Raw genomic sequence first — 48,673 nt, 5'->3', positions numbered from 1 at the left:
CAGCTGGAATTTAGTTTTTCATTTAAGTAAAACATAGATTATTAGAGAGAGGACTGATTTGCATGAAAAAAATAGATCATAATGCACATTCAGTGTATCTGATGTGTTCAGAGAGAAACTTTGGAAAAGAAGCCTTTTGGAGTCAGAGCTTTTGTCTGTTGACAGCTGGAGGCGCCCCAGTAGAAGTAATCCGTCAATACATTGAAACCCAGGGAGAGAAGAAGTATTGAACATAGCATATCGTTTCCGAATTTATCCGACAGAAGAACAGAAGATAGTTCTTGGCAAAACATTTGGCTGTTGTCGTTTTCTGTATAATCAGATGCTTAATGATAAGATCCAGGAGTATGAAAAGACGAAGAAAATGTTAAAACATACACCGGCCATGTATAAAAAAGAATATCCATTTCTGAAAGAAGTAGATTCGCTGGCACTGGCAAATGTCCAGCTTCATCTGGAAAAGGCATATAAGAATTTTTTTCGGGATCCCAAGATTGGATTTCCAAGGTTCAAGTCAAAACATCATTCCAGAAACAGCTATACAACGAATGTGGTCAATGGAAATATCCTGGTGGAAAGTAAGCGGATCCGGCTTCCCAAATTAAAATGGATTGCCATGAAAAAACACAGGAAGTCAGCAGAAGGCTTTTGCCTAAAATCAGTGACAGTCAGTATGGAACCATCCGGCAAATACTTTGCAAGCCTGCTGTATGAAGGGTACAGTTGTGAAAACCAAGCAGCTGAACCAGATTATAGTACCGCAAGGATACTTGGAATAGATTACGCAATGCAGGGTATGGCAGTATTTTCAGAAAAGATTGAGACAGAAGAAGCAGGATTTTTTAGAAAAAACGAAAAAAGACTGGCGAGGGAGCAACGAAAGTTGTCAAGATGCGTACGAGGAAGTCATAATTATGAGCTGCAGAAAAAGAAAGTTGCCAGATGTCATGAAAAGATACGAAATCAGAGAAGAGATTATCTGCACAAACTAAGCCGAAAGATTGCAGACGGTTATGATGCAGTTGCAGTGGAAGACATCGATATGAAAGCAATGGGGCAATGTCTGCATTTCGGAAAAAGCGTACATGATAATGGATACGGAATGTTCAGGGAAATGATAGACTATAAACTGGCGTGGAGAGGAAAGAAAATGGTAAAGGTAGACCGTTTCTTTCCTTCCAGTAAAAAATGCTGTCAATGTGGAAGGATAAAGAAAGAGCTGAAATTATCCGAAAGAGTTTATCACTGTGCGTGCGGAAATGAGATGGACAGAGACCGTAATGCAGCAATCAACATCCGTGAAGAGGCAAGAAGGATGTTGACAGCATAAACTGTCCGTATCCGGACAATTGGATCATAAGAAAACATGCCCGTGTCCGGGCAAAAGAATCGCGGGGCACGCGAGGATAGCTTGTAGATACTTGGCTCAGTAGAGCCATTGAGCAAGAAGCCCCCACTTCAAAATCAGTGATTTAAGTGGTGGGAGCATGTCACGGACCGGATATGCGTGCCGAAGCAGCGGTTATGAAAAAAGAATATCTGTAAAAAGAGAAAATGCTTTTTGGAGAAAGATCTGAGAAGGATTTTCTTTTTTTATTTCATAGGAAATTGGCGGACCGTTTTTTGAAGGTTAAAATAGCAGAAGAACGTGGCAAATGGCGGAGAAATGCAGAGTAACGAGGAAAAAGGTGAAAAAAATTACAAATAACATTAAAAATGATGCTGTTTTTTTGTAAAAGAACTGCTATAATTTACTATGTATAATTAGAGTTTGATGAATGAATATATAGCAGGTGTACGAATATGAGAAAAAACAGAAAAAAAGGATTTACAATGGTAGAGCTGATGGTAGTACTCATCATCCTTTCAATCATTGCAGCAGTCGCAGTTCCGTTTTTTATCAATTACTGGCGGAAAGCGGAATTTAGAAAGAATGAGGAGAATGCCAAGACAGTCTATCTGGCGGCAGAGTCGAAGCTTACTTATTACCGGTCATCCGGTCAATGGGACAGTTTTAAAAAGCAGATTGAGAAAAAAGGGATCCAATATACGGGATCAGATTTGAACCTGAATGGAAAAATTTACGCGATCACGCTGAATGCAGATTCTTATGACAGCAAGAACTCAAAGAAGAATCCGGTGCTTACGCTGATCGATGATTATACCTATGATAAAGATATATACAAAGGTGCGATCGCAATTGAAATTGATATCGAATCCGGTGAAGTGTATTCTGCATTTTATGCAACAAAATGCGACAGTCTGAATTATGCCGAGAAAGATGAAAAACATTCGCTTACCATGCTTGACAGAGAATACGAAAGCAGAAGCAAGCGTCTGCTTGGTTATTATTCCGCAGATGATACGGTAAATGCAGTCAATCTTGGTACAACGAAGCTTCGTATTGCAACGATCAGTCTTCAGAACAGTGAACGGTTGTCGTTGAACTGGTCAAGTAATGTGGGCAGCAGTCTGGATGTAAGCTATGAGATTACTTTCTATTTAAAAGGAAGTGACAAAAAGCTTTTCAGTATGGTTGTATCGCCATATGATCTTCGGAAAAACGGATGGTCCATTGATCAGAATAAGTCGGACAGTGGACAGATGGCATCGGTTACTTTGAAGGATGGAAAGAATAAAGAAAGTGAAGGATGGGAGTTCCCGCTGACTTACAGCGATAATAAGTACTCTCTGGTTCTTGATGCCATGATGTCTGCGAAGACACAGGCAACGTTGGCATCGGATTCATCTGCTTATGAGAAAACGTTGAGCACAAGTATCTGTCGCCTTGCGTCTATGACAAAAGATCTTGCAAAGGCACAGAATATTTATGCAACAGTAAAAGCGACTTCTTATGCCGGAAAAGATTCAGCCAACTTGATCCAGAAGGAATATAAAGACAGCGAGTCGGTATCATCTAATACAGCAAATACCATGTATGCGGACAGCACATCCCCAAATGATGTAAAGATTGCTGCGTACCGTCATCTTTCAAATATCAGGTATTACGAGGGAGAAAAGAATCCGGCTTTCATACTTACCAATAAAAATATGGACTGGACTTCAGCCGGTACCGGTGTGTATCAGCTGACACAGCAGACTTCGGGTAATGTTTCCGGACAGAAGAATGTCCTGAAGCTGGCCTGGAAAGAGAACAGCAAAACTTCGGTCATTGATTTTCCGGCAATTGCGGAGCTTCCTGCAGACTATACGTTAAAAGGAAAGGGTGGAAGTACGCTGCTCTCGAATCTGAAGCTGGGTGAGGACTCGATTATTGATGATACAACAGCAGACGAACTTCAGACTGCTGCAGCAGTACAGAAAACCGGAAGAACCGAAACGAAGACAGCAGGTCAGGTGAGTAGACCAGAGTATCTGGGACTGTTCTGTGAAGTAAAGGGAACGATCGAACAGGTGACGCTCCAGAATCCGAAACTGACCTTTGGAACGGAAAAGGCAGATACCAGAAAGTATTCGTCACTGAAAGGAATCGGAATCCTTGCCGGACGAAGCGAGGGAAACATATCAGATACGGCAGTGACCGGAAAAGATACAGCAGTCAATGTATCGCTTGAACAGACTGGTGCAGGGGAATCTGATGGATTTGCTATGGCAGCGGTCGGTGGAGTGATCGGAAGTATGGCAAATGCAGACGGCACCAGGGTAGCAGCAGGGCAGGCAACAAAGCTTTCTATGTCGGGGTCTATGAATGTCAAGATCCCGGATACTAATTCCCAAAGTACAGCAAGAGGAATCGGTGGTATCGTGGGATATGCAAGCCTGCCAACCGAAAAGAATGGTGCCAAAATTGCGGAATGCGAAAACCATGCGAACATCAACGGCAATTACTGTACAGGTGGAATTGCAGGAAAGGTAACTGGTACATTAGAGGATACGAACTATCGGGATGATGTGCTAAAAGAAATGTCGGACCTGACAGACTGTAGCAATGACGGACTTGTACTTTGCAACGTTTCTTCCGTTGCAGACGATTATGAAAAAGGAAAATATTTCGGCGGAGTTGTCGGATATGGTGAGAATACGCTTCTTTATGGAGCTTCAAGTGCAGCTGGACAGACCGGGTATGTGTATGATCAGACGAAAAAGGATGAATTACTCCGTGGAGAATATGTTGGTGGTATCATCGGATATGGAAATGTTTCCCTGCTTGCCAACTGTTCAACAAAGAGCGGTGGATATGTGCTTGGATCAAAATATGTCGGTGGTATTGCCGGTGGTCTAGGCGGTATTAGTCAGGCAATCCGGGCACATGGAGGAGTTTCTGTCACGACAAATGGAAACTATGTGATTGGTAACAGTTATGTTGGTGGAATCGTTGGTGAAAATGCAGGTTCAGTCGAACTTACAGATTGTATCAATAATGGTGTGACGGCTGGTTATGAAAAATACATTGGTGGAATTGTCGGATATAATGCCAACGGAGCTACGATCTCAAACTGCGCAAGCTACTTATCCGATTATGATAATTCTATTTACAATACGATTGTAAATAACTGGGAAGCAAAAGCGGATTATGCAGGTGGAATTGCAGGATATAATGATGGTAATATTCTGTTTTCCGAAGAAAGCCAGAATATTACGGTCAAATCTGTTTCCAGTATCGTGGTTGGAGAAGATTATGTCGGTGGCGTAGTTGGATTCAATGATGTGAATGCCAGGATCAGTGTCAACTACACCCTGATCGGTGGACGTATCTATGCATTTGGAAAATGTGCAGGTGGTGCGTTTGGATTAAATGCATCTGCGTCTGTGACGGAATCAGACTTAAAGATCCGTCCACGAAGCGTGGAAGGTCAGCTTTTTGTCGGAGGATGTATTGGAGCGAATCTGATAAATACAAATAACGATCTTGTGATGGATGGAATCCATACAGATAACATCCTTGGTACGATCAAAGGAAAGGCATTCTGTGGTGGTGTGGTTGGATATATCAGCACCTATTCTACAACAGAAGGAGAGCTGTGGGAAAATGCAGATAAACTGCTGCCGGAACTGAGTGCGGACAATATCCCGGTATATGCGAGTGGATATACCAATACCAATACGGCAAAGATTACAGTCACAACGACGAATAATCTTCCGATTACAGCCAGTCTGTATACAGGAGGGATTCTTGGATACAGTGAAAAGAACAGCAGGATTGTAGTGAAAGAATGTACCAATTCGGGAAATATTTCTCTGACATCTGCGGCGTTTGGTGAATCGGTTGGAACGGTGAAATTGGGGACATTTGCAAAAAATGAGATTGGAGCGGGCATCGATCTGCCAGATGAGGCGGAAAATCTGGAGCTGCACCTGGCAGGTGGAATTGTCGGAGTCAATCTTAAAAATCAGATCATCGACAACTGTACCAACAAGGGAAGTTTATCCGGTTTCACAGGAATCGGCGGAGTGGTCGGACTGAATGCGGGGCTCATTTACCAGTGTACTCTCAGTGAGCATTTTGGAAATGCAGCGCTTAGTTATGTCGGTGGAATTGCCGGACTGAATATCGGAAGCGATACGACATTTACAGATGGAACAAGAAACTACACAGCAGGAACCATTGAAAAATGCAGTACCATGTCAGGAAAGACCATTTCCGGTAATCAGAATCTGGGTGGAATCGTCGGCTGGAATCTGACCAAAGGTGTGATAAGAGAGAACACCAGCTATGCAAATATTTCTGCTGCCAGTGATAATGTTGGTGGAATCGCAGGTAGAAACAGCGGTACGATCCAGGTTGCTGAAGACGAGAATATCAGTCGCAGCATTATGAGCAGTCACGGAACGAATGTGGGCGGTATTATTGGTATTAATGAAAAAACAGGAACTCTGAGTGTTACCGGAGATGGCGGAACAAACGGAGAAATTGTAGCTGTCGGAAGCGGAGCGAGGATCACCGGTTATGAAAATGTCGGTGGAATTGTTGGAAACTATCTGGGACAGGATTCTCTTGGCCAGTCTGAAACACAGTATCTGGTATGCAAGGCGAGTCAGGTACGGGCAACCCACGGAATGGTTGGAGGAATTGTCGGTACAACCAGTGGAAATGTGACCAATACAATCAACCGGGCAGGAAAAGTAACTGCGGATTCCGGATATGCGGGAGGAATTACGGCAGTTAATGTGGCAAAGATTTCGAACAGTAAAGATTACGGAAGTGTGAGCAGCAGTTCCGGATATGCCGGAGGAATCGCGGCAAAAAATGAAGCGGATGGAATTATTGAGAACTGCAACGTTCAGGGAACAAAAACGACAAAGGCAGAGATTTACAGTCTGGGCGTCATGGACGCAGGAGCAATCTGTGCAGTGAATAACGGAACGATACTGGGAAGTGCATCGAAAGAAAACGTGGTCCTTAAGGGAAGTGCGGTCATTATCGGAGGAATTACCGGATTAAATAACGGAACCGTAGGAGATTCCCAGGCGACAGGAAGTGTGACAAAGATTACGACCATGCCGGAAATCAATGTACAGCAGACTGCGCTGGTTGTCGGAGGCGCTGTCGGCATGAACCAGGGGACGGTGGTAAAGGTTGTGGCAGAAGGTGTGAATTTTAATGATTTCAGTGGATATAAGTATCTTGGTGGAATTGTTGGAAGTAATGGTAATGCGTCTGTATCAGCAAATGATTCCGGACAGAAGAAAGTTCAGGTTGTAGGATGCAGTTATTCCGGAACCATGAAAGAGGATGAAAATGGCAGTGCAGAAGGCAACTGCTATGGAGGAATTACAGGCGTAAACTATTCGTCTCTGAAGAACAATACAGTTGGCCTGATCAACATGGATATTCAGGGGATTTATACTGCAAACAGTTCCAGCACGGTACAGCAAAAAGAAGCGCAGGCAACGCATGCCGGCGGAATTGCAGGAAAAAACGAGACCACAGGAATAGTTGAAGCATGCTATCTGGAGAATCATTCATCCAGCAATCTGAAGGCAAAATTCGGAATGCTTGGCGGAGTGGTTGGATTTAATAAGGGAAAAATTGCAATGTCTGGAAGCAGCATTACCGCAGATGTCATGCGTGATGTGACGGAAGAAACGACAGCAGAGCAGTTGAATAAATTTGCAACAGAAAAAGGAAAACTTTCCAAGGATGATAATTATGTTGGATGGAGTGGTGGAAGTGAAATAGAGAAGCTTTCTTATGATGGCGGTTCTAATGTAGCAGCCGGGAGGATGCAGATGCATATGAGTTCCAATGGAAATCTTGGAGGAATTACGGCGTTCAATGGAACAACCGGCTCTGTCAACAAGTGCGTATCCGGCAACTGGTTCCTGGTTAATAAGTCACAGGTAATCGGGGTCGGAACCGGTGGAATTATCGGAATGAATGAGTCAGAGCAGGATCTGAGTTATCTGGTCAATGGTGCATTTGTTGGAAGACAGCTGGCTACTTCGGGAACGAATCGGTTTGCCGGTGGAATTATCGGAAATCAGAACAACATCACTTCCGATGGATGGACGATTGAAAAATGTATTAACTATGGAACGGTATACTGCTATAACAGCCATTATTCTGGCGGAATTATGGGACAGTGGACGGGAACCGGTGGAACCATAGAAAATTGCAGGAATTATGGAAATCTGCAGACAACCTATGCAAATGACTGGGTTGGAGCTTCGGGCGGTATTGTCGCACAGCTTTATCATGCTTATGAGGAAAATGAATATAACATTGTGGGTTGTGGAAACTATGGAAGTATTTATCTGCAAAAGGGTAAAAATTTTACAGATGATAAGGTGCAGGGAGCAAATGACAGTGCAGGCATCTTGGGAAATGTGACAAGCTATTATGCCAGCAAAGCAAGTGAGTCTCAGAGCTATACGATTCAAATCCTTGATTGTATCAATGCCCCGAATGTAGAAATTTATTCAGCATCAATGGCATCCGGCATTTTTGGATTTGTTTCCTGTGATAATGCCCAGGGAGGCAGGATAGAAACTTCAAATGCGAATCTGAAGATCCGAATTGAACGCTGCAGAAATTATGCGAAAGTGCTAAAGGCATCGGGCTATGTCGGAGGAATTTTCGGAGCGAGATATGGGCAGGAAGGATGGAAAAATACTGCCATCGATAATTGCTTTTCGCTTGACCTGAATTCTGCTAATTATCAGGTGAAGTCGAGCTGGGCTCCATACCCGATCTATTCATCCGGATCACTTCCGTCAGGAATTACCTCGATTACCGGAACACCTGCAAATATAGGGAATGAGAATGACCGGAAAAACAATTTCTATATTAAGCGAAGAGACAGTGCCAACATTGACTATACGGGAATTGAACTGGGGGTAAAAACGGAAAACACCGTCAAAAACGGAAACGGATATATACATATTTATCCAACGGATAGTTATGTATACTGGAAAGATTATTGTACAATTATGTATGAAATGAAGGATATAGATGGAAGATTCTTTTTTGCGACACTTGATTTTGGAAACAATGTGACAACCATTTATGGGGATCGGCTATACGTAGATCAGGACGGTGTGATCCGGAACAGTGCAGATAATGATAAAAAAATGGGAGAGGTGCTGTTCTATATTGATGAATATTATGAGACGTCCAAGATTGAGAATAAAGTCATTGTGGATACAGAAGATTCAATTGTTGTGAATTCCAGAACCGCATATAAGAGGCTGGAGGGTGTGGTAACTGTCGATGAAAAAGAGAAGATTCTTGCACCGGATTCTGTTGAAGCATCAATAAGTGATGGAAAGATTACTTTGAATATTACACCAGCTGTTCTGCCGAAAAAGGATGAGAAAAATTCAACAGACTTATGTGATCCGTTTAAATATGAAGTGACAGTAACGGATGAAAATGGAAACGAGGCAGTAAGAGTTTTATACAAGGAGAATGGAAGCTTTGATATTCCGGATGGAATGTCCGGTCAACTGGTGCTACAGGTACGTGCAGTCAGCATGTATGATGATGTAGAAAAATCAGATCCGGTAAAAGTGGAACTGAGCCAGAAAAAAGTACTTCCGACACCGGATATCCGTGTAGAACTAAAAACACCGTTTGTTGAAAGTGAAAATCGAGAGGATTATCGATATGAATACAGTCTGAATAATCTGGATGATTACAAAGACTATGAAGGCTGGCAGGTAGAGATCAGCTTGAAGGGATTTTCCAAGAAAGTTATTTTGAATGCAGAGAACCCGACTGGATTTCTGGATATTGACTTTGGCGATGATGGACTTCATAAACGATATAGTGATGATAATTATTACCAGATTATAGCAAAGGCAACATCGAAAGCTGGTACCTGTCAGTCTGCACCACAGATTTCAATAGCATCATTCCAGCCGTACTACCGGGCAAGTATTCCTCTGTCGGACAGCAACAGAAATAATTCGGCAACTCCATCGGTTACGATCAGTGGTAGCTCACTGGATGATCTGAGCATTAATATCCAGCTTGATAACAGTAAAACGAATTCTATTAAAGAGGTACAGCCAATTTACCGGGCAGAGCTTCTTGGAACCTGGAAGGGAGAAAATGATATTGTTCTTGCAAAGACAGATATTATGGCAGTATCAAAAGGAATTGCAACAGCATCATTGACGAATCTTCCGGATTATATCAGAGAGGCAACCAATCTGCATGTACGTCTCTGGTATGCACAGTCCGGTCTTGGTCCGGTTTATATGTATCATGACCAGAAGATGGCTGGAACCAATACAATCAAAGAACTGGTGGATGTAGATGAGAAGAACCAGGAAGAATGGTCCTATACAGACAGTGTGATCTTCAATGGAAAATGGCCGAATGATTTTAATGATTTTAAATATACATCCTCAAATCTGTTCACCTGGCTGGCAGCCCCGGTACTTGATCAGAAAGACGGATCCAACCTGGAACCGACCTATGATGGTGAGAACCGGATGCAGTACACCTTCTCGTGGGACAAGAATCTAGCTGCGACATCCGATCCGAAGTACAAGATCGAGATGACCGGTATTGATGCAGACGGCAAGGAAGTTACGATTGATACAAGCGCATATAAAGAGAGCGGGCGAAGCTTTACCGCAGACGGAGATGACTGGAATTACACCCAGATCCGTCTGAAAGTAACCCGTATCGGAGATGCATCAAAAGGTCAGATCGGACTTTCTGCCACAGCGATCTACAACGTATCACAGCGTTTGGAAAAACCGGGACAGCCATCGGTAGTGAATGTGGATGAAAATGAACTGAATTACAATGTCAGCTGGGCAAAAATCTCAGATGAGACTTATTGTATGGGATACCAGATCTATGTTCGTGAGTACAGCAATTCTGGCGAGCCCGGAAAAGAAACAGCTATGGGAGATGTGGTCTTGAAGCGTGAAGCAAAAGATGGCAGCTATTCAAAGACGATCAATCTGGAAGCTTATGCGGGCAAACGAATCATTGTCTATCTGGTAGCCAAAACGAGTGATAAGAATGTCTATGTAGACAGTGCTCCGGGTGTGACCTATGAACTGGAAATTCCGAGCAGACTTGCAGATCCGGTACTGGATGGATGGAAAGTCAGCTGGACACATGATAAGGAGAAGCCGGTAGATGCGGAAGATTTTAAAAACGGAACGGCAGAAGGTCTGAGAATCAACATTGCCGCATCGAAAGAAAGCATTCCACCTGGAGGAAGCGCATACCTTCTGAAAGCCTATGTTTATAATTCCAAGGAGGATGCAGAAGCTTCTACCGTAGAGAATCCGGGGAATCGTATGATAAAGATTTATCCGCAGACTTATGAGGATAATTTTGTTCCGGTTCAGATGAACATGGAAAATGCACAGGATTATTACCACTTTATGAATAATTTCTCAATTCGCTATGCCGGTAAATGGATCGCGTACTACACCAGAATTTCTTCCGGTAACAGCAGTGTCAGCTCACGGTGGGTGAAAGTCGGAACGGTACAGCTCCCGTATGCAAAACTGACAGCACCGGAAGTAGAAGCAGATACCGTGGAAGAAGAAGAGAAGGTAAAAGTAACCGATACGCCTGAAGTGCCTTCCCATGAAGAACAGTGGAATGCAGAGCGTACGGTGCTGAAATGGAGCAGTATCGACTGTGCAGAAGTCTATTCGATCAATCTGAAAGGAAAACTGACAGAGACAGAAGCCGGACAGGATAATAAGCTGGAAGGAAAACTCCGGGTTATCGAAACGACAGAAACGGTGGATGGAGAAGAACAGAAGAAAGTAGAACTTCAGCAGTATGTATACCGCAAGATAAAAGAGAAGACAGAGACTTCTGAGGAAGAATGGAAATGGATCTGGGAGAATGTGAAGGAAAAGGAAGATGATTCACAGGAAGGTGTACCAGATGAGGAAAAAATCCATACTTTTGAACCGGAAGTATACAATGTGACGATTGAGTCAAATTATGTTTCAGACAGTGGATCTTATAATTATTACAAGATTACGCTGAAACCGGTGATTATCGCCGAGCCAGACGGAAAAGGCGGCTTCCGTTACACTTTGAAACTTCCGGATCTGGAATCTGTGAAAGATACGAATGAAGCTTCTGTGGAACATGGTAATTTTATCGTGACAGAAACGGCAGTGTTTAAAGCAGATGTACTTGCAAATGTAAAAGCAGAAGACGCGGGAAGTGGCAACGGAAGTGATGCATATGTGGCATCAAAGGAAACTGAGATCAAATGGAGTCGGTAAATATGGAGGAATCTATGAGACATACAGGCTGGCAGCAGCTGAAAGCAAATGAAAAAAAAGGTGTATCCATGGCAGTGGTGCTTTGTGTATCCGCGTTCTTTATCGCTTTTGCGGCTGCCATCCTGTATACGGCGGGACTCATGACGGCGCAGTCGAATCTGCGCCTGAAGGAGGAGCGCTGTTACCAGTTGGCAAAAAGCTATGCAAAGGTATTGGATGGAGAACTGAAAGCCGGAAATACTTCTTCGGGTACGAATTTCTATATTTTTGCGAACAGCTTTCTGGAAAATTCCCAGTACGCGGTTTACAACGATGAAACAGCGTCCAGTGCAGAGGCGACGAAATACAAATTTGTTGCAGATGGGACGAATATAGAGGATCTTTCGAAAGGGCAGATTGAAGACGGATATGGGAATCTATGCATTTCTCTTGCAAAAGAGAAGGTTGGAAGTTCGGCAGGGGATTTGAAAAACGGAGAACTTGATGTCAGTACAGCAACCGATTACACGGCACAGATCGAGGCACTGCAGAATACAGTAGTCAGGCAGTATGTGCTGATGGTTGGAGTGACCGCTTACTATGAGGATGCATCATATACTTATACCGCAGAATATACAAGAGAAGAGACTTATGATGTGAAGTTTACCTATAAGGGACAGAATATCATATGGGTAGCAGATGAGACCGGAGGGGGCGTCTGGAAGGTCGGAAGTACGGTCGGAAATAAGTGTGATTTTTCAGATGGTGGCAAAATCGAATATACATACCAGACCGATGAACCGCTTTCACGGAAATTTGTGGAAGACACGGGAGAGATTACGATAACAGGAGGCGATGGCGATGCACAGAATTAAAAGAATAAAAGCGAAAGCCGGAGAAACCCTGGTAGAAGTCATGGCGAGTATGTTCATTTTCCTGATCATGTTCGGAGTGCTGGAGGGAGCCATTTCCTACAGCAATTCGGCATTAAAAAAGAATAAAGAAATCCGTGCAGACAATGCGGCTGTCCTTGAGGGACTGCAGTCTGCGAAAGAAACGGTAACGGGAAGCCAGAAGACGATCCAGTTCCGTGCGGCGGATTCTGGTCTGACACAGATTGGAAATGTAGTATTTTCCATAGATGCAACTCTGGATAGCAAACAGATCACCTATACAGATGCCGAGAAGCGGCAGCAGAATACAACCTTTTATCTTTATGGACCGGTGGCAGCTTCATCAGAGTCCGGACAGACAGATGCCGAAGGAGGAGACTGATCATGAAACGACTGAGAAGCCTGCTTCAAAAAAAAGAAGGAACGACGCTGGTTGAGACTATGGTATGTCTGCTTCTGATCAGTATTATGCTGGCGATGGCAGCATCCGCTTTAAGTGCGGCATCCCGCATTTTTGTCCGGGTGCAGAGGACGCAGTATGCACAGTCTATACTGGATACCGCAATGACGGAGTTGAGAACAATTACCCAAAATGCGAGTGGGTATGTGAAAATCTATGATATTCCGGCAGCTTCAGCAGAAAAAAGCGAAAATATTACAGAAAACATTACAGAAAGCACTGGAAAATTGCGCGGAAATACGGTAGAATTTATAAATGAAGAGGGTTATGTCGTCCTTGTTTCTACAAACGGATGCGAGGATACTGACCTGTATATTCAAAACAATCGAACCGGTCAGGCGTCGGCTGTGGACAGTGGGCAGTTACTGACCAGATATTATTTCCGCAATAGCTCAAAGAATAGTTATATCTATCTGAAAGATGGAGTTCCGGTGGCACGTGCAGTTGCCACGGTATTTGGAAAAGGGTTTTATATGAACAATTATCTGGAAGTGATTTATTCTTTTCCAGAAGGAACCAAAAGTGGTAATCAGGTAGACTGGATCAGCGCGACGGTAAATCTGTACAGTGACAAAGAGTTGACGAATCTGGTTGCTACGGATTCGGAGATCCTGGAGTTTAAGCACAGTGTGCTTTGCTGCGAAGAGATTACGGCGAAGGCGGAGACAGGTTCAAATTGAGAAAGTTTATATTTATATGATATGAGCGCATGCACCGAGGCGTTTGTATAGATAACCAAAGAGAATTTAAGAGGAGTGAAGAAACATGTTTAAGAAATTAAAAGAAAACAAGAAAAAAGGTTTCACACTGGTAGAACTTATTGTTGTACTGGTAATTCTTGCAATCCTGGCAGCTCTGCTGATCCCGGCACTGACTGGATATATTGATAAGGCGAAGAATAAATCAGTTGTTGCTGAAACACGTCAGGCTGTAATGGCTGCTCAGACATTGTATGATGAAGAATATGCTAAAATTAAAACTGGTGAAACAGTTACACTTGATACTACTGGAAAATTTACAAAAAAAGAAATTGCATCATTGGCGGAATTAGGTGAAAATACAATTATTGATGTAACGGTAGAAAATAATAAAATTAAAACATTGGTTTATGATAATGGTCAGAAGAGCTGTACATATAATCCTGCTAATAGCAAGAATAATTCAGATGGCGATTATAATGTTGGAAAATCTGTTGGAGATACAACAACTGGTGGGAAGACAAATTAAATTGTAATTTAACGAGAACATTGATTTTTATCGTACATAAAAAGTGAAAGATTAGAAAAGGAAACGAAAGCGTGGCTGTTAACAAAAGTGTGCAAAATGCAATTAAATACCGTTGGATAAGGTCGGCACTTAACGTTTTACTTATTCTTCTGCTTACGATCGTCCTCATTATACCTGGGGTGCTCCGGTTGATTTACCGGGCAGACTCCCAGGTGGCTTTGGGAAATGCAAAATCGGTGCGGGTAGCATTTCAGGTAATCGGGACTGAGGCGTACGGCAGTAATGGACCATTCGGTGACGCTTCCCATAAAGGAGGCGTCGCCGATGGTTTATATGATGAAATCATTAAACTCAGTAAAGCACCCGGAGATTTCTGGGTATTACAGACCGATGAGACCGGTTATCAAGTCCTTCGGTTCATTTATCAAGAAGGAGAATATACTGTCTGGTATCAGGCAGACGATCCTTCACCATATAAGGTGTATCATGAGGAAACCATGATCGATACCGGAGATTGAGATGTTAGTAGTTTTAGAAGGAATTTTATGGACGATACGGTTCTTTTTTGGAGCCTGTATCTTTAGCTTTTTAACGGTCGTGATCGACCGGTTACCCCGTGGGGAAAATGTAGTACGCGGGAGAAGCCACTGTACAAGCTGTGGCAGAGAACTGACTGTATGGGAACTGATCCCGTGTGTGAGCTTTCTGTGTCTGGGCGGAAAGTGCAGAGGATGTGGGGAGCGGATCCCCTTAAGGTGTTTTTGGACAGAACTTGCAGGTGGAGCAGCTTTTATCGGCTGCGTGACCAGATATGGCTGTGGCAGATCAGGCGTAATATCGCCAAGAGGCGCAGTGATTTTTGCATATTTAGGAATATTACTTGTGGTAGCCCTGATTGACTGGGATACACAGATGATTTATGATAGATTTCATATTATGATTTTGATACTTGCAGTTTTTGATTTCCTGCTTTATCCGGAGCGGGGAATTATGACAAGATTGATCGGTGCTCTGATCATTTCCGTACCGATGCTGATCCTGGCACTGGTGATCCCGGGAGCATTCGGAGGCGGAGATATCAAACTGATGGCAGCAAGCGGACTGCTTCTTGGTACGGCATCTATCGTGTGTGCGATGTTTATCGGAATTGTAACCGGAGGCGGTTACGCGGCGGTGATGCTTGCCGGAAAGAAGCTTGAGAAGAAAGACCAGTTTGCATTTGGACCATTTCTTGCACTGGGACTTGCAGCAGCCGTTTTCTGGGGTGATCAGATTGCAGCGTGGTATCTGCATTTTCTGTAAAGGAACTGCAAAGAAGTGAAATGGAAGATCCATCATGTGAAAATGACAGGGTTTGATGTTTAGATAGAAGAGAGGATTTATGGAGGATGGCAAAATTTCGATATGTCGCAAAAGACATGGGCGGAAAAACCTACAGAGGAACGACAGAGGCGACTTCAGAGGCGGCACTGATCCAACAGCTTCGGGAACAGGAACTGTTTCTGGTAGAATCGAAGAACCTGACAAAAGGAAAAGAATATAAGAAATTAAAGGCAAAACAGCTGGCAGCATTTTGCCGGGAGCTTTCTACGCTTCTGGCATCTGGTGTCAGCCTTGTGCGTGCTATGGATATTCTTTCGGATCAGGAGGGGATTGATCCGAAAGAAAAAGAAATATACAAAGATGCACTTCAGGATCTTAGAAAAGGTATTCCACTTTCTGAAGCGATGGAGTCAAAGAAATGTTTTCCGGATCTGATGATCGGAATGCTCCGGTCAGGAGAGGAAAGCGGAAATCTTGATCAGGTAACAGACCGTCTTGCCGTGCAGTATGAGAAAGATTATAAGCTGACACAGCAGGTTCGCGCTGCAATGACTTATCCTTGCATTCTTCTGGTGCTGTGTGTGGCGATTGCAATTTTGATCGTTACCTTTATTCTGCCACAGTTCCAGTCTTTGTTTGATCAGATGGACAGCCTTCCGTGGGTGACGACTGTTCTGATCGCAGCTTCGGATTTTCTGACAAAGAAATGGTATCTTGCGATCCTGATCGTAGTGATTGTTTATGCACTGGTCCGGATTATTATGGGAATCCCGGCAGTCCGACACCAGATCGATTACCGGAAGGTTCATCTTCCAATATTTGGAAAACTTTTCAAAGTTGTCTATACGGCACGTTTTGCCCGTACTTTAAGCAGTCTGTATTCCAGTGGTATGCCGATTGCACTTGCGATCAGTGTTGCCGGGAAAACGATCGGCAATGTCTATATCGAGGAACAGTTTGAAGAAGTTGTGACCGAGGTCCGGAGTGGTGTGCCGCTTTCACGGGCACTCAGGCAGGTAGATGGACTGATGAAAAAACTTGCCAGTACAATCCTGGTCGGTGAGGAAAGTGGACGGCTGGATGTGATGTTGGATTCAATTGCCGTGTCCATGGAAGAAGAGGCAGAGCAGGCGACAAAGCAAATGGTTACATTACTGGAACCGATCCTGATCATTTTCATGGCGCTGATCGTCGGATTTATTATGATTGCAGTCATGCTTCCAATCTATCAGTCTTATGCAGCAATTGAGAATGCATAGCAGGTGATTACAGGAAGCGGAGTTTAGATACAAAGGAGGAACAAGATGAGCGATACCGTCATCGTTTTGCAGGATGAATGTATTCTTGCTGCTGAAGGAAAGGCAGGCAAATCACCAAAGATCCAGAAGGTAGAACGGATACCGATCGATGTATTTGGGGATCCTTTTGAACAGTGGAAAGAGGCATTGGATAAATATAAAAAGAAACACAACCCATCCCAGGTGAGACTGGTGCTTCCGGCATCCTACTCATCTGCCAGAGTAACGCAGATCCCTTATGCCAGGGGAAGACAGCTTACCAGGCTGGCGGAGAATGTCATGGCGGAAAATGGCAGTGACTGGGTACAGGATTATGCGGTGATCAAAGCAGACAGAAAGAAAGGAATCTGTCTGTGCTGCGGAGGCGCGGAAGAGGATGTCCTGAAAAAGATCCGTGAGCTGACAAAAGCGGTCGGGATTTCGGCTCAGTGGATTTCTGTTCCGATGGAGTGTTATCTGAATACATTGGGACAGTTGAAATCCTACCAGAATGATACTGAGATCATTCTCCTGTTTGAAGAAGGAAGTGTGACGAGCATTCTGTTCCGGGAAGGTCAGTATATGTATTCTACGAGAAGCCGTATCTTCAGTGAGAGAGGAACTCTGGATTTTGGTACGGAGATCGTGCGGAATATTTCCGGTATTCTGCAGTTCTATTCCACCACAAAATCTGATGTGCCGCTCACAAAAGTATTTTACGCCGGATGCAGTACGGATGATTTTGAAGTCAGTGAGGACGGAATCCATGCGATGAATCTGGAAGTAGAGCCGTTGGAGGCAGAATTTGATTTTGACCCTTCAGAAAAAGTGGATGACTGGCTGATCTGCATTGGTGCCATGGTCAGTACCAGGCAAAAAGAGATCAATTTAAACAAAATCTGGAAAGGAGAGGGCACGGATGGTGTCCTGAAAAAAGAAAGTCTTGCAAAGCATCTGATGTTTCCGGCGATTACGTTTGGTATATGCCTTGTGACAGTGATCGCAGTGACGATCTGGAATTATGCAGAATCTCACAACATCGAGAAAATTGAAGACTGGATCAACGATCCACAGATTCAGAGCGAATATCAGGAAGCAAATGCGGTCCGGGAAGAGAGCGACCGGCTGGATTTTACACAGAATCAGGTCGAACAGATGAAATCCAATCTGGCAACCTATCCGGATCTGGATGCGGAGATGATCGCGAAGATTGTGGATGTGGGCGGAAGTGCCATGACAGTCCAGATTAAGACGATGGATTCCGAGACGGGAGAGCTTACGTTTAATGCGGTCAGCTCGGCGGTTATTGATATTCCGGCGTATGTAAGAAAACTTTCTGAGACAGGGCTGTTTTCAACGGTAAATTACAGTGGATATTCTTACGATGACGGAGAATATTCGCTGATGCTTTCCTGTGTGTTAAAGGGAGCAGAGACAGGAGGTGAGGATCAGTGAAAATCGATATGGAATTAAAACCAGGTGACGTGGTACTTTTAAAGGTGCTTGCCTGTGTATTGATCCTCTTTTTCATGGCGCGTTTTCTGATCTTTCCGGGAATGGAAAAACATCAGGATCTGGTGGCAAAAAAAGACGACCTGACGATCGAGAAGCAGGAAATGCAGTATACGATCAGCAGTAAGGCGTCGACAGAGAAGAAAATCGTGACGCAGAAAGAAAATCTGAAAAAAGCACAGGAAGGTTTTTATGACCTGATGGAAAACCGGGAGGTCGATTCCCTGATTACAGGGCTTGCACTGAAACATGATCTGTTTCCGGTGTATTTGAATATTGAAGATCCGGTGGCAGGTGTTCCGGTGGCATATCAGCTTTCTGAAGCTTCAGATGATTCTGCAGAAGATTCTTCTGCAGAAGAGCCGCAGAGTACACTTCCGTATGTTCAGTATGTGAATACGACGACGGTTACGATCACCCTGCAGGGACAGGAAGTGCAGATCCGGGAACTTCTGGATGATATTGCGAAGAACTATCCGGGAATCCAGGTGCGTTCTTTTGATATGCAGTCTGGCACTTATGTGGACAGCAGCCTGCAGAAGACAGAGCAGATGAATTGTAATTGTGTACTGGCTGTATACACCTGTGGAGAACTTAGTAATACTAAAGGAGAGTAAGCGAACGTGAAAAAGAATCTGAGAATCGGAGAAATCCTGGAAGAAAAGGGTTATGTGACCGGAGAGCAGATGTCACAGGCACTTGCCTATCAGAAAGAACATAGAGAGATGCGAGTTGGACAGATTCTGATGGAACTGGGATTTGTCACGGAAAATCAGGTACTTGAAGCACTGGCGAACAGACTGAACTTGGAAATTGTAGAAGTATCACAGATCCAGGTCGATCTGCAGGCAGTAGGGATGATTTCGAGAGAGCTTGCGGAAAAAAATCTTTTCCTTCCGGTCAGTCTGAAAGGAAAAGTACTGGGACTTGTCACGAATGATCCACTAAATTATTTCGCACTGGAAGAAGTCAAGCAGCAGACCGGATGTCAGCTGGAGATCTATTTGAGTGAGGAAGTACCGCTGCGCAAGGCGATTTCCTACTATTATGCGGAAGTCAATGCGCGGAATGCGGCAGAGCAGGCGAATGTGGGATTTGCGACAACGGAGGAACTGGAGATCGAAGACCTGGATGATTCCGATGATGAGGCACCGATCATCCGGCTTTTAAACTCGCTGATCGAGCGTGCGATCAAAACCGAGGCGAGTGATATTCATATTGAGCCATTTGAAAAAGAGACAAAAGTCCGTATGCGTATCGATGGTGTGATCATGGAATATGTTACGATCCAGAGAAATATCCATGCACCATTGATCGCCCGTATCAAGATCCTGTCCAATCTGGATATCGCAGAGAAGAGAATCCCACAGGACGGACATTTCCGTGTCAAGATCAATGACAGTTTTGTCAATATCCGTGTTTCCGTTTTGCCGACAGTGTTTGGGGAAAAAGCGGTTCTTCGTATCATGGCAGCAACCGGACATCTGGAGCATGCGGATCATTTTGGAATGGATGATTTCAGTTATAATCAGTTTTTGCCGATGCTGAATTATCCGAATGGAATTATTTATATTACGGGACCGACCGGAAGTGGAAAATCAACGACACTTTATATGGTGCTGGATTATCTGTCCGGAAGACATGTCAATATTTCCACGATTGAGGATCCGGTGGAAAAGAACCTGCCGGATATCAACCAGACGCAGGTTAATCCGGTTGCCGGTCTGACCTTTGATGTGGGACTGCGTGCCCTGATGCGTCAGGATCCAGATATCATCATGGTCGGGGAGACTCGTGACGGTGAGACTGCCGGAACATCGGTTCGGGCTGCGATCACAGGACATATGGTTTTAAGTACCCTTCATACCAATGATGCGGTATCCAGTATTGTCCGTCTGGAAGACATGGGCGTGGAGACATATTTGGTTGCCAATTCTCTTGTCGGACTTGTGGCGCAGAGACTGGTTAGAAAGGTGTGTCCGCACTGTGCAAGACAGATGAAGACAACCGAACAGGAACGTCTTTTCCTTGGAGAGGATGTGCGTGTGGTTACAAGGGGAACCGGATGTACCAAGTGTAATAACACCGGATATAAAGGTCGGATCGCAGTTCATGAAATCCTTGCGATCAACAATGATATCCGGAGGATGATCATCAATCATACAACGATCGAGGAGATCAACCGATATGCAAGAGAAGTGCAGCATATGCGGACGCTGAAGGAAAGTGGACTGATTCTTGTGAAGGAAGGAAAGACAACGCCGGAAGAACTGCTCAAGATCAGTTACGAATAAAGCAATTCTGCTTTTTGGCAGAACGGGGAAGATGGAGGGAAGAAGAAATGTCACAACTTGGAAGCAGTCAGGAAAAAATAGATACGATCATCCGTGAGGCAAGAGAAAAAAAGGCTTCGGACATCCATCTTTCGGAAGGAATGCCGATCTGGTACCGTGTCAACGGACGCCTGATCCAGGCAGAGGCACAGATACCGTCAGAAGAAATGGCAGAGATGCTGACGGACATTTTAAATGAGCGTCAGAGAAAACTGTTTGATGCGGGCAAGGATGCGGATTTTGCGATCCGTACTTCAGACGGTCATCGTCAGAGGGTCAATGTGTTTCGTCAGCAGAAGAAGGTGGCGGCAACGATCCGTCTTCTGAACGCGCATATTCCGTCGCTGGAAGAACTGAAGATGCCAACACTTCTTTATCAGCTGGCAGAAGAGCCGCGCGGTCTGATCCTGGTGACAGGTCCGACCGGAAGTGGAAAATCAACCACACTTGCGGCAATGATCGAGCATATGAACCAGGTCAGTGATCGCCATATTATTACGATTGAAGATCCGGTTGAGTATGTCTATGAGAATAAAAAGTCTCTGATCCATCAGAGGGAGGTAGGAGAAGATGTGGAAAGCTTTGCAGCGGCACTTCGCAGTGCACTCCGTGAAGATCCGGATGTGATCCTGGTGGGAGAGATGCGTGATTATGAGACGATCCAGGCAGCACTTCTTGCAGCAGAGACGGGACATCTGGTGCTATCAACACTGCATACGACCGGTGCGACGCAGACGGTGGAACGTATTATTGATGCCTGCCCGACCAGTGGACAAAATCAGGTGCGTATCCAGCTTGCCGGGACCTTAAAGGGGATTATCAGCCAGTGCCTGATCCCGTGCGAGGACGGTATGACGCGTGTGGCAGCGACGGAGCTTCTGATCGGTACGGATGCGATTCTGAATCTGGTCAGAGAGGGAAAGACACATCAGATTGGAAGTATCATGCAGGCCAGTGGAAATGCAGCGATGCATACCCTGAATATGGATCTGTCAAGCCTGGTAAAGCAGGGCTATATTTCCAGAGAAAATGCAATTGCCTATACGAATAATAAGGCGGAGATCCAGCAGTATCTGTAAGGACGGAGCCGAAAAATCATAACAGAAATGTGGAGCAGTACCACGGAGAAATCCGGCGGATACTGCTCCATTATGATTCGGGCAAGATTATCCGGAAATCTTACACCGACCCAGATACCATTTTTCAATCAATCCGATCAGTGCGTACAGCAGCATGGCGATCACGCAGAGAATACAGATACTCATCAGAAGCCAGTCGAGCTTAAAAACCTGACTTCCATAAATGATCATATAGCCAAGACCTTCTCTACCGCCGATAAATTCTCCGATGATCACACCCACCAGGCAGAGCCCGATATTGACCTTCATGGTGCTGATGATCGCCGGAATGCAGCTTGGGATCACTACCTTGGAGAGAGCATGGAGCCGGTTTCCGTGAAGGGTGTAGATGAGCATGATCTTATCCGGATCCACTTCGGAAAATTCGGAATAGAGGTTCAGGATGCTCCCGAAGATCGCAACCGACATTCCGGCTATAATGATCGTTGTGCGGTTTGCACCGAGCCAGACGATGAGCAGCGGGGCAAGAGCAGATTTTGGCAGGCTGTTCAGCACCACCAGATAAGGTTCCAGGATTTCCGAAAGCTTCCGGAAGAGCCAGAGAAGGACGGTGACAAAAAGGCTGAAGAAGATCACCAGGATAAAACTGACCAGGGTTTCGTAAAGCGTCACTCCGATATGACGGAAAATACTGCCGTCACCGGTCATTTCGAGAAAACACAGGGCAATCCGGGAAGGACTGCTGAAAATGAAAGAGTCGATTAGCCTTGTATTTGCGGCAAATTCCCAAAGGAAGAGAAAGGCAAGCAAGATGGAGATTCTGGAAACAACAATGATCCGTTTATGCCTGCGGTGCATATTCAGGTAATGCAGCTGGTTTTTTGAAAGTTCATTCATCCGGGTTCAGCTCCTTCCAGATCAGATTGAAATAAGTCTTAAATTCCGGGGCATTGCGGCGGGCAAGCGGGGAAAGTCCCGGATCAGAAAAGGAAACATTGACCGTCTGCCCAATGGTTGCCGGACGGCTTGTTAGAACAAGGATCCGGTCAGCAAGACTGACCGCTTCGGCAAGGTCATGGGTGACGAGGATCGCTGTTTTTTTCTCTTTTTTGATAATCTGCCCGATATCATCACTGACATTTAACCGGGTCTGATAATCCAAGGCAGAAAAGGGTTCATCCAAAAGCATGATATCCGGCTTCAGGACCAGCGTGCGGATCAGCGCGGCTCTCTGGCGCATTCCTCCGGAAAGTTCGGATGGTTTTGCATTTGCAAAGGCATTCAGGCCGTATTGTGTAAGAAGGGCTCTTGCCAGTGCGCGGGAACGGGCAGTCAGTGCATGCTGGATCTCGAGACCGAGAAGAACGTTCTGATAGATGGTACGCCACTCAAGAAGTTCATCCTTTTGCAGCATATATCCGATGCCGGAAGTATTGTCCGGATGATAGCTGCCGTTTATTTTGATGAGACCTTTTTCCGGGGCGAGAAGACCCGCAATCAGGTGGAGCAGTGTAGATTTTCCGCACCCGGAGGGACCGACCAGAGCAATAAATTCCCCTTCGCGGACCGAAAAGGTGATGTCTTTCAGGGCGTAGGTTTCTCCTTCCAGTGTATGGTAAGCATAATGAACGTTTTTCAGTTCCAGTGCATATTGCATGATAATCCTCCAGATACAGAAACGATCATAAGTCTTTTACTTACAGTTTATGAGAAATAAAAAAAAGCGTGTGTGCATCTGGCTGGAATGGAGCGGAAAAAGAAAAACAGAGCAGAAAAGATATTGTGCGAAGAGAACAGCTGCACTATAATAAGAAACAAATCTGCAATATGAGGAGAGATGAACAGATGCAGAAAAAGAATTACCAGAAAGAACTGGATAAAAAGATAGAACTGATCGTATCGGAAAAGAAGGTTCCACGTCTGTTCCTTCACAGCTGTTGTGCACCATGCAGCAGTTATGTGCTGGAATATCTGTCGGAATATTTTGAGATTACGGTTTTTTATTACAATCCGAATATTTTTCCGGAATCCGAATTTGAAAAACGGATCCACGAACAGGAGAAGCTGATCCGTGAGCTTCCGGCGAAACATACGATCCATTTTCAGGCGGGAAATTATGACAGTGAAAAATTTTACGAGATGGCGAAGGGACTGGAGATGATTCCGGAAGGTGGAGAGCGGTGCTTCAGGTGTTATGAGCTCAGACTCCGGGAAGCTGCGAGATTTGCAAAAGAAGGCAGATATGATTATTTCACCACTACACTTTCCATCAGTCCGCTGAAAAATGCGCAGAAGTTAAATGAGATCGGAGAAAGACTTGCCGGCGAATACGGAGTATCTTATCTGGTTTCGGATTTTAAAAAGAGAAATGGATATAAGCGTTCAACCGAGCTGTCAAAGATTTACGGACTTTACCGCCAGGACTATTGTGGCTGTATTTATTCCAAAAATCAGAGAGAACGGGAAAAGAAACTTCGGGAGGAAGAGGAAAGTTCTGTGAAAAGTTAAGAGGGGAACTTTACAGAATCCGACATTCTATGGTACACTAAAGCACAGAATTACGTTGAAGAAAAGAGGGAAAGCTATGGCACAGTTATGGGGAGGACGTTTTACGAAAGAAACAGACAAACTGGTTTATAATTTCAATGCGTCCATTTCATTTGATAAACGATTTTATGAGCAGGATATCCAGGGCAGCGAGGCGCATGTTATGATGCTTGCAAAGCAGGGGATCCTGACAGACGATGAGAAGCAGCAGATTCTGGACGGACTGGAAAGTATCCGCAAGGATGTGGAAAATGGAAAGCTCGAGATCACAGAAGAATATGAGGATATCCACAGCTTTGTGGAGGCGAATCTGATCGACCGGATCGGGGATGCAGGAAAGAAGCTGCATACCGGAAGAAGCCGTAATGACCAGGTTGCACTGGATATGAAGCTTTATACAAGAAGTGAGATCACCGCACTGCAGGGACTGGTTGTGGATATGCTCCGCGAACTTCTTGCGATCATGAAGGACAGCACCGAGACGATCATGCCTGGATTTACCCATCTGCAGAAAGCGCAGCCGATCACACTGGCACACCATATGGGTGCTTATTTTGAAATGTTCAAAAGAGACCATATGCGTCTGAAAGATATTTACAAAAGAATGAATACCTGTCCGCTTGGATCCGGAGCACTTGCAGGAACTACTTATGATCTGGACAGAGCATACACCGCAGAGCTTCTCGGATTTGACGGACCGACACTGAACAGTATGGATTCGGTATCGGACCGTGATTATCTGATCGAGCTGATGAGTGCTCTATCTACGATTATGATGCATTTAAGCCGCTTCTCAGAAGAAGTGATCATCTGGAATTCCAATGAATACCAGTTTGTTGATATCGATGACAGCTACAGCACCGGAAGCAGTATCATGCCACAGAAGAAGAATCCGGATATTGCGGAACTTGTTCGTGGAAAGACAGGACGTGTATACGGTGCACTGACTTCGATCCTGACTACAATGAAAGGAATTCCGCTTGCTTACAATAAAGATATGCAGGAGGACAAAGAGCTGGTATTTGATGCCATCGATACCGTGAAAGGATGCCTGGCTTTATTTACCGGAATGCTCGCAACCATGAAGTTCAACAAAGAACGTATGCTGGAAAGCTGCAGACACGGATTTACCAATGCAACAGATGCAGCTGACTATCTGGTAAATCACGGGGTACCGTTCCGTGATGCACATGGAATTGTAGGAAAGCTGGTACTTTATTGCATTGATAAGAAGATTGCGTTAGATGATATGTCACTGGAAGAATATAAGGAGATATCTCCGGTATTTGAAGAAGATATTTATGATGCGATCAGCATGGAGACCTGTGTCAATAAGAGAAATACGATCGGTGCACCTGGACCGGAAGCTATGAAAAAGGTGATCGCGCTTCACGAAGCGTATCTGGAAGAGTGCTAATCGTTATAAGGAAAATGAGCATTGCTGGTCACAGGTACTGGGAACAGTAACATGAGCGTTAATAAGTAGACATAGTTTTTCAATTGTCAGGGTTGAAAAATGTCGGAAAATGCGCTATGATATACAAATCACGCGTACAAATGTACGCATCAAAAAGACAAAACAGGAAATGAGGACATAAAAATGGATCAGAAATTAAGAGTAGGTATTCTTGGTGCAACAGGAATGGTAGGACAGAGATTTATCTCTCTGCTGGAAAATCATCCGTGGTTTGAGGTAGTAACACTGGCTGCAAGCCCGCGTTCCGCAGGAAAGACATATGAAGAAGCAGTCGGAGACCGCTGGAAAATGGACACTCCGATGCCGGAAGCAGTCAAGAAGATCGTTGTACATAATGTCAACGAAGTAGAAGAAGTTGCAAAGACAGTCGACTTTGTATTCAGTGCAGTTGATATGTCAAAAGATGAGATCCGTGCGATCGAGGAAGCATACGCAAAGACAGAGACACCGGTTGTATCTAATAACAGTGCCCACAGATGGACACCGGATGTACCGATGGTAATCCCGGAAGTAAACCCGGAACATTTTGCAGTCATCGAAGACCAGAAAAAGCGTCTTGGAACTACAAGAGGATTTATCGCAGTAAAACCAAACTGTTCGATCCAGAGCTATGCGCCTTGCCTTGCAGCATGGAAAGAATTCGGACCGAAAGAACTGGTTGTTACAACCTACCAGGCAATTTCAGGTGCAGGAAAGACCTTTAAAGACTGGCCGGAAATGGTAGAAAATATCATTCCATTCATTGGTGGAGAAGAAGAAAAGAGCGAGCAGGAACCGCTTCGTGTTCTTGGCAGAGTTGAAAATGGACAGATCGTAAAAGCAGATTCTCCGAAGATCACATGCCAGTGTGTACGTGTACCGGTTCTTAACGGACATACCGCTGCCGTATTTATCAATTTTGAAAAGAAACCAACCAAAGAGCAGCTGATCGAAAAACTGGAAAGTTTCAAAGGCTTCCCGCAGGAAGCAGAGCTTCCGAGTGCACCGAAGCAGTTCATCCGCTATATGACAGAAGACAACCGTCCGCAGGTGAAACTGGATGTAGATTATGAGAACGGAATGGGAATTTCTATCGGACGACTCAGAGAAGATTCCCTTTACGATTATAAATTTATCGGACTTTCCCACAATACAGTCCGCGGTGCGGCAGGAGGAGCTGTTCTCTGTGCTGAGACTCTGACAGCAAAAGGATTTATCACAAAGAAATAGCTTTTGCAGGGAAGTTTAAAAGAAGTTAACTTTTCTTTCTTCTGATTCAGTGGTAGAATGAAATTATACCAGTGTAAAGGAAGATTGAAGGTGGTTAATATGAAAAAAGAAATGCAGAACTATACACAGAACAGAGAACTGTCCTGGCTGAAGTTCAATCAGAGGGTACTGGAGGAAGCAAAAGATTCTTCAGTACCCCTTCTTGAAAGAATGAAGTTTGTATCCATTTTTACAAGCAACCTGGACGAATTTTTTATGATCCGCGTAGGAAGCCTGTATGATATGTCGCTTACGGATAACAGCACGATCGACAGCCGTTCGGGGATGAATCCGAAAGAGCAGCTGGATGCAATCTTTGCGGCTGTAGCACCATTGTATAAAGAGAGGGACAAGACCTACTCAGAGATCAAGAAGCTGCTGAATCCATACGGTGTCTGTGGACTATCGATAAAAGAACTGGAGCAGCAGGAAAAGAAGTATGTGAAAAAGTACTTCAAAGACCAGATTCTTCCGATCCTGTCTCCACAGATCGTGGATGCCAATCATCCGTTTCCACATCTGCTCAATAAGGAACTGTATGTGATCGCAAGTCTGAAGCAGAATGGAACTTCCATGATCGGAATCGTACCGGTTCCACAGTTTGTGTCAGATATCTTATATCTTCCGGGCCATGACATCCGTTATATCCGTATGGAAAAGGTGATCATGGAATATCTGGATGTAGTGTTCGACAAATACGAGGTATCGAACAAGAATTATATCTGTGTGACAAGGAATGCAGATGTGTCGCCGGACGATGAGGCATTGGAGATCAATGATGATTTCCGCCTGCTGATGCAGGAAACCCTTCACAAGCGCCGCAGAATGGCAGTGGTCCGTATGGAGACAGCGGAGCCGCTGGATAAGGAACTGGAAAAGTATTTCTGTGACAAATTTAAGATCACACCGGCACAGATCTACCGGACCAAGATGCCGATGAAGCTGGATTATATTTTCTCGATTATGGATAAGGTTCCGGCATCGCTGAAACGTTCTCTGGTCGACGAACCGTTTACTCCGCAGCCGTCCCGCTATCTGACGGATGGAAAAGTGATTCCGCAGGTAAAGAAAAAAGATATTCTTCTTTCTTATCCGTATGAGAGTATGGATCCGTTTCTGCGTATGATCAAGGAAGCAGCTTATGATCCGACCGTTCTTACAATCAGGATCACAATCTATCGTCTGGCAAAGAAAGCCCGTCTGGTAGAGTACTTATGTGCAGCGGCCGAGAACGGCAAAGAGGTTACGGTTTTGATCGAGCTGAGAGCCAGATTCGATGAGCAGAACAATATTGACTGGTCCGAGCGGCTGGAAGAAGCAGGATGCCGTGTGATTTATGGATTTGAAGGTTATAAGGTGCATTCCAAGATCTGCCTGATCACTTACCGGAACCGCAACAATATCGAATACATTACGCAGGTGGGAACCGGAAATTACAATGAAAAGACGGCAACCATGTACACCGATGTATCGCTGATCACAGCGGATAAGGGAATCGGAGAGGATGCAGCTGTCTTCTTCAAGAATATGTCCATTGGCAACCTCAATGGAAGCTATCAGCACATTATTGTTTCACCGACCAGTCTGAAACCAAAGGTGCTTTCGCTGATGGACGAGGAGATCAAAAAGGGAACGAACGGACGGATCATCATGAAGATGAATTCTGTGACGGATGTAGATTTTATCCAGAAGGTTTCCGAGGCATCAAATGCAGGGGTGAAGGTGGATCTGATCGTTCGTGGGATCTGCTGTATTCTTCCGGGAGTCAAAGGGTACACAGAGAATCTCCGTGTGACCAGTATTGTCGGACGTTATCTTGAGCATCCGCGTATTTTCCTTTTTGGAACCGGAGCGGATCAGAAAATCTATATCGGTTCCGCAGATATGATGACGCGTAATACGGAAAAACGCGTGGAAGTGGCATGTCCGGTTTACGATGAAACTATCAGGAAACAGCTGACACATATGCTGAAGATCATGCTTGCGGACAATGTAAAAGCGCGGGAATTAAAGAGTGACGGCAAATACTACATGAAAGAAAAAGGAACTTCAAAAGTCAATTCCCAGGAATATTTTATGCGTGAAGCAATCACCGTCAGACATCCGGAAGGACGGACAAAACAAAGCTTCGTTGATAAAATCCGGAAGATTTTTCGAAGAAAATAATTTGTTTTATGTTCTGAATATGATATGATAAAAAAGTGGAGCTGGTATCAGCTTCACTTTTTAAACGCTGTGAGAGTTGCTATAGCGTGAAAATACAGGAGTACAAAATTATTATATGGGTAAATCGGTATATATTGCAGAAAAGCCGAGTGTGGCACAGGAATTTGCCAAGGCACTGCATTTGAATTTGAAAAGAAAAGACGGATATCTGGAATCAGATGAGGCGATCGTAACCTGGTGTGTTGGTCATCTTGTCACGATGAGTTATCCGGAAGTATATGATGAAAAGTATAAGAGATGGTCTTTGCAGACACTGCCATTCATTCCGCAGGAATTTCTCTATGAGGTGATACCGGGAGTAAAGAAGCAGTTTGAGATCGTAAAAGGAATACTGACCAGGAAGGACGTAGACCGGATTTATGTCTGTACCGACTCGGGAAGAGAAGGAGAATACATTTACCGTCTGGTGGAACAGATGGCAGGCGTAAAAGGGAAAGAACGCCGGCGTGTGTGGATCGATTCTCAGACGGAGGAAGAGATCCTCAGAGGAATCCGTGAGGCGAAGGATCTGTCAGAATACGATAATCTGTCAGCTTCGGCTTATCTCCGTGCGAAGGAAGATTATCTGATGGGAATCAACTTTTCCAGACTTCTGACACTCAAATATGGAAACAGCATTTCAAATTATCTTGGGAATAAATACACGGTTGTATCTGTCGGACGTGTGATGACCTGTGTCCTTGGAATGGTCGTAAGGCGGGAACGGGAGATCCGTGAATTTGTTAAAACGCCGTTCTATCGTGTGATCGAATCGGTAAATGTAGACGGACATACTTTTACCGGTGAGTGGCGTGCAGTGAAAGGTTCGGCTTATTTTGAGTCTCCAAAGCTCTACAAAGAGAATGGATTTAAAGAGAAAGAGGAGGCCAAAAAGCTGATCGCTGTTTTGAAAGAGGGAACATCCCCTCTTACCTGCCGGATTGTATCCATCGAAAAGAAAAAAGAGAAAAAGAATCCGCCACTTCTGTTTAACCTTGCAGAACTTCAGAACGAATGCTCCAAACGGTTCAAGATCAGTCCGGATGAAACGCTCCGCATTGTGCAGGAGCTTTACGAGAAGAAGCTTGTCACCTATCCGAGAACAGACGCCAGAGTGCTTTCGACGGCAGTATCAAAGGAGATCACAAAGAACCTGAACGGGCTGAGTAAATATCAGATGACTGCACCATATATGCAGGATATTCTGCATTACGGAGCATATAAAAATTTGGCAAAGACGCGTTATGTCAATGACAAGCAGATCACGGATCATTATGCAATCATCCCGACAGGACAGGGACTTTCAGCATTGAATTCGGTATCTGCAACGGCTCATCGTGTGTATGATGTGATCGTCCGGAGGTTTCTGAGTATCTTCTATCCTCCGGCAGTTTATCAGAAAGTGGCGTTGGTAACACAGATCGGAAAAGAACAGTTTTTCTCCAACTTCCGTGTACTTGCGGAAGAAGGATATCTGAAGGTGGCAGGGGTCCCTGCCCCAAAGAAAAATGCAAATGGAAATGACGCGGAAGGAGATGGAAGTGATAACAATGTGGATCTGGATGCCGCATTTTTTGCATCCATCCAGAAGTTAAAAAAAGGTGATATCCTGGATGTGAAATCACTGGATATCAAAGAGGGAGAAACTTCACCGCCGAAGAGATACAATTCCGGTTCCATGATCCTTGCGATGGAAAATGCAGGTCAGCTGATCGAGGATGAGGAACTTCGTGCGCAGATCAAAGGAAGCGGGATCGGAACCAGTGCGACCAGGGCGGAGATCCTGAAAAAGCTATTCAATATCAAATATCTGGCACTGAATAAAAAGACGCAGGTGATCACACCGACGCTTCTTGGAGAAATGATTTATGATGTGGTGTTGAATTCTATCCGTTCACTTCTGAATCCGGAGCTGACGGCAAGCTGGGAAAAGGGGCTTAACTATGTGGCAGAGGGAGAAATTACATCGGATGAATATATGACAAAACTGGATCATTTTATTGTCAGCAGAACCAACGGAGTACTGGGACTGAATAACCAGTATCAGTTAAGAAGCTGCTATGACAGGGCAGCAGCATTTTATAAAAAAGAAACCAAAGGCAGAGCATCGAAAGGAAAGAAAGAATGAAAGAAATGACGGTTAAAGAAATGTATACGCTGGAAGAGACAATCGCAAAGGATTTGTTTGAAGGAGTGACCTACCCGTGGGAAGTACTTCCGAAAATCAGCAGTTTTATCCTGGAACTGGGTGCGTCTCTTCCGGAAGAAGAGTATGAAAAACGTGGAGAAAATGTGTGGGTTGCCAGATCCGCAAAGGTTGCACCGACTGCATTTATCGGCGGTCCGGCGATCATCGGAAAGGACGCAGAGGTAAGACACTGTGCGTTTATCCGTGGAAATGCGATCGTAGGAGAAGGGGCAGTTGTCGGAAATTCTACCGAGCTGAAAAATGTGGTCCTCTTCAATAAAGTACAGGTTCCACATTATAATTATGTGGGGGATTCAATCCTTGGATACAAGTCACATATGGGAGCAGGTTCTATCACATCTAATGTGAAATCCGATAAAAAACTGGTGGTTGTAAAGACGCCGGAAGGAAATATCGAGACCGGTATGAAAAAGTTCGGCGCGATGTTGGGTGACCATGTAGAAGTTGGATGTGGAACCATTCTGAACCCGGGAAGTGTAGTAGGACCGCATACCAATATTTATCCACTTTCTTCGGTGAGAGGATTTGTGCCGGGAGGAAGTATTTACAAATGTGCAGGTGAAGTGGTTGAAATGAGACAGGAGTAATGACGGATGAAGCTTACAATACTTGGAACGGGAAATGCAACAGTAACGGAATGCTATAATACATGTTTTGCCCTCTCGGATGGAAACAGGCATTTTCTGGTGGATACCGGCGGCGGAAACCGTATTTTAAAGGTGTTAAAAGACACCGGGATCCAGCTGGAAGACATTCACGATATTTTTATTACCCATGAACATATCGATCATCTTCTGGGTGTGATCTGGCTGATACGGATGATCGGGCAGAAGAAGATCGGCCAGGGAAAATATGAGGGGAATCTGCGGATCTACTGCCATGAAGAGCTGGCAAGATCAATCCGCATGATCGCAGAACTTACGATCCAGAAAAAGGTGACGAAATATTTTGATGACCGGATTCTTTTTGTGCCGGTGCATCACGGAGAGACAAAGGAAATCCTTGGCTGTCCGGTCACCTTTTTCGATATTTTTTCCACGAAGGCAAAGCAGTTCGGGTTTACGATGCTGCTTCCGAACGGAGTGAAGTTTACCTGCTGCGGTGACGAACCGTACAATGAGAAAGATTATGAATTTGTGAAAGGCAGCGACTGGCTGACCCATGAGGCGTTCTGCCTGTATGGAGAAGCAGATAAGTTCAAGCCTTATGAAAAGCACCACAGTACTGTGAAAGAAGCATGTCAGCTTGCCGAGGAGCTTCAGATTCCGCATTTGATCTTGTATCATACGGAAGAGATGCATCTTAAGGAGAGGAAAGAGCTTTATACGCGGGAAGGACGGGAGTACTATCACGGGAAGTTGTTTGTACCGGATGATCTTGAGGTGTTTGAGCTTTAGATTGCAGGACGGGCGGTCTGCGGGAAAATAGAAGACGGACGCGCTTTTAATAAAATAAACCGGACAGATTTAGTTGTGCAGGGCATTCCGATGAGCCTCCGAATGCGAAAATTATGTCAGCAATGGCTTCCGAGAAGAAGTGTTCTGGTTGTGGGGGAAGGGGGAGATGTGGTATGATGGGGGAGTCAGAAGCTTTGAGGATCTGGGCGAGAAAGATTTTCTGGAGGGGTTCGGTTTCTTCTCCGAGGAAGGTGAGACGTGTGGATCTGATTTAAAAATGTAGTTGACAAACCAGAACATATGTACTAATATAGAACCAGAACAAACATTCGTTCGATGGAGAGCGTGGGCGAAGAATCTGGGATAAGGAGATTAATGATGGCGAATAATACAATGAATGATGAGAATAAAAAGAAAGCATTAGACGCAGCAATTGCAAAGCTTGAGAAAGATTTTGGTAAGGGAGCAGTTATGAAGCTGGGTGATCCGGCGGCACAGGTGCATGTTGAGACGGTTCCGACCGGTTCTCTGAGTCTGGATCTGGCACTTGGTGTTGGCGGCGTTCCGAAAGGACGTATTATTGAAATTTATGGACCTGAATCAAGTGGTAAGACGACAGTTGCATTACATATGATCGCAGAAGTACAGAAAAGAGGCGGCATTGCGGGATTTATCGATGCAGAGCATGCACTGGATCCGGTATATGCGAAGAATATCGGTGTAGATATTGATGAACTTTACATTTCACAGCCAGACAGCGGAGATCAGGCATTGGAGATTACTGAGACAATGGTACGTTCCGGTGCGATTGACATTATCGTAGTCGATTCTGTTGCAGCACTTGTTCCGAAGCAGGAGATTGAGGGTGATATGGGTGATACACATGTAGGTCTGCAGGCAAGACTGATGTCACAGGCACTCAGAAAGCTGACACCGGTTATCAGTAAATCAAACTGTGTTGTAATCTTTATCAACCAGCTGCGTGAGAAGGTTGGCGTTATGTTCGGTAATCCGGAGACAACAACGGGTGGACGGGCACTGAAGTTCTATTCATCTGTCCGTATGGATGTCCGCAGGACTGAGACTCTGAAGCAGGGCGGAGAGATGGTTGGTAACCATGTACGCGTGAAGATCGTGAAGAATAAAATTGCACCTCCGTTCAAGGAAGCAGAATTTGATATCATGTTCGGAAAAGGAATTTCCAGAGAAGGAGATATCCTGGATCTTGCGACGAAGATTGATCTGGTCAATAAGAGTGGTGCATGGTATGCATACAACGGAGAAAAGATCGGTCAGGGACGTGAGAATGCAAAGTCATATCTGACAGCACATCCGGAGATTATGGAAGAGATTGAAGAAAAAGTCCGTGCGCATTACGGAATCGGTGCAGAAGGGCAGGAAGCAGAAGAACCGGCACAGGCTGCTCCGGCAGATGCTGAAGAAGTGATGGATGAGGAAGAATAAAACATATGATGAGAATTACCCGAATCGAGCCAGTTACAAAGACAAAGTATCGGGTATCTGTTGATGAGCAGTTCGCCTTTGTGGTTTACAAAGGCGAACTGTCCCGTTTTCACCTGAAAGAAGAGTGTGAACTGACAGAGGATACTTATACAAAGATCAAAGAAGTCCTTTTGAAGCGGGCAAAGCTTCGTGCGATGCACCTGCTGAATGACATGGCAAGAACTGAATCCCAGCTCAGAGATAAATTAAAGCTGGGCGGCTATCCATCGGAGATCACCGAAGCGGCGATTGCCTATGTGAAATCATTTGGATATATCAATGATGACGCCTACATTCGGAACTTTATAGACAGCAGGAAAGATAAAAAGAGCAGACGGGAGATTTATGCCCTTCTGAGACAGAAGGGCGTGGATATGAACCGGGCAGAAGAGATCATGGAAGAGATGTATGAAGAGCATTCCGATCAGGAAGCAATCCGGGAGCTTCTTCGCAAAAAACACTGGGACTTTGCCTGTACGGATCCGAAAGAAAAGCAGAAAATATATGGATATTTGGTGCGGAAAGGATTTCGTTACGAAGATATCCGTCAAGTAATACAAGTTTGCGATTGGAATGCTTGACATATTTGTGAAAACAGTATAGAATTTAAGTGTTGTATTTGTACAATGAAAACTAAATAAGGAGGTGCTCCTGTGCTGATACCTATAATTATTGCTGTAGTTGTTACGCTTATAGTAGTAATGCCGGTTACTTATTTTGTTACTGTTTCCAAGTTGAAGAACGATGCAAATTCTAAAATTGGGAACGCTGATGTAAAAGCAAGAGAAATTATTGATGATGCTTTGAAGACAGCAGAGACAAAGAAGAAGGAAGCACTTTTGGAAGTAAAGGAAGAGTCTATCAAGACAAAGAATGAACTTGAAAAAGAGACTAAGGAACGCAGAGCTGAACTTCAGCGTTATGAAAAGCGTGTACTTTCAAAAGAAGAATCTCTGGATAAGAGATCTGCGGCAATTGAGCAGAGAGAGACTGCATTTACTGCAAAAGAGACAGCGATGAAGCAGCGGGAGGCTGAAGTTGAAGAACTCAGCCAGAAAAGAGTACAGGAACTAGAAAGAATCTCAGGACTTACCTCCGAACAGGCAAAGGATTATCTATTAAAAACTGTTGAAGAAGATGTGAAACATGACACTGCCAAGATGGTGAAAGAGCTTGAAACACGTGCAAAGGAAGAGGCTGACAAGAAGGCGAAAGAGTATGTTGTCACCGCAATCCAGAGATGTGCGGCAGATCATGTGGCTGAAACTACGATCTCGGTAGTTCAGCTTCCAAGTGACGAGATGAAGGGTAGAATTATCGGACGAGAGGGACGGAATATCCGTACTCTTGAGACACTGACAGGAGTAGAGCTTATTATTGATGATACTCCGGAGGCAGTTGTTCTTTCCGGATTTGATCCAATCCGAAGAGAAGTGGCAAGAATTGCACTGGAGCGTTTGATCGTAGATGGACGAATCCATCCTGCAAGAATCGAAGAGATGGTTGAAAAAGCGCAGAAAGAAGTAGAGACTATGATGCGCGAAGAAGGAGAGGCAGCAGCACTTGAAGTTGGTGTACACGGCATCCATCCAGAACTGATTCGTCTTCTTGGACGTATGAAGTTCAGAACGAGCTACGGTCAGAATGCACTGAAGCATTCAATCGAGGTTGCTCAGCTATCCGGATTGCTTGCGGGCGAGATCGGGCTGGATGTCCGTATCGCAAAGCGTGCAGGTCTTTTACATGACATCGGTAAATCGATCGATCACGATGTAGAAGGTTCACATGTTCAGATTGGTGTAGACCTTTGTAGAAAATACAAAGAGTCGCCGCTTATTATCAACGCGGTAGAAGCACATCATGGTGATGTAGAACCACAGTCTCTGATTGCAGGCGTTGTTCAGGCAGCAGATGCGATTTCGGCTGCAAGACCAGGTGCAAGAAGAGAAACCTTGGAGACATACACAAACAGATTAAAACAGTTAGAAGATATTACCAACCAGTTTAAAGGGGTTGAGAAGTCATTTGCTATTCAGGCGGGTAGAGAGATTCGCGTAATGGTAGTTCCAGAACAAGTATCTGATGATGATATGGTATTGCTGGCAAGAGATATTTCAAAACAGATTGAATATGAATTGGAATATCCAGGTCAGATTAAAGTAAATGTAATCCGGGAATCCCGTGTTACAGATTATGCTAAATAACACGATAATCAGAAAACGACAGCCGTCCAAAAGATTCAATCTTTTGGATGGCTGTATTTAATTTACGCGAGCAACGAGCCAAAGTCCGTGCTTGCACGAGACCTTGGCGACTGCCGCGATAACTTGAGAAACTCGCGGAGCGTGTTTCTAATAGTTGTGTGAAAAGGAAGTGGAAAACGGATGAAAAAAGAAATCAAACGTGTAAAAAGAGAAAGGGTATATCAGGGAACAATTGTTGATGTATACAAAGATTATATGGAGTTTTCCAATGGAAATCATGAGGTGTGGGACTATATCCACCACAAAGGGGCTGCTGCTGTGATACCTGTGATGGATGACGGCAGACTCCTGATGGTAAGACAGTACCGGAATGCACTGGATCGCTTTACACTGGAGCTTCCGGCAGGAGGGCTGGACCAAGCAGATGAACCGGGACGAGACTGTTCGGCAAGAGAATTGGAAGAAGAGACCGGATATCACAGTGATGATCTGGAATGGCTGATCACGCTTCGAACAACTGTAGCACTTTGCAACGAAAAAATCGAAGTTTATGTGGCACGAAACCTGATCCGTACCCATCAGCATCTGGATGAGAATGAATTTGTGAATGTAGAGGCACATACGGTTGAAGAATTGAAGCAGATGATCTTTGAAGGAAAGATTGAAGATTCCAAGACTGTAGCTGCTATCCTTGCCTATGATGCAAAGTATAACAGATAAAGTGAACGCATAATTGACAGCTCCGGTCATATAATGAACTATGTGAAATTATTGGAGGCCGGAATGTGGAATTTTATCGGAAGAAATATCAGCTGCCCATGCTATATCTGATCGGTTTTGGAATGGGTATCTTATATGCTAATTTTATTGCGAAAAATTATGTTACGATGACTGGGATTTTCCATGAATATTTTCTAAATCAGTATACACAGGTGAAAATCATAAATGAAGATTACCTGTGGTATCTGCTCAGATGGAGAGTGATGCCTCTGGCGTTAGCGGTCTGTGTGGCAAATCTGGGGTTTCGCAGACTGACAGCAGCCGGAATTCTCCTTTGGACAGGCTTTGCAGCAGGGATACTGTCTGTGGCGGCAGTTTTAAGGATGGGCCTTTGCGGAATGCTGTTGTGTATTGCCGGTATTTTCCCGCAATATATTTTTTATGTACCGGCATATCTTTTATTGATCCGGTATTATTATCGTTATCCGCAAAGTGAATGGAATGGAACAAAAACAGGATTTACTGTTATGATGATCGTGGCGGGAATTTTGTCTGAGGTATATTTAAACCCTGGGATTGTCCGCTGGTTTGTGAAGGTTCTTACATAGCAGGAATGTGTTCAGCCACATTTTAGCGTTAGGTGATAGAAAATGGCAGAAAGCCCTCTTACTGAATAATTCGGTAAAGAGGACTTTCTGCCGTTTTTTATCGCCCTTGTTTTATCAGGAGAAATATGCAGCAGCCAAATGTAAGAAGCTGGCTTGCAAGCAATGCCCACAGATAGCCAAGAATCCCGAACTGCGGAATCAGAAACAGAACACCACAGATTCGTACTGCCAGGGTGAACAGATTGATCAGAAAAGTTTTTCCGGCAAGATCCAGACCATTTAACACACTGATCAGTGCGGTGTTACTATAGAGAAAAGGACAGATAAATGCTAGTGTTAAGATATAATTTCCGGCTTCTGGTGTATGAAAGATCCGTCTGCTGATAAAGCCGGATGCGGTAAAGAAAAATAGCAGGCAGGCAAAACCAAGAAACAGGCAGAAAAAAATAACTTTCCGTAAAAGCTGCGGAAGAGCATGCTTTTTCTGAGCATCCGGCATACTGGCAACTTCGGGGAGGAGCATTGTGGAGATGGAATTGGTGAGGGCAGATGGAAATAAAATGCAGGGAAGGGCAATTCCGGTCAGAATTCCGTAGGTGCTAAGAGAAGCGGAGATACTCATTCCATACTTTTGCAGGGCAAGAGGAATAGAAATTGCTTCCAGACTCTGAAAAAGATTCAGAAGGACTCTGCTTGCGGTCAGTGGAAGGGCAGAAAAAAGCAGGGGAGGAACAGCAGAAAGAGCCGGCTCCTGGTGTGGGGATAAAGGTTGCCCGGCAGTTCTGAGCTTATGGATGCAAAGAAAAGCGGCTGCAATTTCACCACCGACAATTCCGAGGACAGCAATTGCGACAGATGGTGTAAAAGCGGTATGAGCATCGGCTGTATAGAGGAAGATAACAAAAAAGATCCGGACCAGCTGTTCAAATAATTGGGAGAGGGCAGGAAGCCGGATCTGCTTGAGCCCCAGAAAGTAACCACAGCTGCAACTGTGCAGAGCTGCAAATGGAAGTGCATATGCTATCAGGAAGATGAGAGAGGCGCATCGGGGATCACCAAGTATGACTGTGGTGAGGAAAACAGCATTTTTCTGCAACAGAAAAAGACAGCAGATGGAAAGAAAAAGAGAACAAAGCAGTGCTGCTTTCAGGTAAGAATAAGCTTTTGCAGACTGCTTTTTTGCAGAAGAGGCGGCAACCAGGCGCGCCAGAGCCGTCTCGATCCCTGCTGAAGTTGCAGCATAAGCAAGTGTGTAGACAGGGAAAATCAGCTGATACAGACCGATTTCTTCTGCAGGGAAAGATCTGCTGAGAAAAATACGGTAAAAAAATCCCATTACACGGGTGAGAATGCCGACTACAGTAAGGATAAAAGTTCCTTTCAGGAGAAAATGTTTTTGTGACATAGCAGCTCCAAAGGCATTTTTGTTTTAAAATATATGCAAGAAAGAGCCTTGACAGAACATAACAGAGGTGATATTCTCAATTTGCAAGAAATCCTAGTAAAACAGTGGGATATAAAAATAAAGAGAAGGTGATGGATTGAAGATCTCAACGAAGGGTCGTTATGGTTTGCGCGCCTTTATCGATCTTGCGTGTTATGGCGCAGAAGAACCGGTTTCCATCAGCAGTATATCAGCCAGGCAGGAGATATCGGAACGATATCTGGAACAGCTCATGGCGAAGCTGAAAAAGGCAGGTCTTGTCAAGAGTATCCGTGGAGCGGGAGGAGGATATCGGCTGGCAAAGGATGCGGCGGAAGTTTCTGTTGGTGATGTACTCAGAGCACTTGAAGGAGACCTGGAACCTGCGACTTGTGCAGCACTTCATTCGGAAGACAGCTGCGAGATCCAGGGCAGCTGTATCACGAAATATGTCTGGAAGAAAGTCAATGAAAGCATGGCACAGACGGTAGACAGTATTATGATAAATACCCTTGTGGAAATGAATAAAGAAATAAAGAAAGAAGGACAAAAAGATGAGTAAATTAATTTATTTGGATAACGCAGCAACAACAAAAACTGCACCAGAAGTTCTGGAAGCAATGCTGCCATATTTTACAGAGCAGTATGGCAATCCTTCTGCGATCTACAGCTTCGCATCCCATAACAAAGATGTTGTGGCAGAACAGAGAGAAAGAATCGCAAACGCACTCGGTGCAAAGAGCAACGAAATTTATTTTACAGCCGGCGGATCAGAGTCTGACAACTGGGCACTCAAAGCAACCGCTGAGGCTTATCAGAATAAAGGAAAACATATTATCACAACCAAGATCGAACATCATGCGATCCTGCATACAGCAGCTTATTTGGAAGAGCGTGGGTTTGAAGTGACTTATCTTGATGTGGATGAATACGGAAAAGTAAATCCGGCAGATGTGGAAGCAGCAATCCGCCCGGATACCATCCTGATCTCTGTAATGTATGCAAACAACGAAATCGGAACAATTGAACCGATCAAAGAGATCGGTGAGATCGCCCACAAACATGGTATCCTGTTCCACACAGACGCCGTACAGGCTTTCGGACAGGTCCCGATCAATGTAGATGAATGTCATATTGATATGTTAAGTGCCAGCGGACACAAGCTGAACGGACCAAAAGGAATCGGATTCCTCTATATCAGAAAAGGCGTGAAGATCCGTTCCTTCGTTCATGGTGGGGCACAGGAAAGAAAACGTCGTGCAGGTACAGAAAATGTTCCGGGTATTGTTGGAATCGGTACAGCAACAAAACGTGCTATCGCTACGATGGAAGAACGTACAGCAAAAGAGCGCGAGATGAGAGATTATCTGATCAAACGTGTGATGGAAGAAATCCCGTACACCAAGCTGAACGGACATCCGACAGACCGTCTGCCAAATAACGCAAACTTCTGCTTCCGTTTCATTGAGGGCGAATCTATGCTGATCCGTCTTGATATGGCAGGAATTTGTGGATCCAGTGGATCTGCATGTACATCCGGATCTCTTGATCCATCCCATGTACTTCTTGCAATCGGACTGCCACACGAGATTGCGCATGGATCTCTGCGTCTGACTCTGAATGAAGAGATCACAAAAGAAGACATTGATTATGTAGTAGATCAGCTCAAGACAATCGTAAGCGATTTGCGCGGAATGTCACCACTTTATGAAGATTTTGTAAAAAAACAGAATAAATAATACGATAGAAAATACAGCTATAGGAGGAATTTACAATGTATACAGAGAAAGTAATGGATCATTTTCAGCATCCGCGTAATATGGGAGAAATCGAGAACGCAAGCGGAGTGGGTACTGTTGGTAACGCCAAATGTGGTGATATCATGAGAATCTACCTTGATATTGATGATAACGGAATCATCAATGATGTAAAATTTAAGACATTCGGATGTGGAGCGGCTGTTGCAACAAGCAGTATGGCGACAGAACTTGTAAAGGGAAAACATATTTCAGAAGCAATGCAGGTGACAAACAAAGCCGTTATGGAAGCACTTGACGGACTGCCGCCGGTTAAAGTACACTGTTCTTTACTGGCAGAGGAGGCAATCCATGCAGCGTTGTGGGATTATGCAGAGAAGCACGGGATCAAGATCGAAGGACTTCAGAAGCCGAAGAACGATATCAGTGAAGGTGAAGAAGCAGAAGAGGAAGAGTATTAGAATTTTCTACTGGAGAAAAGAGAATGGCAAAAAAGAAAGTGGTAGTCGGAATGTCGGGGGGCGTCGACTCATCGGTAGCGGCTTATCTTCTGAAAGAACAGGGATATGATGTGATCGGTGTTACGATGCAGATCTGGCAGGATGAAGAATCAAAAATACAGGAAGAAAACGGCGGATGCTGTGGACTCAGCGCGGTAGATGATGCTAGAAAAGTTGCGGCACAGATCGGCATTCCGTATTATGTGATGAATTTCAAGAAGGATTTTCAGGAGAAGGTAATCGATTATTTTGTGGATGAATATTTGCATGGCCGGACACCAAATCCGTGCATTGCGTGTAACCGTTATGTAAAATGGGAATCTCTTCTTACACGGAGCATGGAGATCGGAGCAGACTATATTGCAACAGGTCACTATGCGAGAGTAGAACAGTTGCCGAACGGACGCTATGCGATCCGGCATTCGGCAACCTGGTCAAAAGACCAGACCTATGCGCTTTATAATCTTACCCAGGATCAGCTGAGAAGAACGCTGATGCCTGTCGGTGAATACGAAAAAGACCAGATCCGCGAGATCGCAAAAGAGATCGGATTGCAGATTGCGAACAAACCGGACAGTCAGGATATCTGTTTTGTATCCGATGACGATTATGCATCTTTTATTGAAGAAGAAAGTAACCAGAAAATCCCGGAAGGTAATTTTGTAACACCGGACGGAAAGATCCTGGGACGGCATAAAGGAATCATCCACTATACGATCGGACAGAGAAAAGGACTTGGACTTTCTCTTGGGTATCAGGCATTCGTGCTTGAGATCCGTCCAGATACGAATGAAGTTGTGATAGGGACGAATGAAGATCTGATGACGACGCGGGTCCGTGCAAATAAGCTGAACTTTATGACAGTAGAGGATCTGGAAGGTGAGATGCGCGTATTTGCCAAAATCAGATACAACCATAAAGGGGATTGGTGCACAGTCCGCAAAACGGGAGAAGATGAGATAGAGTGCATCTTTGAGACACCGCAGAGAGCGGTTACACCGGGGCAGGCACTGGTACTGTATGATGGAGATTATGTACTTGGAGGCGGAACAATTCTGGGATAGCTCAGAATTGTTCTGCTTTTTGGTATATTGGGACCGTACTGCAATCCAACAAATGATTTGCGGGAAAGCCGGGTGGATTTACACATGAAGAATGACAAGGAGGGCAAAATATGAGAGCGGACTGCCATATGCACACTTATTTTTCCGGAGATTCAGAGGCAAAACCGGAAGATATGGTTCTTGCAGCAATCGATAAAGGACTGGAAGCAATCTGTTTTACGGATCATGAAGATATTGATTATTTTTGTGATGATATTGAATTTGTGTTTGATCCGGAAACCTATTTTAAAGAGCTTGGAGCACTGAAGGAAAAGTATAAAGAGAAGCTGGATATCCGGATCGGTGTGGAGTTTGGACTTCAGCCACACCTTGCGGAGAAAGCAAAAGCATTTACCGCGGCAAATCCGTATGATTTTGTGATCGGATCCATGCATGTGGTTGGTGGGAAGGATCCTTATTATCCTGAGTTCTTTGAGGGAATTTCGGATGAAGAGGCCTACCGGATGGCACTTCGGGAGACAATAGCCGATATCAGGGCTGTAGCGGATTTTGATGTGCTCGGACATCTGGATTATGTGGTACGTTATGGAAAACATCGGGAACAGGAATATTCTTACGGCAGATTTGCGGATGAAATAGATGAAATCCTGCGGTATCTTATTGAACACGGAAAAGGGCTGGAAGTCAATACGGCAGGACTGAAGTATGGCCTTCCTTTTGCACATCCGCATCCGGATGTGTTAAAAAGATACAAAAAGCTGGGGGGAGAGATCATCACCGTCGGCGCAGATGCACATAAACCAGAGCATGTAGGGTATGATTTTAACATAGTTGACAATATTCTCGAAGCATGTGGCTTTAAATATTATGCAGAATTCATAAAAAGGGCCCCGGTTTTCAGAAAAATAAAGTGAAAAAAGGGGATTGAATTTTTGTTCTGAATTTAGTACAATAAATTACAGTTGATAAATCTTAAACAATGATAAGATTTGTCAAGAAAAATGTAACTGTTATATACAGTAATACAATTTATCTTTAGGAGGACTAAATCATGGCAGTAAAAGTAGCAATCAATGGATTTGGACGTATTGGACGTCTTGCATTCAGACAGATGTTTGGAGCAGAGGGATTTGAGATCGTAGCAATCAACGACCTTACATCTCCTAAGATGCTGGCTCACTTATTAAAATATGATTCAACACAGGGAAAATATGAATTAGCTGATAAAGTATCTGCTGGAGAAGACTCCATCACAGTAGACGGAAAAGAAATCAAAATCTACGCTAAAGCTAATGCAGCTGAACTTCCATGGGGAGAAATCGGAGTAGATGTAGTTCTTGAATGTACAGGATTCTACACATCTAAAGCAAAAGCTCAGGCACATATCGATGCAGGTGCTAAACACGTTATCATTTCTGCACCAGCAGGAAATGACCTTCCTACAATCGTTTACAATGTAAACCATACACAGCTTACAAAAGATGACGCAATCATTTCTGCAGCTTCTTGTACAACAAACTGTCTTGCACCAATGGCTAAGGCTCTTAATGATCTTGCACCGATCAAATCTGGTATCATGTGCACAATCCATGCTTACACAGGTGATCAGATGACTCTTGACGGACCACAGAGAAAAGGTGATCTGAGAAGATCTCGTGCAGCAGCAGTTAACATCGTTCCTAACAGCACAGGAGCAGCTAAAGCAATCGGACTTGTTATTCCGGAACTTAACGGAAAACTTATCGGATCTGCACAGCGTGTACCAACCCCTACAGGATCTACAACAATCCTTACAGCTGTAGTTGAAGGAAACGTAACAGTTGAACAGATTAACGCAGCTATGAAAGCAGCTTCTAACGAATCATTTGGATACAACGAAGATCAGATCGTTTCTAGCGATATCGTAGGAATGAGATTTGGTTCTCTCTTCGATTCTACTCAGACAATGGTACTTCCGCTTGACAACGGAACAACAGAAGTACAGGTTGTTTCTTGGTATGACAATGAAAACTCTTACACAAGCCAGATGGTAAGAACAATCAAACACTTCGGAACATTACTTTAATCCGTAACGTTTGTTTGGACAGGCTGAATTGATTCTTACTGGAATATTCCAGAGTTAGACTCAAGCAAGGGTCCGGTCTACATGGACCGGGCTCTTTTATTTAACAGGAAATTCTGATGGAGCTTCCTGCTAAATAAAAGGCACTATGTGCCCAAGATGTGTATTCGTGTGAAAACGCAGATTGTCGCAAGCAACTGCGCTCAGCACATCCCATTTAAACGAAATGTAAACAGGAGGCAGGATTATGCTTAACAAAAAATCTGTAGATGATATCAATGTAAAAGGGAAAAAAGTCCTTGTAAGATGCGATTTTAACGTACCGCTGATCGATGGAAAGATCACAGACGAGAACCGTCTTGTTGCAGCACTTCCTACAATCAAGAAACTGATCGCTGACGGAGGAAAAGTAATCCTCTGCTCACATCTTGGTAAACCGAAGGGAGAACCGAAACCGGAGCTTTCTCTTGCACCGGTTGCAGTAAGACTTTCAGAACTTCTCGGACAGGAAGTAAAATTCGCAGCAGATCCTGAAGTAGTAGGACCAAATGCAAAAGCAGCAGTTGAAGCTATGAAAGATGGAGAGGTAATCCTTCTTGAAAATACACGTTACAGAGCAGAAGAAACAAAGAACGGAGATGAATTCTCTAAGGAACTCGCTTCTCTTTGTGATGTATTCGTAAACGATGCATTCGGAACAGCTCATCGTGCACACTGCTCTAACGTTGGTGTTACCAAATATGTTGATACAGCAGTTGTAGGATATCTTATGCAGAAAGAAATCGATTTCCTTGGAAATGCAGTAAACAATCCGGAAAGACCGTTCGTTGCAATCCTTGGTGGAGCTAAAGTTTCAAGCAAGATTTCTGTAATCGAAAACCTGATCGATAAAGTAGACACTCTGATCATTGGTGGAGGTATGTCTTATACATTCAGCAAAGCACAGGGCGGAACCGTTGGAAAATCTCTTCTTGAAGAAGATTACTGTGAATATGCACTGAACATGATTCAGAAAGCTAAAGACAAAGGCGTAAAACTCCTTCTTCCGGTAGACAACGTAATTGCAGATGATTTTTCAAATGATGCAAATATCAAAGTTGTTAAAGCTGGCGAAATTCCGGAAGGATGGGAAGGACTTGACATCGGACCAGAGACAATCAAGATCTATGCTGACGCTGTAAAAGATGCAAAGACAGTTGTATGGAACGGACCTATGGGTGCATTCGAGATGCCGAACTTTGCAAAAGGAACAGAAGAAGTCGCAAAAGCACTTGCTGAGACAGATGCAGTAACAATCATCGGTGGTGGTGATTCGGCAGCAGCAGTTAACCAGCTCGGATACGGCGACAAGATGACTCACATCTCTACAGGTGGCGGAGCTTCCCTTGAATTCCTTGAAGGTAAGGAACTGCCAGGTGTAGCAGCTGCTAACGATAAATAAGCAGCGTCTGTAATTAAGATAAAATAAGGGAGATTATTGCAATGGCAAGAAAGAAAATTATTGCAGGTAACTGGAAAATGAATATGACACCTTCAGAGGCAGTAGAGCTTGTGAATACACTCAAATCTCTGGTTGTGACAGAAGAGGCTGACGTGGTATTCTGCGTACCGGCAATCGATATCATTCCGGTTGTAGAAGCTGCAAAAGGAAGCAACATCCAGGTTGGAGCAGAGAATATGTACTTTGAAGAAAAAGGTGCATACACAGGAGAAATCTCTCCGAACATGCTTACAGATGCTGGTGTTAAATATGTTGTTCTCGGACACTCTGAAAGAAGAGAATACTTCGCAGAGACAAACGAGACTGTGAATAAAAAGATGCTGAAAGCATTTGAACACGGACTTACACCGATCATGTGCTGTGGAGAAACTCTTGAACAGCGTGAACAGGGTGTGACAATGGACTTCATCCGTCAGCAGGTTAAAGTTGGATTCCAGAATGTAACAGCAGATCAGGCTAAGACAGCAGTTATCGCTTATGAGCCAATCTGGGCAATCGGAACCGGTAAGACAGCTACAACAGAGCAGGCTCAGGAGGTTTGCAAAGCTATCCGTGAATGTATCGCTGAAGTTTATGATGAAGCTACAGCAGAAGCAATCCGTATTCAGTACGGCGGATCTGTAAATGCAGCTACAGCACCGGAATTATTCGCTCAGCCGGATATCGATGGTGGACTTGTAGGTGGTGCTTCTTTAAAACCGGATTTTGGTAAGATTGTAAACTGGAAATAGTCAATTATACCAAGGCGCAGGCAGAAATGCCTGCGTTTTTCAGCTGTCAAAGTTTTAACAAGTGCTTGCAAGCATATATAAAATCATGTACAATATTTAACTGAAAGAGAAATCAAACGCTTTAAGACAAAATGAAGGAGTGTAAGACGATGAGTAAAAAACCAACAGTTTTGATGATCTTAGACGGTTACGGTCTGAGAGATGAAAAGAAAGGCAACGGTATTGCAGAGGCAAACACACCGGTTATGGATAAATTAATGGCTGAATATCCGTTTGTAAAAGGAAATGCAAGCGGACTTGCTGTAGGACTTCCGGACGGTCAGATGGGTAACTCGGAAGTAGGTCATATGAATATGGGTGCAGGACGTATTATTTACCAGGAGCTCACCAAGATCACAAAAGCAATCGCTGATGGCGATTTCTTTGAAAATAAGGCACTTCTTGCAGCCTGTGAAAATGCGAAGAAGAACGGTACAGCTCTTCATCTGATGGGACTGGTATCTGATGGTGGTGTACACAGTCATATTACACATATTTATGGAATTTTGGAACTTGCAAAGAGACAGGGGCTGGACAAAGTATATGTTCACTGCTTCCTTGACGGACGTGATACACCTCCGGCATCTGGAAAAGAATATGTTGAACAGTTAGAAGCAAAGATGAAAGAAATCGGTGTAGGTGAAGTTGCAAGTGTTTCCGGACGTTACTATGCAATGGACCGTGACAACCGTTGGGACCGTGTAGAAAAAGCATACGCAGCACTTACACGCGGCGAAGGTGACACAGCAGCATCAGCAACAGAAGGAATCCAGGCTTCTTACGACAAAGAAGTAACTGACGAATTCGTAGTACCATTTGTAGTGACAAAAAACGGTACACCGGTTGCAACTGTAAAAGACGGAGATTCTGTGATCTTCTTTAATTTCCGCCCGGATCGAGCAAGAGAAATCACCAGAACATTCTGTGCGGATGATTTTGACGGATTTGACAGAGGAGAACGTATCAAGACAACTTATGTATGTTTTACAGAGTATGATGAGACAATTCCAAATAAAATGGTTGCATTTGTAAAAGAAGGCATCACGAATACATTTGGCGAATTTCTTGCAGCAAACAACATGACACAGGCAAGAATCGCCGAGACAGAGAAATATGCACATGTTACCTTCTTCTTTAATGGTGGAGTAGAAGAACCGAACAAGGGAGAGGACAGAATCCTTGTCAAATCGCCTAAGGTTGCAACTTACGATCTGAAGCCGGAGATGAGTGCATATGAAGTATGTGACAAGCTTGTAGATGCAATCAAAGCGGACAAGTACGACGTAATCGTAATTAACTTTGCAAACCCGGATATGGTTGGCCATACCGGTGTAGAAGCAGCAGTGATCAAAGCAATTGAAGCTGTTGATGAATGTGTAGGAAAAGCAGTTGATGCAGTGCAAGAAGTTGGTGGACAGATGTTTATCTGCGCTGACCACGGAAATGCAGAACAGCTGATCGATGAAGAGACAGGAGAACCATTTACCGCTCATACAACGAACCCGGTTCCGTTCATTCTTGTAAATGCAGATCCTGCATATAAGCTTCGTGAAGGCGGATGCCTTGCAGACATCGCTCCGACGCTGATCGAGCTGATGGGAATGCAGCAGCCAGCAGATATGACTGGAAAATCATTATTAGTAAAATAGTAAATATATTTGCCCGGAATCATGAAAATGGTTCCGGGTGTTTTGTTGTCAGAAGAGCAAAACATAC

General features: G+C 44.3%; 37 protein-coding genes and 1 pseudogene. 35 read left to right on the top strand and 3 right to left on the bottom strand.

The features are described 5' to 3' along the window. Positions 1-109: 109 nt before the first annotated feature. The 14 genes and pseudogenes from PGZ10_RS09000 to PGZ10_RS08935 all read left to right on the top strand — a co-directional run. Positions 110-230: pseudogene (locus tag PGZ10_RS09000) on the top strand (transposase); the annotation flags it as partial. Beyond that, the gene (locus PGZ10_RS08995) at positions 227-1,330 is read left to right on the top strand and encodes an RNA-guided endonuclease TnpB family protein (RefSeq protein WP_270541197.1); all 1,104 of its coding nucleotides are present in this window, start codon (positions 227-229) and stop codon (positions 1,328-1,330) included. The pseudogene PGZ10_RS09000 and the gene PGZ10_RS08995, both read left to right, overlap by 4 nt. Before the next feature lie 473 nt (positions 1,331-1,803). Then, entirely contained in the window at positions 1,804-11,679 is a 9,876-nt protein-coding gene (locus PGZ10_RS08990) for a type II secretion system protein (protein WP_270541196.1), read from the top strand. A 14-nt stretch (positions 11,680-11,693) separates the two neighbouring features. Continuing rightward, positions 11,694-12,533, top strand: coding sequence for a hypothetical protein (locus tag PGZ10_RS08985; protein WP_270541195.1), 840 nt, complete (start codon positions 11,694-11,696; stop codon positions 12,531-12,533). Continuing rightward, entirely contained in the window at positions 12,520-12,933 is a 414-nt protein-coding gene (locus PGZ10_RS08980; RefSeq protein ID WP_270541194.1) for a type IV pilus modification PilV family protein, read from the top strand. Before PGZ10_RS08985 ends, PGZ10_RS08980 begins: the two co-directional genes overlap by 14 nt. Positions 12,934-12,935: 2 nt before the next feature. After that, the gene (locus PGZ10_RS08975) at positions 12,936-13,691 is read left to right on the top strand and encodes a hypothetical protein (RefSeq protein WP_270541192.1); all 756 of its coding nucleotides are present in this window, start codon (positions 12,936-12,938) and stop codon (positions 13,689-13,691) included. A gap of 85 nt (positions 13,692-13,776) precedes the next feature. Next, a complete protein-coding gene (locus tag PGZ10_RS08970) occupies positions 13,777-14,238 on the top strand; it encodes a prepilin-type N-terminal cleavage/methylation domain-containing protein (RefSeq protein WP_270541191.1) in 462 nt (153 codons plus the stop codon). Positions 14,239-14,309: 71 nt separating this feature from the next. Continuing rightward, positions 14,310-14,756 (top strand): hypothetical protein, encoded by a 447-nt coding sequence (locus tag PGZ10_RS08965; RefSeq protein WP_270541190.1) that lies wholly within the window; start codon positions 14,310-14,312, stop codon positions 14,754-14,756. 1 nt (position 14,757) lies between these two features. Further along, complete coding sequence (locus tag PGZ10_RS08960; RefSeq protein ID WP_270541188.1) at positions 14,758-15,540, top strand: prepilin peptidase; 783 nt, start codon at positions 14,758-14,760, stop codon at positions 15,538-15,540. Between the two features lie 86 nt (positions 15,541-15,626). Beyond that, complete coding sequence (locus tag PGZ10_RS08955; protein ID WP_270541187.1) at positions 15,627-16,820, top strand: type II secretion system F family protein; 1,194 nt, start codon at positions 15,627-15,629, stop codon at positions 16,818-16,820. A 45-nt stretch (positions 16,821-16,865) separates the two neighbouring features. Further along, a complete protein-coding gene (locus PGZ10_RS08950) occupies positions 16,866-18,293 on the top strand; it encodes a hypothetical protein (protein ID WP_270541186.1) in 1,428 nt (475 codons plus the stop codon). Next, complete coding sequence (locus PGZ10_RS08945; protein ID WP_270541185.1) at positions 18,290-18,967, top strand: hypothetical protein; 678 nt, start codon at positions 18,290-18,292, stop codon at positions 18,965-18,967. Before PGZ10_RS08950 ends, PGZ10_RS08945 begins: the two co-directional genes overlap by 4 nt. A gap of 6 nt (positions 18,968-18,973) precedes the next feature. After that, on the top strand, positions 18,974-20,644 hold the full coding sequence (locus tag PGZ10_RS08940) for a GspE/PulE family protein (RefSeq protein WP_270541184.1): 1,671 nt from the start codon (positions 18,974-18,976) through the stop codon (positions 20,642-20,644). Positions 20,645-20,691: 47 nt separating this feature from the next. After that, the gene (locus PGZ10_RS08935; protein ID WP_270541183.1) at positions 20,692-21,762 is read left to right on the top strand and encodes a type IV pilus twitching motility protein PilT; all 1,071 of its coding nucleotides are present in this window, start codon (positions 20,692-20,694) and stop codon (positions 21,760-21,762) included. A gap of 87 nt (positions 21,763-21,849) precedes the next feature. On the opposite strand, the gene PGZ10_RS08930 is transcribed toward PGZ10_RS08935, so the two are convergent. Both PGZ10_RS08930 and PGZ10_RS08925 read right to left on the bottom strand, forming a co-directional pair. Then, on the bottom strand, positions 21,850-22,659 hold the full coding sequence (locus PGZ10_RS08930; RefSeq protein WP_270541182.1) for an ABC transporter permease: 810 nt from the start codon (positions 22,657-22,659) through the stop codon (positions 21,850-21,852). Beyond that, complete coding sequence (locus tag PGZ10_RS08925; protein ID WP_270541181.1) at positions 22,652-23,419, bottom strand: ABC transporter ATP-binding protein; 768 nt, start codon at positions 23,417-23,419, stop codon at positions 22,652-22,654. The genes PGZ10_RS08930 and PGZ10_RS08925 overlap by 8 nt, the downstream gene beginning before the upstream one ends. A 188-nt stretch (positions 23,420-23,607) precedes the next feature. On the opposite strand from PGZ10_RS08925, the gene PGZ10_RS08920 reads away from it, so the two are divergent. From PGZ10_RS08920 to PGZ10_RS08865, 12 genes are all read left to right on the top strand, one after another. After that, positions 23,608-24,270, top strand: coding sequence for an epoxyqueuosine reductase QueH (locus PGZ10_RS08920; protein ID WP_270541180.1), 663 nt, complete (start codon positions 23,608-23,610; stop codon positions 24,268-24,270). 76 nt (positions 24,271-24,346) lie between these two features. After that, entirely contained in the window at positions 24,347-25,726 is a 1,380-nt protein-coding gene (gene argH / locus PGZ10_RS08915; RefSeq protein WP_270541178.1) for an argininosuccinate lyase, read from the top strand. A gap of 183 nt (positions 25,727-25,909) precedes the next feature. Continuing rightward, a complete protein-coding gene (asd, locus tag PGZ10_RS08910) occupies positions 25,910-26,995 on the top strand; it encodes an aspartate-semialdehyde dehydrogenase (RefSeq protein WP_008372310.1) in 1,086 nt (361 codons plus the stop codon). A 99-nt stretch (positions 26,996-27,094) separates the two neighbouring features. Beyond that, entirely contained in the window at positions 27,095-29,200 is a 2,106-nt protein-coding gene (ppk1, locus tag PGZ10_RS08905; RefSeq protein ID WP_118199531.1) for a polyphosphate kinase 1, read from the top strand. A gap of 115 nt (positions 29,201-29,315) precedes the next feature. Continuing rightward, positions 29,316-31,367 (top strand): DNA topoisomerase, encoded by a 2,052-nt coding sequence (locus PGZ10_RS08900; protein ID WP_270541175.1) that lies wholly within the window; start codon positions 29,316-29,318, stop codon positions 31,365-31,367. Continuing rightward, positions 31,364-32,035: an acyltransferase gene (locus tag PGZ10_RS08895; protein ID WP_008372303.1), complete on the top strand. Its 672-nt coding sequence runs from the start codon at positions 31,364-31,366 to the stop codon at positions 32,033-32,035. The genes PGZ10_RS08900 and PGZ10_RS08895 overlap by 4 nt, the downstream gene beginning before the upstream one ends. Before the next feature lie 6 nt (positions 32,036-32,041). Continuing rightward, on the top strand, positions 32,042-32,845 hold the full coding sequence (locus tag PGZ10_RS08890; RefSeq protein WP_055156598.1) for an MBL fold metallo-hydrolase: 804 nt from the start codon (positions 32,042-32,044) through the stop codon (positions 32,843-32,845). Between the two features lie 393 nt (positions 32,846-33,238). Then, positions 33,239-34,309: a recombinase RecA gene (gene recA, locus PGZ10_RS08885; protein WP_044999002.1), complete on the top strand. Its 1,071-nt coding sequence runs from the start codon at positions 33,239-33,241 to the stop codon at positions 34,307-34,309. Positions 34,310-34,317: 8 nt separating this feature from the next. Then, positions 34,318-34,929, top strand: coding sequence for a regulatory protein RecX (locus tag PGZ10_RS08880; protein ID WP_270541199.1), 612 nt, complete (start codon positions 34,318-34,320; stop codon positions 34,927-34,929). Positions 34,930-35,001: 72 nt separating this feature from the next. Continuing rightward, positions 35,002-36,552 carry a ribonuclease Y gene (gene rny / locus PGZ10_RS08875; RefSeq protein WP_008372294.1) on the top strand — a complete coding sequence of 517 codons (1,551 nt, stop codon included), beginning with the start codon at positions 35,002-35,004 and terminating at the stop codon, positions 36,550-36,552. Between the two features lie 180 nt (positions 36,553-36,732). Beyond that, positions 36,733-37,272, top strand: coding sequence for an NUDIX hydrolase (locus PGZ10_RS08870; RefSeq protein WP_008372292.1), 540 nt, complete (start codon positions 36,733-36,735; stop codon positions 37,270-37,272). A gap of 65 nt (positions 37,273-37,337) precedes the next feature. Beyond that, the gene (locus PGZ10_RS08865) at positions 37,338-37,880 is read left to right on the top strand and encodes a stage II sporulation protein M (protein ID WP_243002775.1); all 543 of its coding nucleotides are present in this window, start codon (positions 37,338-37,340) and stop codon (positions 37,878-37,880) included. 97 nt (positions 37,881-37,977) lie between these two features. Here the strand turns inward: PGZ10_RS08865 and PGZ10_RS08860 are convergent, their stop codons facing one another. After that, complete coding sequence (locus PGZ10_RS08860; protein ID WP_270541173.1) at positions 37,978-39,285, bottom strand: oligosaccharide flippase family protein; 1,308 nt, start codon at positions 39,283-39,285, stop codon at positions 37,978-37,980. A 136-nt stretch (positions 39,286-39,421) separates the two neighbouring features. On the opposite strand from PGZ10_RS08860, the gene PGZ10_RS08855 reads away from it, so the two are divergent. The 9 genes from PGZ10_RS08855 (at position 39,422) to gpmI (ending at position 48,606) form a co-directional block, all read left to right on the top strand. Further along, complete coding sequence (locus PGZ10_RS08855) at positions 39,422-39,865, top strand: RrF2 family transcriptional regulator (RefSeq protein WP_055260503.1); 444 nt, start codon at positions 39,422-39,424, stop codon at positions 39,863-39,865. After that, positions 39,858-41,042 carry a cysteine desulfurase NifS gene (nifS, locus tag PGZ10_RS08850; RefSeq protein ID WP_270541171.1) on the top strand — a complete coding sequence of 395 codons (1,185 nt, stop codon included), beginning with the start codon at positions 39,858-39,860 and terminating at the stop codon, positions 41,040-41,042. The genes PGZ10_RS08855 and nifS overlap by 8 nt, the downstream gene beginning before the upstream one ends. A gap of 35 nt (positions 41,043-41,077) precedes the next feature. Further along, positions 41,078-41,521 (top strand): Fe-S cluster assembly scaffold protein NifU, encoded by a 444-nt coding sequence (gene nifU / locus PGZ10_RS08845; protein ID WP_008372281.1) that lies wholly within the window; start codon positions 41,078-41,080, stop codon positions 41,519-41,521. A gap of 23 nt (positions 41,522-41,544) precedes the next feature. Continuing rightward, the gene (mnmA, locus tag PGZ10_RS08840; protein ID WP_117556678.1) at positions 41,545-42,624 is read left to right on the top strand and encodes a tRNA 2-thiouridine(34) synthase MnmA; all 1,080 of its coding nucleotides are present in this window, start codon (positions 41,545-41,547) and stop codon (positions 42,622-42,624) included. A 110-nt stretch (positions 42,625-42,734) separates the two neighbouring features. After that, positions 42,735-43,538, top strand: a complete 804-nt coding sequence (locus PGZ10_RS08835; RefSeq protein ID WP_270541168.1) for a histidinol-phosphatase HisJ family protein — start codon at positions 42,735-42,737, stop codon at positions 43,536-43,538. A 137-nt stretch (positions 43,539-43,675) separates the two neighbouring features. After that, complete coding sequence (gap, locus tag PGZ10_RS08830) at positions 43,676-44,689, top strand: type I glyceraldehyde-3-phosphate dehydrogenase (protein WP_117834545.1); 1,014 nt, start codon at positions 43,676-43,678, stop codon at positions 44,687-44,689. A gap of 244 nt (positions 44,690-44,933) precedes the next feature. Further along, positions 44,934-46,127, top strand: a complete 1,194-nt coding sequence (locus PGZ10_RS08825) for a phosphoglycerate kinase (RefSeq protein WP_022220114.1) — start codon at positions 44,934-44,936, stop codon at positions 46,125-46,127. Positions 46,128-46,168: 41 nt separating this feature from the next. Beyond that, on the top strand, positions 46,169-46,918 hold the full coding sequence (gene tpiA, locus PGZ10_RS08820; protein ID WP_008372272.1) for a triose-phosphate isomerase: 750 nt from the start codon (positions 46,169-46,171) through the stop codon (positions 46,916-46,918). A 149-nt stretch (positions 46,919-47,067) separates the two neighbouring features. Then, complete coding sequence (gene gpmI, locus PGZ10_RS08815; RefSeq protein ID WP_117556684.1) at positions 47,068-48,606, top strand: 2,3-bisphosphoglycerate-independent phosphoglycerate mutase; 1,539 nt, start codon at positions 47,068-47,070, stop codon at positions 48,604-48,606. Positions 48,607-48,673 lie beyond the last annotated feature (67 nt).

Origin of the sequence: Coprococcus sp. AF102-57, assembly GCF_027686195.1 — a bacterium.
GTDB lineage: Bacteria > Bacillota > Clostridia > Lachnospirales > Lachnospiraceae > Allocoprococcus > Allocoprococcus comes.
Note: the sequence above shows the minus strand (reverse complement) of the source record. Positions and strands in the feature narration are given on the sequence as shown.

Coding starts and splice junctions, on each gene's coding strand:
- PGZ10_RS08990 (WP_270541196.1), top strand. CDS start 1,804: ATGAGAAAAAACAGAAAAAAAGGATTTACAATGGTAGAGCTGATGGTA.
- PGZ10_RS08985 (WP_270541195.1), top strand. CDS start 11,694: ATGAGACATACAGGCTGGCAGCAGCTGAAAGCAAATGAAAAAAAAGGT.
- PGZ10_RS08980 (WP_270541194.1), top strand. CDS start 12,520: ATGCACAGAATTAAAAGAATAAAAGCGAAAGCCGGAGAAACCCTGGTA.
- PGZ10_RS08975 (WP_270541192.1), top strand. CDS start 12,936: ATGAAACGACTGAGAAGCCTGCTTCAAAAAAAAGAAGGAACGACGCTG.
- PGZ10_RS08970 (WP_270541191.1), top strand. CDS start 13,777: ATGTTTAAGAAATTAAAAGAAAACAAGAAAAAAGGTTTCACACTGGTA.
- PGZ10_RS08960 (WP_270541188.1), top strand. CDS start 14,758: ATGTTAGTAGTTTTAGAAGGAATTTTATGGACGATACGGTTCTTTTTT.
- PGZ10_RS08955 (WP_270541187.1), top strand. CDS start 15,627: ATGGCAAAATTTCGATATGTCGCAAAAGACATGGGCGGAAAAACCTAC.
- PGZ10_RS08950 (WP_270541186.1), top strand. CDS start 16,866: ATGAGCGATACCGTCATCGTTTTGCAGGATGAATGTATTCTTGCTGCT.
- PGZ10_RS08935 (WP_270541183.1), top strand. CDS start 20,692: ATGTCACAACTTGGAAGCAGTCAGGAAAAAATAGATACGATCATCCGT.
- PGZ10_RS08930 (WP_270541182.1), bottom strand. CDS start 22,659: ATGAATGAACTTTCAAAAAACCAGCTGCATTACCTGAATATGCACCGC.
- PGZ10_RS08925 (WP_270541181.1), bottom strand. CDS start 23,419: ATGCAATATGCACTGGAACTGAAAAACGTTCATTATGCTTACCATACA.
- PGZ10_RS08920 (WP_270541180.1), top strand. CDS start 23,608: ATGCAGAAAAAGAATTACCAGAAAGAACTGGATAAAAAGATAGAACTG.
- argH (WP_270541178.1), top strand. CDS start 24,347: ATGGCACAGTTATGGGGAGGACGTTTTACGAAAGAAACAGACAAACTG.
- asd (WP_008372310.1), top strand. CDS start 25,910: ATGGATCAGAAATTAAGAGTAGGTATTCTTGGTGCAACAGGAATGGTA.
- ppk1 (WP_118199531.1), top strand. CDS start 27,095: ATGAAAAAAGAAATGCAGAACTATACACAGAACAGAGAACTGTCCTGG.
- PGZ10_RS08900 (WP_270541175.1), top strand. CDS start 29,316: ATGGGTAAATCGGTATATATTGCAGAAAAGCCGAGTGTGGCACAGGAA.
- PGZ10_RS08895 (WP_008372303.1), top strand. CDS start 31,364: ATGAAAGAAATGACGGTTAAAGAAATGTATACGCTGGAAGAGACAATC.
- PGZ10_RS08890 (WP_055156598.1), top strand. CDS start 32,042: ATGAAGCTTACAATACTTGGAACGGGAAATGCAACAGTAACGGAATGC.
- recA (WP_044999002.1), top strand. CDS start 33,239: ATGAATGATGAGAATAAAAAGAAAGCATTAGACGCAGCAATTGCAAAG.
- PGZ10_RS08880 (WP_270541199.1), top strand. CDS start 34,318: ATGAGAATTACCCGAATCGAGCCAGTTACAAAGACAAAGTATCGGGTA.
- PGZ10_RS08870 (WP_008372292.1), top strand. CDS start 36,733: ATGAAAAAAGAAATCAAACGTGTAAAAAGAGAAAGGGTATATCAGGGA.
- PGZ10_RS08860 (WP_270541173.1), bottom strand. CDS start 39,285: ATGTCACAAAAACATTTTCTCCTGAAAGGAACTTTTATCCTTACTGTA.
- nifS (WP_270541171.1), top strand. CDS start 39,858: ATGAGTAAATTAATTTATTTGGATAACGCAGCAACAACAAAAACTGCA.
- nifU (WP_008372281.1), top strand. CDS start 41,078: ATGTATACAGAGAAAGTAATGGATCATTTTCAGCATCCGCGTAATATG.
- mnmA (WP_117556678.1), top strand. CDS start 41,545: ATGGCAAAAAAGAAAGTGGTAGTCGGAATGTCGGGGGGCGTCGACTCA.
- PGZ10_RS08835 (WP_270541168.1), top strand. CDS start 42,735: ATGAGAGCGGACTGCCATATGCACACTTATTTTTCCGGAGATTCAGAG.
- gap (WP_117834545.1), top strand. CDS start 43,676: ATGGCAGTAAAAGTAGCAATCAATGGATTTGGACGTATTGGACGTCTT.
- PGZ10_RS08825 (WP_022220114.1), top strand. CDS start 44,934: ATGCTTAACAAAAAATCTGTAGATGATATCAATGTAAAAGGGAAAAAA.
- tpiA (WP_008372272.1), top strand. CDS start 46,169: ATGGCAAGAAAGAAAATTATTGCAGGTAACTGGAAAATGAATATGACA.
- gpmI (WP_117556684.1), top strand. CDS start 47,068: ATGAGTAAAAAACCAACAGTTTTGATGATCTTAGACGGTTACGGTCTG.